This window comes from Micromonospora sp. ABR4_055 (genome assembly GCF_056160425.1).
The window spans coordinates 1-55,894 of record NZ_JBSWXD010000020.1; the positions used below are offsets into that span (position 1 = coordinate 1).

General features: G+C 72.1%; 59 protein-coding genes. 37 read left to right on the plus strand and 22 right to left on the minus strand.

Features of this window, described 5'->3' with window-relative positions; genetic code table 11:
• Positions 1–125: 125 nt before the first annotated feature.
• Genes ACXAHD_RS07760 through ACXAHD_RS07775 form a run of 4 tightly spaced genes read right to left on the minus strand, consistent with a single transcriptional unit; the run spans position 126 to position 3,450 of the window.
• Entirely contained in the window at positions 126–590 is a 465-nt protein-coding gene (locus ACXAHD_RS07760; RefSeq protein ID WP_289212690.1) for an SRPBCC family protein, read from the minus strand.
• Between the two features lie 42 nt (positions 591–632).
• Positions 633–1,043, minus strand: a complete 411-nt coding sequence (locus ACXAHD_RS07765) for a DUF2795 domain-containing protein (RefSeq protein WP_281554438.1) — start codon at positions 1,041–1,043, stop codon at positions 633–635.
• Between the two features lie 29 nt (positions 1,044–1,072).
• A complete protein-coding gene (locus ACXAHD_RS07770; RefSeq protein WP_281554439.1) occupies positions 1,073–2,011 on the minus strand; it encodes a YihY/virulence factor BrkB family protein in 939 nt (312 codons plus the stop codon).
• A complete protein-coding gene (locus ACXAHD_RS07775; protein WP_281554440.1) occupies positions 2,008–3,450 on the minus strand; it encodes an aldehyde dehydrogenase family protein in 1,443 nt (480 codons plus the stop codon). Before ACXAHD_RS07775 ends, ACXAHD_RS07770 begins: the two co-directional genes overlap by 4 nt.
• 69 nt (positions 3,451–3,519) lie before the next feature.
• Here ACXAHD_RS07775 and ACXAHD_RS07780 point away from each other — a divergent pair, with 69 nt between their 5' ends.
• A complete protein-coding gene (locus tag ACXAHD_RS07780; RefSeq protein WP_281554441.1) occupies positions 3,520–5,124 on the plus strand; it encodes a phytoene desaturase family protein in 1,605 nt (534 codons plus the stop codon).
• 34 nt (positions 5,125–5,158) lie between these two features.
• Here the strand turns inward: ACXAHD_RS07780 and ACXAHD_RS07785 are convergent, their stop codons facing one another.
• The 4 genes from ACXAHD_RS07785 to ACXAHD_RS07800 all read right to left on the minus strand — a co-directional run bounded on the left by ACXAHD_RS07785 (position 5,159) and on the right by ACXAHD_RS07800 (position 8,804).
• The gene (locus ACXAHD_RS07785; RefSeq protein ID WP_475049424.1) at positions 5,159–6,568 is read right to left on the minus strand and encodes a hypothetical protein; all 1,410 of its coding nucleotides are present in this window, start codon (positions 6,566–6,568) and stop codon (positions 5,159–5,161) included.
• Positions 6,565–7,017, minus strand: a complete 453-nt coding sequence (locus ACXAHD_RS07790; protein WP_281554443.1) for a hypothetical protein — start codon at positions 7,015–7,017, stop codon at positions 6,565–6,567. The genes ACXAHD_RS07785 and ACXAHD_RS07790 overlap by 4 nt, the downstream gene beginning before the upstream one ends.
• Positions 7,018–7,182: 165 nt before the next feature.
• On the minus strand, positions 7,183–8,235 hold the full coding sequence (locus ACXAHD_RS07795) for an SDR family oxidoreductase (protein ID WP_281554444.1): 1,053 nt from the start codon (positions 8,233–8,235) through the stop codon (positions 7,183–7,185).
• Positions 8,236–8,360: 125 nt separating this feature from the next.
• Entirely contained in the window at positions 8,361–8,804 is a 444-nt protein-coding gene (locus ACXAHD_RS07800; RefSeq protein ID WP_281554445.1) for an SRPBCC family protein, read from the minus strand.
• A gap of 113 nt (positions 8,805–8,917) precedes the next feature.
• Between ACXAHD_RS07800 and ACXAHD_RS07805 the strand changes: the two genes are divergently transcribed.
• From ACXAHD_RS07805 to ACXAHD_RS07840, 8 genes are read left to right on the plus strand one after another with little or no spacing between them, the layout of a single operon-like run.
• Complete coding sequence (locus ACXAHD_RS07805) at positions 8,918–10,567, plus strand: HAD-IIIA family hydrolase (RefSeq protein ID WP_281554446.1); 1,650 nt, start codon at positions 8,918–8,920, stop codon at positions 10,565–10,567.
• Positions 10,564–11,541: a glycosyltransferase gene (locus ACXAHD_RS07810; RefSeq protein WP_281554447.1), complete on the plus strand. Its 978-nt coding sequence runs from the start codon at positions 10,564–10,566 to the stop codon at positions 11,539–11,541. Before ACXAHD_RS07805 ends, ACXAHD_RS07810 begins: the two co-directional genes overlap by 4 nt.
• Positions 11,526–12,740 carry a glycosyltransferase gene (locus ACXAHD_RS07815; protein WP_281554448.1) on the plus strand — a complete coding sequence of 405 codons (1,215 nt, stop codon included), beginning with the start codon at positions 11,526–11,528 and terminating at the stop codon, positions 12,738–12,740. The genes ACXAHD_RS07810 and ACXAHD_RS07815 overlap by 16 nt, the downstream gene beginning before the upstream one ends.
• A gap of 1 nt (position 12,741) precedes the next feature.
• Positions 12,742–13,440 carry a D-sedoheptulose-7-phosphate isomerase gene (locus ACXAHD_RS07820; protein WP_281554449.1) on the plus strand — a complete coding sequence of 233 codons (699 nt, stop codon included), beginning with the start codon at positions 12,742–12,744 and terminating at the stop codon, positions 13,438–13,440.
• 14 nt (positions 13,441–13,454) lie between these two features.
• Entirely contained in the window at positions 13,455–14,912 is a 1,458-nt protein-coding gene (locus ACXAHD_RS07825; protein ID WP_281555543.1) for a PfkB family carbohydrate kinase, read from the plus strand.
• On the plus strand, positions 14,909–15,604 hold the full coding sequence (locus ACXAHD_RS07830; RefSeq protein ID WP_289212692.1) for an SDR family oxidoreductase: 696 nt from the start codon (positions 14,909–14,911) through the stop codon (positions 15,602–15,604). Before ACXAHD_RS07825 ends, ACXAHD_RS07830 begins: the two co-directional genes overlap by 4 nt.
• Positions 15,601–16,605: a glycosyltransferase family 9 protein gene (locus tag ACXAHD_RS07835; RefSeq protein ID WP_281554451.1), complete on the plus strand. Its 1,005-nt coding sequence runs from the start codon at positions 15,601–15,603 to the stop codon at positions 16,603–16,605. The genes ACXAHD_RS07830 and ACXAHD_RS07835 overlap by 4 nt, the downstream gene beginning before the upstream one ends.
• The gene (locus ACXAHD_RS07840; RefSeq protein ID WP_281554452.1) at positions 16,586–17,572 is read left to right on the plus strand and encodes a DNA topoisomerase IB; all 987 of its coding nucleotides are present in this window, start codon (positions 16,586–16,588) and stop codon (positions 17,570–17,572) included. Before ACXAHD_RS07835 ends, ACXAHD_RS07840 begins: the two co-directional genes overlap by 20 nt.
• Here the strand turns inward: ACXAHD_RS07840 and ACXAHD_RS07845 are convergent.
• From ACXAHD_RS07845 to ACXAHD_RS07860, 4 genes are all read right to left on the minus strand, one after another.
• Positions 17,564–18,361: a TerC family protein gene (locus tag ACXAHD_RS07845; protein WP_281554453.1), complete on the minus strand. Its 798-nt coding sequence runs from the start codon at positions 18,359–18,361 to the stop codon at positions 17,564–17,566. The genes ACXAHD_RS07840 and ACXAHD_RS07845 overlap by 9 nt on opposite strands.
• 100 nt (positions 18,362–18,461) lie before the next feature.
• On the minus strand, positions 18,462–18,965 hold the full coding sequence (locus ACXAHD_RS07850) for a hypothetical protein (protein ID WP_289212693.1): 504 nt from the start codon (positions 18,963–18,965) through the stop codon (positions 18,462–18,464).
• 55 nt (positions 18,966–19,020) lie between these two features.
• Positions 19,021–20,658: a RecQ family ATP-dependent DNA helicase gene (locus ACXAHD_RS07855; RefSeq protein WP_475049436.1), complete on the minus strand. Its 1,638-nt coding sequence runs from the start codon at positions 20,656–20,658 to the stop codon at positions 19,021–19,023.
• A gap of 97 nt (positions 20,659–20,755) precedes the next feature.
• The gene (locus ACXAHD_RS07860; RefSeq protein ID WP_281554456.1) at positions 20,756–20,890 is read right to left on the minus strand and encodes a hypothetical protein; all 135 of its coding nucleotides are present in this window, start codon (positions 20,888–20,890) and stop codon (positions 20,756–20,758) included.
• Between the two features lie 138 nt (positions 20,891–21,028).
• Here ACXAHD_RS07860 and ACXAHD_RS07865 point away from each other — a divergent pair, with 138 nt between their 5' ends.
• Positions 21,029–22,723, plus strand: a complete 1,695-nt coding sequence (locus tag ACXAHD_RS07865; protein ID WP_475049441.1) for a glycoside hydrolase family 3 protein — start codon at positions 21,029–21,031, stop codon at positions 22,721–22,723.
• Here the strand turns inward: ACXAHD_RS07865 and ACXAHD_RS07870 are convergent.
• Both ACXAHD_RS07870 and ACXAHD_RS07875 read right to left on the minus strand, forming a co-directional pair.
• Positions 22,679–23,773 (minus strand): PQQ-dependent sugar dehydrogenase, encoded by a 1,095-nt coding sequence (locus ACXAHD_RS07870; protein WP_281554458.1) that lies wholly within the window; start codon positions 23,771–23,773, stop codon positions 22,679–22,681. The two genes, ACXAHD_RS07865 and ACXAHD_RS07870, sit on opposite strands and share 45 nt — an antisense overlap.
• The gene (locus ACXAHD_RS07875; RefSeq protein WP_348650124.1) at positions 23,766–24,044 is read right to left on the minus strand and encodes a GNAT family N-acetyltransferase; all 279 of its coding nucleotides are present in this window, start codon (positions 24,042–24,044) and stop codon (positions 23,766–23,768) included. Before ACXAHD_RS07875 ends, ACXAHD_RS07870 begins: the two co-directional genes overlap by 8 nt.
• 194 nt (positions 24,045–24,238) lie before the next feature.
• Here ACXAHD_RS07875 and ACXAHD_RS07880 point away from each other — a divergent pair, with 194 nt between their 5' ends.
• The 7 genes from ACXAHD_RS07880 to ACXAHD_RS07910 all read left to right on the plus strand — a co-directional run bounded on the left by ACXAHD_RS07880 (position 24,239) and on the right by ACXAHD_RS07910 (position 28,384).
• On the plus strand, positions 24,239–24,628 hold the full coding sequence (locus ACXAHD_RS07880; RefSeq protein WP_475049479.1) for a hypothetical protein: 390 nt from the start codon (positions 24,239–24,241) through the stop codon (positions 24,626–24,628).
• 108 nt (positions 24,629–24,736) lie between these two features.
• A complete protein-coding gene (locus tag ACXAHD_RS07885) occupies positions 24,737–25,501 on the plus strand; it encodes a DUF1206 domain-containing protein (RefSeq protein WP_348650087.1) in 765 nt (254 codons plus the stop codon).
• 85 nt (positions 25,502–25,586) lie between these two features.
• Positions 25,587–26,840 (plus strand): mechanosensitive ion channel family protein, encoded by a 1,254-nt coding sequence (locus ACXAHD_RS07890; RefSeq protein ID WP_281554461.1) that lies wholly within the window; start codon positions 25,587–25,589, stop codon positions 26,838–26,840.
• A 50-nt stretch (positions 26,841–26,890) separates the two neighbouring features.
• Complete coding sequence (locus ACXAHD_RS07895) at positions 26,891–27,313, plus strand: phage holin family protein (RefSeq protein ID WP_281554462.1); 423 nt, start codon at positions 26,891–26,893, stop codon at positions 27,311–27,313.
• A complete protein-coding gene (locus ACXAHD_RS07900; protein ID WP_281554463.1) occupies positions 27,310–27,618 on the plus strand; it encodes a DUF3618 domain-containing protein in 309 nt (102 codons plus the stop codon). The genes ACXAHD_RS07895 and ACXAHD_RS07900 overlap by 4 nt, the downstream gene beginning before the upstream one ends.
• Entirely contained in the window at positions 27,615–27,887 is a 273-nt protein-coding gene (locus tag ACXAHD_RS07905) for a DUF4235 domain-containing protein (RefSeq protein WP_281554464.1), read from the plus strand. The genes ACXAHD_RS07900 and ACXAHD_RS07905 overlap by 4 nt, the downstream gene beginning before the upstream one ends.
• A 293-nt stretch (positions 27,888–28,180) precedes the next feature.
• The gene (locus ACXAHD_RS07910) at positions 28,181–28,384 is read left to right on the plus strand and encodes a cold-shock protein (RefSeq protein ID WP_007075740.1); all 204 of its coding nucleotides are present in this window, start codon (positions 28,181–28,183) and stop codon (positions 28,382–28,384) included.
• 144 nt (positions 28,385–28,528) lie between these two features.
• Here ACXAHD_RS07910 and ACXAHD_RS07915 read toward each other — a convergent pair whose 3' ends face one another.
• The gene (locus ACXAHD_RS07915) at positions 28,529–29,512 is read right to left on the minus strand and encodes an aldo/keto reductase (protein ID WP_281554465.1); all 984 of its coding nucleotides are present in this window, start codon (positions 29,510–29,512) and stop codon (positions 28,529–28,531) included.
• A 141-nt stretch (positions 29,513–29,653) separates the two neighbouring features.
• Here ACXAHD_RS07915 and ACXAHD_RS07920 point away from each other — a divergent pair, with 141 nt between their 5' ends.
• Entirely contained in the window at positions 29,654–30,673 is a 1,020-nt protein-coding gene (locus ACXAHD_RS07920; protein ID WP_475049446.1) for an adenosine deaminase, read from the plus strand.
• Here the strand turns inward: ACXAHD_RS07920 and ACXAHD_RS07925 are convergent.
• The 4 genes from ACXAHD_RS07925 to ACXAHD_RS07940 all read right to left on the minus strand — a co-directional run bounded on the left by ACXAHD_RS07925 (position 30,649) and on the right by ACXAHD_RS07940 (position 34,470).
• Positions 30,649–30,843 carry a hypothetical protein gene (locus tag ACXAHD_RS07925; RefSeq protein ID WP_281554467.1) on the minus strand — a complete coding sequence of 65 codons (195 nt, stop codon included), beginning with the start codon at positions 30,841–30,843 and terminating at the stop codon, positions 30,649–30,651. The genes ACXAHD_RS07920 and ACXAHD_RS07925 overlap by 25 nt on opposite strands.
• Positions 30,844–31,080: 237 nt before the next feature.
• A complete protein-coding gene (locus ACXAHD_RS07930) occupies positions 31,081–32,484 on the minus strand; it encodes a HAMP domain-containing sensor histidine kinase (RefSeq protein ID WP_475049449.1) in 1,404 nt (467 codons plus the stop codon).
• Positions 32,485–32,513: 29 nt separating this feature from the next.
• A complete protein-coding gene (locus tag ACXAHD_RS07935) occupies positions 32,514–33,203 on the minus strand; it encodes a response regulator transcription factor (RefSeq protein WP_123601096.1) in 690 nt (229 codons plus the stop codon).
• Positions 33,204–33,327: 124 nt separating this feature from the next.
• Positions 33,328–34,470, minus strand: a complete 1,143-nt coding sequence (locus ACXAHD_RS07940; protein ID WP_281554469.1) for a class I SAM-dependent methyltransferase — start codon at positions 34,468–34,470, stop codon at positions 33,328–33,330.
• 187 nt (positions 34,471–34,657) lie between these two features.
• On the opposite strand from ACXAHD_RS07940, the gene thrS reads away from it, so the two are divergent.
• The 4 genes from thrS to ACXAHD_RS07960 all read left to right on the plus strand — a co-directional run bounded on the left by thrS (position 34,658) and on the right by ACXAHD_RS07960 (position 39,124).
• On the plus strand, positions 34,658–36,715 hold the full coding sequence (gene thrS, locus ACXAHD_RS07945) for a threonine--tRNA ligase (RefSeq protein WP_475049453.1): 2,058 nt from the start codon (positions 34,658–34,660) through the stop codon (positions 36,713–36,715).
• Between the two features lie 114 nt (positions 36,716–36,829).
• Entirely contained in the window at positions 36,830–37,306 is a 477-nt protein-coding gene (locus tag ACXAHD_RS07950; RefSeq protein WP_475049481.1) for an HIT family protein, read from the plus strand.
• Between the two features lie 84 nt (positions 37,307–37,390).
• Positions 37,391–37,999 carry a TetR-like C-terminal domain-containing protein gene (locus ACXAHD_RS07955; RefSeq protein ID WP_281554471.1) on the plus strand — a complete coding sequence of 203 codons (609 nt, stop codon included), beginning with the start codon at positions 37,391–37,393 and terminating at the stop codon, positions 37,997–37,999.
• A gap of 108 nt (positions 38,000–38,107) precedes the next feature.
• Entirely contained in the window at positions 38,108–39,124 is a 1,017-nt protein-coding gene (locus ACXAHD_RS07960; RefSeq protein ID WP_281554472.1) for an SDR family oxidoreductase, read from the plus strand.
• Positions 39,125–39,127: 3 nt separating this feature from the next.
• Here the strand turns inward: ACXAHD_RS07960 and ACXAHD_RS07965 are convergent, their stop codons facing one another.
• Positions 39,128–41,251, minus strand: a complete 2,124-nt coding sequence (locus ACXAHD_RS07965) for an elongation factor G-like protein EF-G2 (protein ID WP_289212699.1) — start codon at positions 41,249–41,251, stop codon at positions 39,128–39,130.
• Positions 41,252–41,565: 314 nt separating this feature from the next.
• Here ACXAHD_RS07965 and pgsA point away from each other — a divergent pair, with 314 nt between their 5' ends.
• The 7 genes from pgsA (at position 41,566) to ACXAHD_RS08000 (ending at position 47,363) form a co-directional block, all read left to right on the plus strand.
• Positions 41,566–42,213 carry a phosphatidylinositol phosphate synthase gene (gene pgsA / locus ACXAHD_RS07970; protein ID WP_289212700.1) on the plus strand — a complete coding sequence of 216 codons (648 nt, stop codon included), beginning with the start codon at positions 41,566–41,568 and terminating at the stop codon, positions 42,211–42,213.
• The gene (locus ACXAHD_RS07975) at positions 42,210–43,148 is read left to right on the plus strand and encodes a phosphatidylinositol mannoside acyltransferase (RefSeq protein WP_281554475.1); all 939 of its coding nucleotides are present in this window, start codon (positions 42,210–42,212) and stop codon (positions 43,146–43,148) included. Before pgsA ends, ACXAHD_RS07975 begins: the two co-directional genes overlap by 4 nt.
• Positions 43,149–43,160: 12 nt before the next feature.
• Positions 43,161–44,321, plus strand: a complete 1,161-nt coding sequence (locus ACXAHD_RS07980) for a glycosyltransferase family 4 protein (protein ID WP_289212701.1) — start codon at positions 43,161–43,163, stop codon at positions 44,319–44,321.
• A 34-nt stretch (positions 44,322–44,355) separates the two neighbouring features.
• On the plus strand, positions 44,356–44,862 hold the full coding sequence (locus tag ACXAHD_RS07985) for a hypothetical protein (RefSeq protein ID WP_289212702.1): 507 nt from the start codon (positions 44,356–44,358) through the stop codon (positions 44,860–44,862).
• Between the two features lie 156 nt (positions 44,863–45,018).
• Positions 45,019–45,954, plus strand: coding sequence for a pyridoxal 5'-phosphate synthase lyase subunit PdxS (gene pdxS / locus ACXAHD_RS07990; protein ID WP_289212703.1), 936 nt, complete (start codon positions 45,019–45,021; stop codon positions 45,952–45,954).
• 32 nt (positions 45,955–45,986) lie between these two features.
• Positions 45,987–46,583 carry a pyridoxal 5'-phosphate synthase glutaminase subunit PdxT gene (pdxT, locus tag ACXAHD_RS07995; protein WP_281555546.1) on the plus strand — a complete coding sequence of 199 codons (597 nt, stop codon included), beginning with the start codon at positions 45,987–45,989 and terminating at the stop codon, positions 46,581–46,583.
• A gap of 30 nt (positions 46,584–46,613) precedes the next feature.
• Positions 46,614–47,363: a YebC/PmpR family DNA-binding transcriptional regulator gene (locus tag ACXAHD_RS08000; protein WP_123601103.1), complete on the plus strand. Its 750-nt coding sequence runs from the start codon at positions 46,614–46,616 to the stop codon at positions 47,361–47,363.
• A gap of 104 nt (positions 47,364–47,467) precedes the next feature.
• On the opposite strand, the gene ACXAHD_RS08005 is transcribed toward ACXAHD_RS08000, so the two are convergent.
• Both ACXAHD_RS08005 and ACXAHD_RS08010 read right to left on the minus strand, forming a co-directional pair.
• A complete protein-coding gene (locus ACXAHD_RS08005) occupies positions 47,468–47,656 on the minus strand; it encodes a DUF397 domain-containing protein (protein WP_281554478.1) in 189 nt (62 codons plus the stop codon).
• Positions 47,657–47,792: 136 nt separating this feature from the next.
• Positions 47,793–47,978, minus strand: a complete 186-nt coding sequence (locus ACXAHD_RS08010) for a hypothetical protein (RefSeq protein ID WP_475049462.1) — start codon at positions 47,976–47,978, stop codon at positions 47,793–47,795.
• A gap of 559 nt (positions 47,979–48,537) precedes the next feature.
• On the opposite strand from ACXAHD_RS08010, the gene ACXAHD_RS08015 reads away from it, so the two are divergent.
• The 8 genes from ACXAHD_RS08015 (at position 48,538) to secF (ending at position 55,771) form a co-directional block, all read left to right on the plus strand.
• Complete coding sequence (locus tag ACXAHD_RS08015) at positions 48,538–48,825, plus strand: type II toxin-antitoxin system VapB family antitoxin (protein WP_475049465.1); 288 nt, start codon at positions 48,538–48,540, stop codon at positions 48,823–48,825.
• A gap of 212 nt (positions 48,826–49,037) precedes the next feature.
• Positions 49,038–49,610, plus strand: coding sequence for a DUF4352 domain-containing protein (locus ACXAHD_RS08020; protein WP_475049468.1), 573 nt, complete (start codon positions 49,038–49,040; stop codon positions 49,608–49,610).
• A gap of 115 nt (positions 49,611–49,725) precedes the next feature.
• Positions 49,726–50,253 (plus strand): crossover junction endodeoxyribonuclease RuvC, encoded by a 528-nt coding sequence (ruvC, locus tag ACXAHD_RS08025; protein ID WP_289212705.1) that lies wholly within the window; start codon positions 49,726–49,728, stop codon positions 50,251–50,253.
• On the plus strand, positions 50,250–50,852 hold the full coding sequence (gene ruvA, locus ACXAHD_RS08030; protein ID WP_475049471.1) for a Holliday junction branch migration protein RuvA: 603 nt from the start codon (positions 50,250–50,252) through the stop codon (positions 50,850–50,852). Before ruvC ends, ruvA begins: the two co-directional genes overlap by 4 nt.
• Complete coding sequence (gene ruvB / locus ACXAHD_RS08035) at positions 50,849–51,955, plus strand: Holliday junction branch migration DNA helicase RuvB (protein ID WP_281554484.1); 1,107 nt, start codon at positions 50,849–50,851, stop codon at positions 51,953–51,955. Before ruvA ends, ruvB begins: the two co-directional genes overlap by 4 nt.
• A 145-nt stretch (positions 51,956–52,100) precedes the next feature.
• Positions 52,101–52,445 carry a preprotein translocase subunit YajC gene (gene yajC, locus ACXAHD_RS08040; RefSeq protein ID WP_475049474.1) on the plus strand — a complete coding sequence of 115 codons (345 nt, stop codon included), beginning with the start codon at positions 52,101–52,103 and terminating at the stop codon, positions 52,443–52,445.
• Between the two features lie 184 nt (positions 52,446–52,629).
• On the plus strand, positions 52,630–54,561 hold the full coding sequence (secD, locus tag ACXAHD_RS08045) for a protein translocase subunit SecD (protein WP_281554485.1): 1,932 nt from the start codon (positions 52,630–52,632) through the stop codon (positions 54,559–54,561).
• A gap of 1 nt (position 54,562) precedes the next feature.
• Complete coding sequence (gene secF / locus ACXAHD_RS08050; protein WP_281554486.1) at positions 54,563–55,771, plus strand: protein translocase subunit SecF; 1,209 nt, start codon at positions 54,563–54,565, stop codon at positions 55,769–55,771.
• The last annotated feature ends 123 nt before the right edge of the window (positions 55,772–55,894 follow it).

Sequence of the window (55,894 nt, forward strand, 5' to 3'; positions counted from 1 at the left end):
CCCCCCCCCCCCCCCCCCCCCCCCCCCCCCCCCCCCCCTGCCTCCAGGCCCACCGGTCGGCCGGCTCGGGAGGAGTCACCGCCGGCCGGCGGGCGCTGTTCGAGGTGCGGTGGTCGGTCGAATTGTCACGGCTGCGGTCGGGGGACCTCGCCACGCCAGGCCCCGGTCTCCACGCCGTGCCGGCTCTCGATGAAATCCTTGAAGCGCTTCATATCACCCTTCACCCGGCGGTCCACGATGCCCAGCTTGTCGCCGGCCTGCTCCGCCACTCCCTCCGGGTCGAACTCCATCTGCGCGGTGACCCGGGTGTGGGCATCGTCCAGGCGGTGGAACGTGATGACACCGGCCTGCTTCACCCCGCCGGTCGCGGTCCAGGCGACCCGCTCGTCGGGAATCTGCTCGGTGATCTTCGCGTCGAACTCACGCGACACCCCGGCGATCTCGGTCGTCCAGTGCGTCAGCGTCTCCGACACTTGAGTCACCTCGGAGACGCCCTCCATGAACTGGGGGAACTCCTCGAACTGCGTCCACTGGTTGTACGCGGCGCGTACCGGCACCGCGACATCGACGTACTCGGTCACTGCTCCCATGTGAGTCCCTCCTCTACTTCCGCCGGGCCGCAGGCGGCGCGGTCACCAGCGGGTCGTCTCGTTGGCATGGCCGAGTTCGGCCCACACCTCGGACACCGTCTGGAACGTGCGACCCGGCGGCAGCTGATCGATCTCGTCGAGCACGTCGTCGGGTGCCTCGTTCTCCAGCGCGCTGTCGCGCAGCGTGCTGCGGTCCCCGGGCAGCGCCGAGAGGTTGATGTAGCGGCCCAGCCTGCTCCGCTGCTCGACCTCCTCGCTGGTCATGCCCTGCGGCGTACCGGAGCGGTTGTCGCCGGCCGGAACCGCAGCCGGCTCCGGCTGGTCCTCGCCCGGGGGCTCCGCCTCGTGCCACTCCTCGGCCCGGCCTCCGGTGGTGCCCTGCGTGGTCCCACGGGTGTCGTGGGCCATGCTGTCGTCCACCCGGGGACTGTGCTTGCTGTTGCCGCGTTCCATAGCTGTTTGACTACCCGTGAGCGGCGTGGCTAAACCGGCGTGCGTGGCGGCAGCACCGGGTCGGCCGGTTCCGACTCACCGGCCTGGGCGGCCCGGCCGCGCTGCACCTCCGCGTTGATCTCGACGCCCAGCATCACCGCCAGGTTGGTCAGGTAGAGCCAGACCAGGAATGCGATCACCGCGCCGAGGCTGCCGTAGGTCACGTCGTATGAACCGAAGTACGCGACGTAGGTGCCGAACCCGGCGGAAGCCAGCGCCGCCAGCAGCAGGGTCACCACGCCGCCGACGGCCAGCCAGCGAAGCCTCGGCTGGCGGACGTTGGGAGCGAACCAGTACAGAAGAGACAAAAGCGTCGTGACGATGGCGATCAGCACCGGCCATTTGAGCAGACTCCAGGCGGTACGCGGGGCCTGGCCCAAACCGAGCCGGTCACCGAGCGCATCGGTGACCGGGCCGCTGACGATCAGCATCACGGCGACCAGCGCGAGCAGCATCAGCCCGGCGGTGGTCAACCCGAGTTGCTGCGGCTGCAACCGGTAGAAGGGGCGACCTTCGGCCACCCCGTAGATGGCGTTCGCTGCGCGGGTGAACGCCCGAACGTACCCCGACGCGGACCACAGTGCGGCAACCAGGCCGAAGCTGAGCAGCACACCGGCGGAACTGCGCTGGGCGACCACCCCGTCGATGATGTCGACGAAACCCTCGTCGCCCACCACCGCCCCGGCTCCGAGCTCCTCGGCCAGGCCGACCACGGTGTCCACCGTGCGTTCACCGTCGGAGACCAGACCGACCAGGGCGACGACCACGATCAACGAGGGGAACAACGCGAGCACCCCGTAGTAGGTCAACGCGGCGGCCCAGTCCACGCAGTTGTCCCGGACGAACCGGCGTCCGCTGCCGACCAGCACGGCGCGCCACGTCGTCAACCGGATCTCGCGTAACCGCGCCGGCCGTGCCGGACTGCTCACCAGCGGCCGTCCGGTCCACCCGGGGCCTGCAGATGCAGCACCTTGACGACGGTCATCTCGTCGAGCAGTTCCGGTCCGAATCCGAGGCCCTCGCCGCTGCCGCGCCGGGGGTGCGCGGCACCGCCCGGCGCTCCACCGAACACCGAGTTGATCTTCACGGTGCCCACCGGCAGTTCGCGCCAGGCCCGCTGCGCGTGGCTCATGGACCGGGTCAGCACGGTCGCCGACAGGCCGTACGGGGAAGCCGCCGCCCGGGACAGCGCCTCGTCGAACGACCCCACCGTCATCACCGGGGCGACCGGGCCGAACGTCTCCTGCCGCATCACCGCCATGTCATCTGTGCATCCGGTCAGCACCGTCGGCGGGTAGAAGGCACCGGGCCCGTCCGGGATCCGGCCCCCGCACCGCGCCGTCGCCCCGGCCGCCAGCGCCGCCGAGACCTGCGCATGCACCTGGTCGCGGTGCCGGCGGTCCACCAGCGGACCCAGCTCGGTGTACGGGTCACGGGCAGGCCCCAACCGCATCCCCGAGCAGAGGCCGGTGAGCGCCTCGACGAACGGCTCCGCCACCGTGCTGTGTACATAGATCCGCTCCACGCTGACACATACCTGGCCCGAGTTGGCCAACGCGCCGGCCGCCGCCTGCTGCGCGGCCCATCGCGGATCGACGCCCTCGTCGACGACCAGCGCGTCGCTGCCGCCGTTCTCCCGCAGCACCTTGGCCCCGGTCCGGGCGCACGCCTCGGCGACCGCCCGCCCGGTGTCGGTCGCCCCGACGTGGGCGACCAGGTCCACCCCGTCGGAGGCGGCGATCCGGGCACCGACGCCCCCGTCGCCGGTCAGCAGGGCGAAGACCCCGTCGGGAACCTCGTCGGCGACCATCCGGGCGAGCAGCGCGCCGGTCGCCGGGCAGCGTTCACTCGGCTTGTGCACCACCGTGTTGCCGGTCACCAGCGCCGCGCCGAGCAGCCCGCAGGCCACCGCTACCGGGTCGTTCCACGGCGTCAGCACCGCCACCACCCCACGCGGCACGTACGCCATCAGATCCAGGGCGGCCGGGTCGCCGGCCAGCGCCCGACCCCGGTGCACCGGCCCCAGTTCGGCGTACTGCCGCAGGGTCGCGACACCGGCAGCGATCCCGGCCCGAGCCCCAGCCAACGGCTTGCCCATCTCCGCACTCTGCGCCTCGGCCACCTGGTCGGTGGCACCGGCCAGAGCGTCCGCGATTCGTCGCAGCGCGGCGGCCCGATCCGCCGCCGGTGTCGCAGCCCACCCCGGCGCCGCCTCGCGGGCCGACTTCACCGCCGTGTCGACGTTCGCCTCGGTGGCGAGCGGACTGCGGCTGACCGGGGTGCCCTCGGACGGGTCCTCGACGACGATCTCGGCACCGTCGCCGAACCGCCCCCACCCACCGTCGATGAACTGCTCCACGTCGTACATCCGGCGGTCGTTCCCGGAGGTCGCGCCGGTAAACGTTTGGCCGCGCCCGGCCGGGGTAGCCGCGCGGAGATGGCAGAAACGGATGTGGAGACGGCGGACGCGGTCGTCATCGGCGCCGGACACAACGGCCTGGTCGCCGCCAACCTGCTCGCCGACGCCGGCTGGGACGTGCTGGTCCTGGAGGCGACCGGGGCGCCGGGTGGTGCGGTCCGGTCCGCCGAGGTGACCGCCCCCGGCTATCTCAGTGATCTGTACAGCTCGTTCTATCCGCTCGGATTCGCCTCGCCGGTGCTGCGGGAGCTGCGGCTGGCCGAGTTCGGGCTGCGCTGGCGGCACGCTCCGGACGTCTTCGCCCACCTGCTGCCGGACGACCGCGCGGCGGTGGTCAACCTGGACCCACGGCGGACCGCCGAGTCGCTGGAAGCATTCGCCGACGGCGACGGCGAGCGCTGGCTGTCGGCGTACGCCGAGTGGCGGGCCGTGTCGGCGCCGCTGATCGATGCGCTGTTCACCCCGTTCCCGCCGGTGCGGGCCGGCGCCGCGCTGCTGCGCCGGCTCCGGACCGCCGGATCGCTGCGGCTGGCCCGGCGCCTGGTGCTGCCGGTCCGCCAACTAGGCCGGGAGACCTTCGCCGGCGCCGGCGGTCCGGCGCTGCTCGCCGGTTGCGCGCTGCACACCGACCTGGCCCCCGACGATGTCGCGTCCGGCGTGTACGGCTGGCTGCTGACCATGCTCGGTCAGGAGATCGGCTGGCCGGTACCGGCGGGCGGCGCGCAACGGATCACCGACGCGTTGGTCGCCCGGCTGCGTTCCCGGGGCGGCCGGCTGGTCACCGGCGCCGCCGCCGACCGGGTGCTGATCGCCCGCAGCCGGGCGGTCGGCGTGCGTACCGTCGACGGCCGGCGGTGGCGGGCCCGGCGGGCGGTGCTCGCCGACGTTCCCGCTCCGGCGCTGCTGCTCGACCTGGTCGGCGACCGGTGGCTGCCTCCCAGGATGGTCGACGACCTGCGCCGGTTCCGGTGGGACGGGTCGACGGTGAAGGTTGACTGGGCGCTCGCCGGCCCGATGCCGTGGCGCAATCCGGCGGTCGCCACCGCCGGTACCGTGCACCTCGGGGCCGACCTGGACGGCCTGACCCGGTACGCCGCCGAATTGGCCTGCGACGAGGTGCCCCGTGACCCGTTCCTGCTGCTCGGCCAGCTGACCACCACCGACCCGCAGCGATCGCCGACGGGCACCGAGTCGCTGTGGGCGTACACGCACCTGCCGCACCGGACCCGGTGGCACCCCGAGGAGATCGTCGAACACGTCGCGCGGATGGAGGCGGTGCTGCAGCGGCAGGCGCCGGGCTTCGGCGCCCTGGTCCAAGCCCGTCATGTGGCCGGTCCGGTGGACCTGCAGGAGCACAATCCGAGCCTGGTCGGGGGAGCGGTCGGTGGCGGCACCTCGGCTGCGTACCAGCAGCTGTTCTTCCGGCCGGTGCCCGGCCTTGGCCGCGCGGACACCCCGGTCGACCGGCTCTTTCTCGCCTCGGCGTCGGCGCACCCCGGCGGCGGGGTGCATGGCGCGCCCGGGTCGAACGCCGCGCGGGCGGCGCTGGTCCGCGACCGCGCGGCGACCGGGTGGATGTACGGGGCCGTGGTGTCGGCGGCGCAGCGGGCGGTCTACCGCTGAGCCGGTGTCGGAGCTCCGGCTGGAACCGCCGGGGTCACTGGCCGGGGGGACGCGGCCAGGACTCCTCAACCGGCGTCGGTGCCGGTGCGCGGGGCGCCGGTGGTGGTGCGGCTGCCGGTGTCGGTGGCGGTGGTGCGGCTGCCGGTGTCGGCGGTGCTGACGCCGGATCGGTCGCCGGTGCGACAGCAGGCGTGGCGGACTGGTCCCGCCCGGCCGGCGCGACAGCGGTCGGCGCGACCCACAGCGGGGCCTTTGGCAGCAGCGAACGGAAGTCGAACGAACACTTGCTGCAGGACCGCAGCGCCGTCTCGGTACGTCGGTCGCCGCACTGCCGGCAGAAGGTCACCACCGACTCGTCGGCCGACAGACCCTGGCAGCGTGGGCAGGCGAAGGCCGGACCCTTGGTCTGGGCCAGCCGCCCGGCCAGCACGAACGGGCTGATCACCGCGCTCACCGTGGTCGCCAGGTCGCGGGTCCGGCGGTTGCGTTCCTGCAGTCGCTCCAGTTCGGGGTTGACGATCTTCTCCAGCTTGCAGGTCGTGCAGATCAACAGCGTCCGAACCGGCAGCATCTCCCGTAGCTGGGCCTGCTGGTGCAGGAACGTCACCACCGGCACGTCGGCCGGGTCCACGGTGAACCGGAACGGCGTCGATGTGCCGGCCGAGGCGGCTGCCGCCGCGATGTACTCCTCGACCCGGTACACCAGCCCTTGGATCTGGGTGACCAAGTTCGCCGGCATCTGCCCGGGCCGGCTGGTGATCAGGGTCCCGACGGTGAGCATCCCGTCGGCTAGCTGGGTCGGCACCTCGGCGACCGTTTCCGCAGCGACGAAGGTGAACGTGCCCGCCCCGGCCCGGCTCACCGGGGCACCCTTTACCGGGTCGGACCCGTCGAGGAACCGGGTGGTGTGGCGGGAGATCAACGAGCCGGCCTGGGCCGCCCACCCGGCGGCGTTCTGCATGGCGGCGACGTCTCCGTTCCCGGTGTTGCGCCACCAGCCGGCGAAGCCGGCGGCGGCGGCCGGGTCGAGACGGGCCAGAGCGGCGTCGACGGCGGCCAGGACGGACCCGAAGACGTCCTGGTAGACAGCGGTCGCGCCCCAGTTACGGCCGACCTTCGCCGGCCAGCGGTCGCTCACCTGGACGGTGACCCGGCAGGCGGCAGGGCCGGCCTCCAGACCGATCTGCAACTGCACCGGCATCCGGGCCGGTTGCAGGGTGACCGCGCCGAGCTTGGAGCCGCGTACCGCCTGGATGACGCTGAGCTGCTCGACGGTGAGCTGGAAACCCAGGTTCCGTACGGCGGCGAGCAGATGCTGCCGTACGACGGTGAGTGGAGCGGCGACGGTCCGCTCCGCTCCGGCGGCGAGCTGGTCGGCCTGCCGATCGTCGTCGGTGCCGATGCCGGTGGCCGGCGCCCTGCCGTTGCTGTCTGCCCAGGTCATTCCGTGCCGAATCCGGTGTCGAAGCTGGTGCCGGTGTCGAAGCTGGTGCTTTCGTAACTGCTGCTGCTGTCGTATGTGCTGATCTCGGCGGCCGCGGCGTCGACGCTGTAGTCCGTCGCGGCCGCGTAGTCGCTCGCCGTACCGGCCTCGTCGGCCGCCAGCGAGTACTGCCGGTCGGCAGCCTCGATCGAGGCGGTCGGGTCGAAGCCGGCGGCGACGCTGTCCGCCGCGTCCTGCAGGTGACCGTCGGCGGACTCGGTCCACGAGTCGCTCACGTCGGCGTGCCAGTCGGACCACTCCTGGTCGGCCACGGCCTGGTCCAGATGGGTCTCCACCGCGTCGGCGACCGGCTCGGGCAGCGTGGTCGAGCTACCTGCGAAATCCGTCGTGCCGGTGTCGGCGCTGGTGTCGCTGATCAGGTAGTCGTCCCAGCTCGGATCGGTTGTCATTGACCGCCCCCTCCTGGTCGGGGCGCGTCATTCGCCGCCCCATGATCGTCATCTGCGATCGATGATGCATCGGTGGGCGGGCGGGCTGTATCCCCCTTGTGTGCCTCGGCCGCCGGTTCGACGGCAGCGACCGGCGGCCCAACGGGCGGTGGCGGTGTCAGACAGTCACGCCGCCCGCCCGACCGGTCGACGGACCGCAGCCCGCAGCCGGGCCGGCCCGCTGCCGACCATCGCCCGCGCGGTGCCGAGCGCGGCGGCCAGGACTGCGGCGGTGACGGTCTGCTTGTGCGTCACGGCCCACAGCGCCAGCGAACGCCGACGTGCCTGGTCGTCGAAGGCGCCGTGTGCACCATGATCGACCTCGGCATCGGCCGGTACGTCCACATTGTCCCGCCAGTGGGCCCGGTCGATGACCTCGTCGGTCTGCTGGGAGTCGAATCCGACCTGCCGGATCGCCAGCAGCCGGTCGAGCAGACCCGGGGCGATGATGTCGGCGAGCCGGGCCTGTAGGGTGGGGCCACCGACGTTGACCTCCCGCTTGCCGTTGTCGGCGGCCCAGCAGATCGCCGCAGCGGCCACCTCGGGTTGGAAGATCGGCGGTACCGGTTGCGGGTGTCGGGGCAGATGGGTACGCACCCAGGAGAACTGCGGCGTGTTCACCGCCGGCAGCTGGACCATCGACAGCTTGATCTCGGGGCTGGCCTGGAGCAACTCGGCCCGTAGCGAGTCGTTAAATCCCTGGATGGCGTGCTTGCTGGCGCAGTACGCCGACTGCAGCGGGATGCCCCGGTACGCCAGCGCCGAACCGACCTGCACGATCGTGCCGATTCCGGCCGGGCGCATCTGCCGCAGCGCCGCCAGCGTGCCGTGCACGGTGCCGAGGTAGTTGACCTCGGTGACCCGCCGGAACTCGTCAGCGCTGATTTCCCAGGTCGGGGCGAAGACCGACACCATCGCGTTGTTGATCCACACGTCCAGGCCGCCGTTGCGTCGGTGCAGGTCGTCGGCGGCCTCGTCGACCGCTGCGGCGTCGGCGACGTCCACCTGGTACGTGGCCACCGCCTCGGCACCCAGCTCCCGACACTGTGCGGCGGCTGCGGCCAGGCCGGCCGCTCCCCGAGCGAGCAACCCGAGCCGGGCACCGCGGCGTGCGTACCGCTGGGCGGTGGCGCGTCCGATGCCGGCGCTTGCGCCAGTGATCATCACGGTCTGGTTCATTCCGATCACCTCCCTGCGGGTGCCGTCCGGCACCCGTCCACTGACCTGCCCTGACTTGGTCTGCCCTGGCTGGCCCCTGCTGACGTGGGCCCGTCCGTCGGGCCCACGGCCGTGGCGTGCCGGCGTCACCCGACGGTCTGCCGGGTTGCGATGTCGGACAGCCGGCGCAGCGTCTCCCGGTTGCGGTGGTGCAGGACCAGATCGTCGAGCTTCGTACGGACCCAGCGCAGCGGCCCTCCGGTGAACGACTCGGCGATGGTGACCCGAGTGCCGTTGCCCGGGGTCGGCGCGAGCCGGAACACGATCGTCGCCTCGCCCAGCGGCCACAGCCCGGCCCGTAACGTCAGCTCGTCGCCCGGCTGGCAGGAGATCACCGTGGAGGCGTCGGACAACGACAGCGGCCAGGGACCGGCGGTGTGGTGCAGCCGGGCCCCGGCCTGCGGCCAGTGCCCGTCGACATCGCGGATGTGCACGGTCCCGACCACCCAGTCGCTGTACGACCAGCCGTTCGCCAGCACGGCGAACACCTGGTCCTGCGGGGCGGGGATCACCCGCTGCACGACAGCCACGATCAGCCGGGTACCCCGCGGGCGACCCGCTAACCCGGCCAGCGGCGAAATGGTGCGGACCGGACGAACGCCGTGGTTGGTTTACTCGCCCCGCACCCGGGAAACGGAGCCAGGTGCGAAGCGAACTGATCAGTCGGGGCCGCGGGCTCTTCGACGCGGTGCTCTTCGACCGTGACGGGACGCTCGTGCACGACGTGCCGTACAACGGCGACCCGGACCTGGTCCGCCCGGTGCGCGGTGCCCGCGCCGCGCTTGACCGGCTTCGCGCCGCCGGTCTGCGGCTCGGAGTCGTCACCAACCAGTCCGGCCTGGCGCGCGGCCACTTCACCACCCACGACATGCGTCGGGTGCACGACCGGATCGAGGAACTCCTCGGCCCGTTCGACACCTGGCAGGTCTGCCCGCACGACGACGGCGACGGCTGCCGGTGCCGCAAACCGGCACCGGGCATGGTCCTGGCCGCGGCCCGGGAGCTGGGCACCAGCGCCGGGCGGTGCGTCGTGGTCGGCGACATCGGCCGGGATATCGTCGCCGCCGGTGCCGCTGGCGCGACCGGCATCCTGGTACCCACCGAGACGACCCATCCGCAGGAGACGGCTGCCGCTCCCGCCGTCGCCGGTGACCTGGCCGGCGCCGCTGATCTCATCCTGCGTCGCCACCGGGCGACCGCTCCCGACGAGCCCGGCCCGCGCGGTGGCCGGGTCCTGGTCGTGCGCTCCGACTCGGTCGGCGACGTGCTGGTCACCGGGCCGGCGATCCGCGCCGTGGCGGCCGGGGCGGACGAGGTGGTCATGCTCTGTGGACCGCAGGGCCGGGCCGCCGCCGAACTGCTGCCCGGTGTGGGCGACCTGATCGAGTGGCCGCTGCCGTGGATCGACCCGGATCCCGGTCCGGTGGACCCCGCCGACCTGACCCGGCTGACGGAGCGGCTGGCCGAGGTCGGCGCCGACGAGGCGATCATCTTCACCTCCTTCCACCAGTCGCCGCTGCCGCTGGCGCTGCTCCTGCGGCAGGCCGGGGTGGATCGGATCGCGGCGATCAGTGACGACTACTCCGGCTCTCTGCTCGACGTGCGTCACCGGGTGCCGCCCGGCGTACCGGAGCCGGAACGCGCGTTGTCGCTGGCCGCCGCCGCTGGATTCGCGCTGCCCGGCGACGACGAGCCGGTGCTGCGGCTACGCCCGGGCTGTCTGCGGCCAGCCGCCGGGCCCGCACCACAGGAGCCCGGCTCGGGTGTGCGTCACCGGATGCCGGAGCCGGACCGGGCCGGGCCACCGGGCTACGTCGTCGTGCACCCCGGATCCTCCGTCGAATCCCGCGCCTGCCCGCCGGAGCGGTGTGCCGCGTTCGTCGACGCGCTGCACGCCGCCGGGCACCGGGTGGTGGTCACCGGCGGCCCCGGTGAGCAGGCGCTGAGCCGTCGGGTCGCCGGCCGGTCCGGTGCCGATCTCGGCGGGCAGACCTCGCTGGCCCGGCTCGCCGCGATCATCGCGGGGGCCGGCGCGCTGGTCGTGGGCAACACCGGGCCGGCACACCTCGCGGCGGCGGTCGGCACCCCGGTGGTCAGCCTGTTCGCGCCGACGGTGCCGTTCGGCCAGTGGGGACCATACCGGGTGCCCTGGGTCCGGCTCGGCGACCCGGTCGCCGGCTGCCGCAATACCCGGGCCGCCCGCTGCCCGGTGCCGGGCCATCCGTGTCTGTCGACGGTCTCCCCGGACAGCGTGGTCGAGGCCGTCGAACTGATCTGCGGGACGGCCGGATGAACATCTTGCTCTGGCACGTCCACGGATCGTGGACCACCGCGTTCGTCCACGGCAAGCACCACTACCTGGTGCCGGTCACTCCGGACCGGGGGCCGTACGGGCTGGGCCGGGCGCGCACCTACCCGTGGCCGGACGGCGTCACCGAGATCCGCCCCGGGCAGCTCGCCACCGCCGAGGTCGACCTGGTGATCCTGCAACGCCCCGAGGAGCTCGACCTGGCCACCAGCTGGCTCGGCCGGACCGTCGGTCGGGACGTGCCGGCGGTCTACGTCGAGCACAACACGCCAAAGGGTGACGTGCCGACCAGCCGGCATCCGATGGCCGACCGTGACGACCTCACCGTGGTCCACGTCACCCACTTCAACGACCTGTTCTGGGACACCGGCGGCACCCGGACCCGGGTGATCGAGCACGGCATCGTCGCCCCGGCCGCCCGCTACAGCGGCGAACTCGACCGGCTCGCCGTGGTCACCAACGAGCCGGTACGCCGCCGTCGGGTCACCGGCACCGACCTGATGCCCCGGTTCGCCCGGGTCGCCCCGCTGGACGTGTACGGGATGGGAGTCGCAGGGCTGCCCGGGGCCCTCGGCGGGACAGCGGCCGGTCGGTTGGCCGTCCACGACGACGTGCCGCAGTCGGCGATGCACGCCGCGGTGGCCCGCCGCCGCGCGTACCTGCATCTGTGCCGGTGGACCTCACTCGGCCTGAGCCTGATCGAGGCGATGGCGATGGGCATGCCGGTGGTCGTCCTCGGCACCACCGAGGTGGTCGCCGCGGTACCACCGTCGGCCGGGGTGCTCGCCACCCGGGTGCAGACCCTGGTCGATGCCGCCCAGTGGCTGATCGACGAGCCGGATTCGGCCCGCCGGCTCGGCGACGGCGCGCGGCGCGCGGCGCAGGACCGATACGGACTGGACCGGTTCCTCGCGGACTGGGACGAGCTGCTGGAGGAGGCGCTATGCGCATCGCGATGATCTCGGAGCATGCCAGCCCGCTCGCCGCGCTCGGCGGGGTGGACGCCGGCGGCCAGAACACGCACGTCGCGGAGCTGTCCACCGCGCTCGCCGCCGACGGTCACGAGGTCCGAGTGTTCACCCGACGGGACGCTGCGGACCTGCCGGAACTGGTGCAGCTGGACAACGGGGTTGCGGTGGTGCACGTGCCGGCCGGACCGGCCGAGCACATCGCCAAGGACGACCTGCTGCCACACATGGCGCAGTTCAGCCAGTGGCTGGCCGGGCAGTGGAGCCACGACTGGACTCCGGCGGTCGCACACGCGCACTTCTGGATGAGCGGGCTGGCCGCGGTGCACGCCGGCCGGCTGACCGGGGTTCCGGTGGTGCAGACCTACCACGCGCTGGGCACCGTCAAGCGTCGCCACCAGGGCGCGATGGACACCAGTCCACCCCGGCGCATCGGCTACGAGCGGGCGTTGGGCCGCAGCGTCGACCGGGTGGTCGCGCAGTCCCAGGACGAGGTCGCCGAGCTGATCCGGATGGGGGTGCCCCGGGGCCGGCTGTCGGTGGTGCCGTCCGGCGTCAACGAGCAGACCTTCGCCCCCGACGGACTGTCCGTGCCGCGCGACGAGGGCCGACCTCGGGTGCTGACCGTCGGCCGGCTGGTCGCCCGCAAGGGTTTCCAGGACGTCGTACGGGCCATGCAACTCGTACCGCACGCGGAGTGCGTCGTGGTGGGTGGTCCGCCGGCCGCCGAACTGGACACCGACCCGCAGGCCCGGCAGTTGCGCCAGTTGGCCGAGTCGTGCGGTGTCGGTGACCGGATCCGGCTGGTCGGCGGGGTACCCCGGGAACAGATGCCGTCCTGGTACCGGTCGGCCGACGTGCTGGTCGCCGCCCCGTGGTACGAGCCGTTCGGGCTCACCCCGCTGGAGGCGATGGCCTGCGGCGTGCCGGTGGTCGGCACCGCCGTGGGTGGGCTGACCGACACCGTCGTCGATGGACTCACCGGCGATCTGGTGCCGCCCCGGGACCCACGGGCGCTCGGCATGGCGCTGCGCGGGTTGCTCAACGACCGGGTCCGGAGGTTCGCCTACGCCACCGCCGCGCTGGACCGGGCGCGGCAGTGCTACTCGTGGCAGCGCGCTGCCACGCAGCTCACATCGATCTACGGCACCGTCAGCGGGGTGCGGCAGCCGAGCCGGGTGGTGGCCTGAGATGTCCGACGTGAACTCGCTCATCGACACCCACCTCGCCGGGCTGGCCGAGGCGTTGCTGCCGTACCGCCAGGTGGCCGCGCGGCTGGGGCGCTGGGGCGCCGAGCTGGCCTGGACGCTCGGTCACGGCGGCCGGCTGCTGGTCGCCGGCAATGGCGGCAGCGCCGCCGAGGCCCAGCACCTCGCCGCCGAGCTGGTCGGCAAGCTGCGCGACGACCGGACGCCGCTGTCCGCGATCGCATTGACCGCCGAAACCTCCTCGCTCACCGCGATCAGCAACGACTTCGGCTTCGACGAGGTCTTCGCCCGGCAGGTACGGGCCCACGGCCGCCCCGGCGACATCCTGCTGCTGCTGTCCACGAGTGGACGTAGCGGCAACCTGCTCGCCGCCGCCCGGGCCGGCCGTGACGTCGGGCTGCGCTGCTGGGCCTGCACCGGCCCGGCGCCGAACCCGCTGGCCGAGGCGTGCGCCGAGGTATTGGCGGTGCCGGCGGCCGATCCGCAGGTGGTGCAGGAGCTGCACCTGGTCACCGCGCACCTGCTGTGCGGCTACGTCGACCAGACACTGCCCGGCGTACTCGGTCTCACCGGTGCGGTCGACGTCCCCGCCCGTGCGGTCGATGCCGTCGCCGGCGCGCCCACGGCGCCAGCCGTGCCGGCCGGTCTGCCGGTGCTGGACGTGCGCGGCGGTGTCAGGTGACCGCCGGCCCGATCGTGGTGGTCGGCGACACTCTGCTCGACCGGGACGTCGACGGCGCGGTCACCCGGGTCTGCCCGGACGCCGCCGCGCCCGTGCTCGACGAGCGGTATGTCACCGACCGGCCCGGTGGTGCCGGGCTGGCCGCGGTGCTCGCCGCCGGGCAGGGGCACCCGGTGGTACTGGTCAGCGCGCTCGCCGCCGACCCGGCCGGATGCCGGCTCGCGGCGCTGCTCGCCGCAGCCGGCGTGGACCTGCATCCATTGCCGTTGGCCGGCGCGACCGCCGAGAAGATCCGGCTGCGAACCCGGGGTCAGGTGCTGCTGCGGTTGGATCGGGGCGGGGACGGCCGGGTGCACGGCGATCTGCCGCCGGCCACCGCCGAGGTACTCGCGGCTGCGGCGGCGGTGGTGGTCAGCGACTATGGCAGGGGAGTCGCGCGGATGCCGGGCCTGCGGGCGGCGCTGGCGGCGACCGGCGCACCGGTGGTGTGGGATCCACATCCGCGCGGTCCGGCGGCGGTCGCCGGTGCCCGGCTGATCACCCCCAACGAGGCCGAGGTCCGCCAGTTGACCGGGCAGCCTGTCGGGGACACCCGCGTGGCCACCGCCGCGCGTGGCGCTGACGAGCTGCGTCGCCGCTGGCGGGCCGGGGCGGTCGCGGTGACGATGGGCGGCGACGGTGCGCTGCTGTGCCACGCCGGTAGCGTGCCGCTGATGGTGCCGACGCCGATCAGCACCGACGGGGACACCTGCGGCGCGGGGGACCGGTTCGCCACCGCGGCGGCTACGGCGCTGGCCGCCGGAGCCGTGGTGTCCGAGGCGGTCCAGGCGGCGGTTGCCGAAGCGTCCCGGTACGTCGCCGACGGCGGTACGGCCGGGCTGCGTCGGCTACTGGCCGGGCCCGACCAGGCTGCGGTGCCGGTGGAGACCGGGGCGCTGGCTACGGCGGCGGCGGAGCAGGTCGGTCCGCGCGCCGCCGGGTCGCTGGCCGCCCGGGTACGGTCCGCCGGGGGCACCGTGGTGGCCACCGGCGGCTGCTTCGACCTGCTGCACGCCGGACACGTGTCGGCGCTGCAGGCCGCCCGGCAACTGGGTGACTGCCTGGTCGTCTGCGTCAACTCCGACGCCAGCGTGGCCCGGCTGAAGGGGCCGCAGCGGCCGGTGGTCGGCGAGCGTGACCGGGCCCGGCTGCTCGCGGCACTGGGCTGCGTGGACGCGGTGGTCGTCTTCGACGAGGACACCCCGCACGCGGTGCTCAGCTGGCTGCGGCCGGACATCTGGGTCAAAGGTGGCGACTACGCCGGTGGCGGCACCGCCGAGCCGGACCTGCCCGAGGCCGAAATGGTACGCCGGTGGGGCGGGCAGACGGCGATCGTGCCGTACCTCGACGGCCGCTCCACCACCGGCATGATCGCCGCCGCCCGGGCCGCGCGGCCCGTCCCGTCGACCACCACTGTGGAGGAATCACCGTGACGAACCATTCCGGCGGCCCGGCGGTGCTGGTCACCGGCGGCGCGAGCGGTCTCGGGGCAGCCGTCGTCGACCTGCTGGCCAAGTCCGGATACCGGCCGTGCGTCATCGACCGGCAGCCGCCAGTGGACGGCGTTCCCTGGCTCGACTGCGACCTGGCCGACACCCGGGCCGCCGAGGCCGCCACCCACCGGCTCGCCGAGCAGACCGGCGGGCTGAGCGCGGTCGTCACCGCAGCTGGGATGGACGTGCCGGGCCGGCTCGCCGACACCCCCGCCGAGGTGTGGGAACGGGTCGTCACGGTCGACCTGCTGGCCACCGCGGCGGTGATCCGGGCGGCGCTGCCCTGGCTGACCTCGGTCGGCGGTTCGGTGGTGACGATCGCCTCCACTCTGGGAATGAAGGCGGTAGGTGACGCCACCGCGTACTGCGCGGCCAAGTTCGGGGTGGTCGGGTTCACCCGGGCGTTGGCGGCCGAACTCGCCGGCACCGTCGGCGTCACCCTGCTGGTGCCCGGCGGGATGCGGACCGCGTTCTTCGACGAGCGCGATGCCCAGTACCGGCCGGCGGCCGACGCCGCGCTCAACGACCCCGACAACGTGGCGGCGGCGGTGCTGTTCGCGTTGCAGCAGCCGGCCGGGTGCGCGGTGCGCGAGATGGTGATCTGCGCGGACCGGGAGACGTCCTACCCGTGATCCTGGTGCTGCGGGCCCTCGGCATCGGCGACCTTGCCACCGCCGTACCGGCGCTGCGCGGGCTGCGGGCCGTCTACCCGGCCGAGACGATCGCCCTGGCCGCGCCGACCTGGCTGGCCCCGCTGGCCGGCCTGACCGGCGCGGTGGACCGACTGGTGCCGCTGTCCGGGCTGGACGCGGAGCTGGCGCTCGGATGCAGCCCGGACTGGGCGGTCAACCTGCACGGTTGTGGCCCGCAGTCGCACCGGTTGCTCGCCGCGACGCGGCCGGGCCGGTTGTGGGCGTACCGGTGTCCGGCGGCGGCGCACCACGACGGCCCGCCGTGGCGCGACGACGAGCACGAGGTGGTGCGGTGGTGCCGGTTGCTCACCTGGTACGGCGTCGACTGCGACACCACCGACCTGCTGCTGCCCCGTCCGGTACCGGACCGGGTGCCGGTCGGGGTGACCGTGCTGCACCCCGGTGCGGCGGCGCCGCGCCGCCGGTGGCCGGTCGACCGGTTCGCCGAGCTGGCCGGTCGGCTGACCGCCGCCGGGCACCGGGTGGTGGTGACCGGGTCGGCACCCGAGCGCCCGCTCGCCGAGGCGGTCGCCACCGATGCCGGGCTGCCCGGCACCGCGGTCCGCGCCGGGCGGATGGACCTCTACCAGTTCGCCGCGCTGCTGGCGCACGCCCGCCTGCTGGTCGCGGCCGACACTGGCGCGGGGCACCTGGCAACGGCCTTCGGTGTACCGTCGGTGCTGCTGTTCGGTCCCACCTCGCCGGCCCGCTGGGGCCCGCGGGTGCACCGGCCGCGGCACCGGGTGGTCCACTACCCGCTGCTGTCCGCCGGGGCCGAGGAGCCGGCGGCCCTCCCCACAGCCGCCGACTCCGCAGCCGGCGACCCGCCGGCCGCCGATGGACCGGCCGCCGACTGGCACCCGTCGATGGCCGCCATCTGCGTCGACGAGGTGCTCGCCGCGATCGGCGAGGTGGAACGCGATGCGCTTGCGGCGCAGTGAACTGCACCGACCGGGATACCGACGCCGTCACCGGGGCCGGGGGACCGCCTTCCTCGACACCCGGGGCCAGCCGGTCACCGACCCGGCGGAGCTGAAGCGGCTGCGTGAACTGGTGATCCCACCTGCCTGGCGGGACGTGTGGATCTGTCCGCACCCGTCCGGTCACATCCAGGCCGTCGGTGTGGACGCGGCCGGCCGGCGGCAGTACCTCTACCACCCCCAGTGGCGGGTCCGTCGGGACGTTGCCAAGTTCCAGCACGTCCGGCGGGTCGCGGACCGGCTGCCCCGGCTGCGGAACCGGGTCGACGCCGATCTGCGTGGCCGGGGTCTGGGCCGGCAACGGGTGCTGGCCGCCCTGGTGCGCCTACTGGATCTTGGGATGTTCCGGATCGGCAACGACCAGTACGCCGCCGGCGACGAACCCACCTTCGGGGTGGCGACGCTGCGGCCCGCACACGCCCGGATCGAGCGGGGTTGTGTGGTCCTCGAGTTCCCGGCCAAGGGTGGCGTCGCCCAGGTCCGGCGGATCGACGACGCGCAGGTGTGTGCCGTGCTGCGGGCGTTGCGTCGTCGCCGGCACGACGGGCAACGGCTGTTCTGCTACTGGGACGGGCGGCGCTGGCGGGACGTGCACAGCGACGAGATCAACGAGTACCTGCGTCAGGCCAGCGGCACCGAGATGACGGCCAAGGACTTCCGTACCTGGCATGCCACCGTGCTCGCCGCGACCCGGCTGGCGGCCGTCGGCGTGCCGCGCTCGGCGGCGGCCCGGCGGCGGACGGTGGCCGCGGTGATGCGGGAGGTCGCGGAGCTGCTCGGCAACACCCCCACCGTGGCCCGCGCCTCCTACGTCGACCCCCGGGTGGTCGAGTCGTTCAACCAGGGCCGGGTGGCCCGGCTCGCCGCCGTCGAGCCCAGTCGGACGGCCGCCGAACAGGCGGTCCGTCGACTGCTTCCGTTACGCTGAGTCGGCCCGGTCGGCGCTGTCCGTACCGCCGGACGCCGCCGGCTGCTCCTTGACGAACGTCGGGTGCAGGCTGACCGGTGCCGCCGCCTGTTTGCGCGACCGTAGCCGCAGGTTGAGGAACTCCACGAAGACGGAGAACGCGATCGGCCCGTACACGTACCCCTTGGGGATGTGGTGGCCGAGCCCTTCGGCGATCAGGCTGCCGCCGATCAGCAACAGGAACGACAGGGCCAGCATCTTCACCGTCGGATGCTGGTTGACGAACCCGCTGACCGCCCCGGCCGACACCAGCATGATGACCATCGCGACCACCACGGCGGCGACCATGATGAACAGTTGGTCGACCATGCCCACCGCGGTGATCACCGAGTCGAGCGAGAACACCACGTCGAGCACCAGGATCTGGGCGATCACCCCGGCGAACGACGCGGTCTTGCCGCTACTGGCGTGGTCGGCGCCCTCCAGGTGCTCGTGAATCTCGTAGGTCGCCTTCGCCAGCAGGAAGCCCCCGCCGAGCAGCAGGATCAGGTCACGACCGGATATCTCCTGCCCGAACACCTCGAACAGTGGTGCGGTCAACCCGATCACCCAGGACAACGAGGCGAGCAGCAGCAGCCGGGTGACCAGGGCCAGTGACAGCCCGATGGTGCGGGCCCTGGCCTGCTGGTGCTCGGGCAGCCGACCGGCGAGGATCGAGATGAACACAACGTTGTCGATGCCCAGCACGACTTCCAGCAGCAGCAGGGTCGCGAACGCGATCCACAACTCGGGGCTGGTCAGAAGCTCCATCGATGCTCCCGGGAGAGGGGTGTCCACCGGGCCGGTGCGGCCCGCGATCCCAGACCGTACTGGCGGCGGTCAACCGCCCGCACACCGGGAGTCCTCCCATTCAGTCGTTGAGCACGTGGGCGAGCCGGTCGCGGAACCGCCGCTCCGACTCGGTCACCGCCTCGCCGCCGATACCCAACACCCCGCCGGTGCTCGCGGCGCCTACCACCTGTTCGGCGATGCCGACCAGCCAGTGCTTGTACGCCCCGGCCTCACCGTCGTCCACCCGGTCTGCGAGCAGTCGGGCCGCCGCACCCGCCCGGGCCAGCACGTCGGCGATCAGCGCCTGCGGGTCGGCCGGTTCGATCACCGGCAACTCCTCGCCGGTCTCCGGATCGCCGACCCGGCTGACCAGTTCCCCGGCGACCGCGGTGACCAGCGGGCTGGCCGACTCCCGGCCGGCGCCGATCGTCTCCAGCCCGGCGGCGTTCTCCGCCCGGGTCCGCCGTCCACCGTCGGACTCGGCCGCGCTGGCCGCGTTCAGCACCGCCTGCGGCAGCCCGACCAGCAGCCCCCATTCCTCGTCGGAGAACCCGAGTTCGGTGTACACCGGCAGTTCCGTCACGCTTTGCCCCTCTCAACCTGCTGTCCGCCGGACCGGTGTCCGACGGTGGCGATCCTCAGCGCTGCTCGGCGGCCAGCAGACCCTGGTCGCTGACCACCGGCACCGACAACGTCTTGTAGCCGACACCGTCGAACAGGACCGTCATCCGGTCCTGCTCGTACCCGAGCACCAGGCCGGCCCCCCATTCCGCGTGTCGCACCATACTGTGTACCGGGAACGGGCCGGCGGCGCCGTCGTCGGCGGTACTGGTCCCGGCGTGGCAACTGTCGCAATGACCACAGACGTCCGTCACATGCTCCCCGAAGTAGGCCAGCAGCCCCCGGGTGCGGCAACCCGTCGCCTCGGCGAAGGCCCGCATCATGTCGGTACGGGAGCGCTGCACGGTCTGGCGACGTCCGGCCGCCGCCACCGCGTCGGCGGCGGCCCGCGCCGGGGTCGGCGCGTAGAAGGGACGGACGGTCTGGGTGCCGGCGACGGTCCGGGCCGCGCCCACCTCTTCCAGCAGGGCGAGCAGCTGGCTCAGCTTGCGGGCGCCGAGCCCGGTGCGGCGGCGCAGCTCGGCGCGGGTCGCCGGCTCGACGTCCAGCACCTCGGCGACGTCCCGCAACTCGTCATGATCGGGCGGGCTGGTGGTGAAGTACCGCTGCAGACCGATGTCCTCGGCCCGCCACAACAGCAGCGCCCGGGCCGGCCGGCCGTCCCGGCCGCCGCGACCGATCTCCTGCAGATAGCTGTCGGGCGAGTCCGGCAGCGCGGTGTGCGCCACCCACCGTACGTCCGGTTTGTCGATGCCCATGCCGAAAGCGGACGTCGCCACCATGACCGGCACCTGCCCGGCGAGGAACTCGTCGTGCAGCTGCTGCCGGGCGGTGGCCGACATCCCGGCGTGGTAGCAGCGGGCCGGGTAGCCGGCGGCGACGAGCTGACCGGCCAGGTCTGTCGCGGCCCGCCGGGTCGGCACGTAGACGATGCCGGGCGGCTGTTCCACGTCGAGCAGGGCGACCAGCCTGCGCCACCGGTAGTCCTCGGTTGGGCAGTGGGCCACCTCGAGGAACAGGTTGTCCCGGTCGAGTCCGGCCACCACCAGGTGCGGATCGGTCAGCCCGAGCCGGTGGACGATGTCGTCGCGCACCGGCGGCGAGGCGGTGGCGGTCAGCGCCACCACCGGAGGGCGGCCCAACTGCTCCACCAGGTGGCCGACGGCCAGGTAGTCGGGTCGGAAGTCGTGCCCCCAGGCCGAGACGCAGTGCGCCTCGTCGACCGCGACCAACGCCGGGGACAGCTGACGTACCTCGGCCAGGCGGTCCGGGTCGCACAGCTGCTCCGGTGTGGTGAACAGGAACCGGGCCCGACCCTCACGGACGTCGTCGAGCGACGCCCGTCGCTGGGCCGGGCTCTCCGCGGAGCTGATCCTTACCGCCCGCAGCTCGGCCTGGCCGCGTTGGTTGAGCGCGGCGATCTGGTCCTGCTGCAGCGCGAGCAGCGGAGAGATCACCACGGTCGGGCCGGGCAGCATGGTGGCCGGGATCTGGTAGACGGCCGATTTTCCGGCGCCGGTGGGCAGCACCACCAAGGCGTCGCGGCCCTTCAGCAGGGCCCGCATCGCGCCGAGTTGGCCGGGCCGCAACGCTGACCAGCCGAAGCGTTGGCGCGCAGCGCGGCGCAGCCGGGGTGAGTGCAGGGGCAGCTTCATCGGATTCCGTGGTTACCCGGCGCCGACCACGGCCAAACGGCCGGTCGGTCCGGTGACCGGTCCGGCCGACCGGTCGGGGCGCTCGCCGGACCCGCGCTCACCGCCCTTTGCCGAACATTGCCCGCAACGCGGCGAGCAGGAGCAGGACACCGAGGACGGCACCGATCACCTGGACACCGGGGATGTCCTGCCAGCTGGTCTCCTCGGCGGCGTACTGGACGAACGGAACCACTCACGCACTGTGCCACACCGGGGCTGCCCGGCGACAGACCGTGCCGTACGGCGGGACCGGCGTCGTCGCCGCAGCGCGGGTCCCGGTTAATAGGAAGGTTTATTGACTAAAACTGTCCGTGATGTGAACATGAGCCGCATGGCCGATTCCAGTCCCAGTGTGCGGCGGATGGCGGCCACCGTGCTGCAGCCCGGATTCCTCGGCACCGGCCCACCGGACTGGGTGCGCCGGTGGGTCGCCGACGGGTTGGGCGCCGTGGTGCTGTTCGCCCGTAACGTCCGCGACCCCGAGCAGGTCGCCGCGCTCACCGCCGCGCTGCGCGCCGAACGGCCGGACGTGCTGGTCGCCATCGACGAGGAAGCCGGTGACGTGACCCGGATCGAATCCGGACACGGCAGCTCCCGACCCGGCAACCTGGCCCTCGGCACGGTCGACGACCCGGAACTGACCCGGCGGGTCGCCTACGATCTCGGCCTGGAGCTGGCCGGCGCGGGAGTCACCGTCAACTACGCCCCGGTTGCCGACGTCAACTCCAATCCGGACAATCCGGTGATCGGGGTACGCGCGTTCGGCGACGATCCGCGCCTGGTAGCCCGGCACACGGCCGCCTGGATTCGCGGGCTGCAGGACGCCGGAGTCGCCGCCTGCGCCAAGCACTTCCCCGGACACGGTGACACCAACGTGGACTCCCACGACGCCGTGCCCCGTATCGACGCCGACCGGATCCGGCTGGACGCGGTGGAGCTGACCCCGTTCCGGGCCGCCATCGCCGCCGGCACCCGGACGATCATGACCGGACACCTGCTCGTGCCGGCGATCGACCCGGCCAACCTGGCCACCCTCAGCCGTGCGGTCCTGGTCGACCTGCTGCGGGACCGGCTCGGGTTCACCGGCGCGGTGATCACCGACGGGATCGAGATGCGGGCGGTGACCCGGCGCTTCGGTCTGGCTCGCGCGACCGTCCGGGCGCTCGCCGCCGGGGTCGACGCGGTCTGCGTGGGCGGCGAACACGCCGACGAGGAGACCGTCCGGCGACTGACCGACGCGATCGTCGACGCGGTCGTCACCGGTCGGTTGCCGGCCCAGCGGCTGGCCGAGGCGGCGGAGCGGATCCGGCAACTGGCGGCCTGGTCGGTGCGGCACCGCCAACCGCACGGCAACGGCTCCGTGCCGGACAGCAACGGGGCCACCACGCTGGTGTCCGCCGGAGCGCCGACCGGCCCGGTACGGTCCGCCATCGGGCTCACCGCCGCCCGGCGCGCGCTGCGGATACGGGCCGAGACCCAGCTGCCACTGACCCGGCCCGCGTACGTGGTGGAGTTCGCGCCGCCGCACAACATCGCCATCGGGGCCGAGACTCCGTGGGGCATCGGCCAGGCCCTGGCCGCGCTGCGGCCCGGGACGCTCACCGTCCGACTGACCGAGCGGGATCTCGACGCGTCGACGGCGGCCGAGGTGGCTGGCCGACCGGTCGAGCCGCTGGACACCGCGCTGCTCGCCGCCCGCCACCACGCCCTTGTCCTGGTGGTCCGCGACCTGCACCGGCATCGGTGGATGTCGGTGGCGGTCGACCGCGCGCTCACCGTCCGACCCGACGCCGTCGTGGTCGAGATGGGGGTACCGGTCCGGGTCACCGGTGACGTGCACCTGTCGACCTACGGGGCGAGCTGGGCGAACAGTCGGGCCGCCGCCGAGCGGCTGGCCGGTTGGCAGACGTCGGTGGCCAGGACCGGCACGCCGGGTCCGACGGTGCCTGTCCCGACCGGGCCGGACCCTACGGCGGACCGGTCAGCCGCTGATCCGCAGGATCCGGTCGTCGTCGCCGGTGGGTGAACCGCGCCCGTCCCGGTTCGAGGTGAGCACCCACAGGCTGCCGTCCGGCGCCACCGCCGCGTGCCGCAGCCGGCCGTACTCGCCACTGAGCAACGTCTCGGCGTCGGTGCCGTCCGGGGCGACCCGGTACAGCCGCTGGCCACGCAGACACGCCAGCCAGAGCCGGCCCTGGTGGTGGGCGAGACCGCTGGGGGAGGCGTCCCGGGGGGCCCAGGTGGCCACCGGATCGACGAACTCCGCCCGGTCGGCCACCCCCTCGACCTCCGGCCAGCCGTAGTTGCCGCCGGCCTCGATTGGGTTCAGTTCGTCGTGCCGGTTCTGCCCGAACTCGCTGGCGTACAGCTGCCCGGCCGGATCCCAGGCCAGTCCCTGTACGTTGCGGTGGCCGAGGCTGAACACCGGCGACCCGGCAACCGGGTTGTCCGCCGGGACGGTGCCGTCCGGTCGCAGCCGCAGGATCTTGCCGGCCAGCCCGGTCGGGTCCTGCGCGGCCCCCCGCTCGCCGGCGTCACCGGTGCCGACGTACAGCATGCCGTCCGGACCGAAAGCGATCCGGCCGCCGTTGTGGGTCGACGCCCGGGGAATCCCGGTCAGGACCGGCTCAGGGGACGTCGTCGGGCCGTCTGGCCCGAGCCGGAACCGAACGATCCGGTTGTCCTCGGCACCGGTGTAGTAGAGGTAGACCCAGCCGTCGGTGGCATGCTGCGGGGACACCGCCACGCCGAGCAGGCCGCCCTCCCCGTCCGGGACAACCCCGTCGACCCCGGTGATCTCCCGGGTGCTGCCCTGCGCGTCCACAGCCAGCAACCGCGCGGTGTCCCGCTCCGTCACCAGGGCCGTGCCGTCCGGTAGGAACGCGAGATCCCATGGTGCGGCGAGTCCGGTCGCGACGACCTCGACGTCGGCCGACGCCTCGGGCGCGTCGGAGATCGTCGGATCGCTGAACCAGCCGAGCCAGCCGCCTGCCGCCACCACCGTGGCGGCCAGCACGAGTACGCCGGCCACCGCGACCGCCGTACGCGCCAGGCCGGGCCGGCGCTGCTCAGTCACCGGCGACCAGCGCGGCGAACTCGGGATGCCGATCGATGTAGGCGGCGATGAACGGGCACTGGGGCACCACCTGCTCTCCACGGTCGCGGATCTGACTGAGCAGCCCGTGGGCGAGGGCGTCACCGGCACCTCGTCCCCGGTACGCGGGATCGATCTCGGTGTGCGTCACGGTCACCGTCGCCGGACCCGGACGGTAGCTGGCGAACCCGGCCAGGCCGTCGTCGATCAGGATCTCGAACCGGTTTCGCGCCGGATTGTCCTCCACCAGCATCGTCACGGTCGGACACCTCCTCGGTTCAGGGGCCGACTCGCCTCAAGGCCGACTCAGCCGGGGCCGACGCGGTCGGCAGGCCGGCACGGCTTCGAGCCTAACCGTCGGCCCGCCGCCTCGCCGGCTGGGTGCGGTGGCTGGCACGAGTGCTCCGGGGCGCCGTCACGAGCGCCAAGTACGCTTGGCCGGTGACCATCGCACCCCAGCTGCCATCCGCCTCCAGCGCCGCCCGATCCACCAGCCGGCGGGCCGGTACCACCTCCCGGATCGCCGCTCTGGCCGCCGGGTTGGCGTTCGGCGCGGCGTTGCTCGCCGGTTGCAGCTCCGAGGGCGCCAGCACCGACTGCGGGCTGGACGCCTGCACGGTGACCTTCTCCCGGGGAGTCGAGGCCAGTGCGAGCTTTCTCGGCATCGAGGCCCGGTTGATCGGCGCCGAGAGCGACCGGGTCACTGTCGAGGTGGCCGGCGAGCAGGTCACCCTGACCGTCGGCGAGCAGGCCACCGAGGTCGGCGGGTTCGACGTGAGCCTTGAGCGGGCCACCGATTCGGAGGTGGCGATCCGGGTCGCCCGGCAACTGGGCTGACCACCGGTCGGGCACGTTTGGTGGCGGCGCTGACCGGTCATATGGAGCGCCATGCCGAAAACCAGGGATGCCCAGCGCACCGCCCACCAGCTTGGTAACAGTCGATCCTTGAAGCTGCTCGCCAGAGCCGGCTTCCTCGGGTACGGCCTGGTGCACCTGCTGGTGGCCTGGCTGGCACTGCAGATCGCCTTCGGCCGCCCGGCCGCCGACGGCGACCAGTCCGGCGCGCTGCGTACCCTCGCCGCGCAGCCGCTCGGCGGGGTGCTGCTGATCGCCGTCGCGGTCGGGTTGGCCGCGATGGCGGTGTGGCAGGGCATCGAGGCCGCCGTCGGGCACCGTGCCGAGCAGGGCAACAAGCGGACGGTCGAACGGGTCATCTCGGTCGGGCGGACCGTGGTCTACCTGTCCTTCGCCTGGACCGCCGTCCAGGTGTTCCGCAACGCCAACGCCGACACCGCCGACCAGCAGCAGGCGATGAGCGAACGGGTGATGTCCGCCCCCGGCGGCCGGTGGCTGGTCGGGTTCGCCGGCCTGGTGGTGATCGGCATCGGTGCCGGGATGGTCGTCAACGGCGTCACCCGGCGGTTCGCCGAACACCTGCGGACCGGGGCGATGAACGCCCGGGTGCGCAAGGTCGTCTGCCGGCTGGGTACGGCCGGCTACGTCGCCAAGGGTGTCGCCTACGGCACCGCCGGGGCGCTGCTGGTGACCGCTGCCGTCCAGTTCGAGCCGGAGCAGGCCCGGGGCCTGGACGCAGCCCTGCACACCCTGCGCGAGCAGGCGTTCGGGTCTGTCCTGTTGGCACTGGTAGCGGCCGGCTTTGCCGCCTTCGGTGTCTACTGCTTCGCCCAGTCCCGCTACCGGAAAGTGTGATCTAGCACCCATGGCATGGCCCAACTTCACCCGGCATCATTGACCTTTTGTCACTATTGATGGCGATGTGGAGGGGGATCCATCCGTGCATCCGGTTGTCTGGACGGTGCTCGTCACGGTCGCGGCGGCGGTACTCGCGGTGACCGCGGTGGCGATCGGCCACCGGGTCGTCCGGCGTCTCGGCCGACGTTCCGTACTGCTCGCCGAGGTCTCGACCCACGCGCACCGGGCGACGCGGGCGGCCGCGACCGTGACGGCCATTCAGCTCGCGGTCCGTTTCTCGACCGGTTACGCGGTCGGTGAGCCGTGGCGGCGTACCACCTTGCACCTGCTGGTCCTCGCGATGATCGCGGCGTGTGCCTGGCTGGTCGGGGCGCTGCTGCTGGCCATGGAGGACACCACGCTGGCCCGGTTCCGCACCGACGTGCCGGACAACCGGCACGCCCGCCGGCTGCACACCCAGGTGGTGATGCTGCGTCGGGTCACCATCGCCGTGATCGTCATCCTCACCGTCGGGGTGATGCTGATGACCTTCCCGGCGGTACGCGGTGTCGGCGCGAGCCTGCTCGCCTCCGCCGGGGTGATCGGTGTGGTCGGCGCGCTGGCCGCGCAGAGCCTGCTGAGCAACGTCATCGCCGGGCTGCAGTTGGCCTTCAGCGACGCGGTTCGTATCGACGACGTCGTGGTGGTCGAGGGTGAGTGGGGCCGGATCGAGGAGCTGACGCTCAGCTACGTGGTGGTGCACATCTGGGACGATCGGCGGCTGATCCTGCCCACCTCCTACTTCACCACCACGCCGTTCCAGAACTGGACCCGGACCAAGGCCGCGGTGCTGGGCACCGCCGAGTTCGACCTGGACTGGTCGGTTCCGGTCCAGGCCATGCGCGAGGAACTGCGCCGACTGGTGGAGGGCACCGAGCTGTGGGACGGCCGGGTGTGTGTGCTGCAGGTGACCGACGCCACCGGCGGTACGGTCCGGCTGCGGGCCCTGGTCAGCGCCGCCGACTCGCCGAGCCTGTGGGATCTGCGGTGCCAGGTCCGCGAACACCTGGCCAGTTGGGTCCGCGAACAGCGACCGACCGCGCTGCCCCGGTGGCGGGCCGAGGTCGGCGACGGGGACAGCCTGCTGGACTGGCTGGACCTGCGGCACCGGCCGGTCACCGGCGGGCAGCGCAACGGCCGTCACCCGGCCGGACCGGTTACGTCCACCACTGGCGGCGGGCACGAGGTACCCGACGACGCCCGGCTGTTCGGTGGTGACGCCGAGGGCGACGCCCGTGCGTCGGTCTTCGTCGGACCCGAGGAATCCGCCGCCGGGGATCGCAGTCAGCAGGATTGACGAAGGTCCGGGCCGGGCATACAGCGGCGAACAGCGGGAAAGGAGGCACCATGGCCGACACTTTGCACCGGCCGCCCGCCGAGCGGTCCACCGCGGAACTCGTGCAACAGGCCGGTGAGCAGATATCGCGACTGGTGCGCGACGAGATCGCGCTCGCCCGTGCCGAACTGACCGAAAAGGGAAAGCATGCCGGACTGGGGATCGGGCTGTTCGGCGGTGGCGGGGTCATCGCGCTCTACGGCCTCGGTGTGCTGATCGGCGCCGGCGTGCTGCTGCTCGCCCAGGCCTGGCCGCCGTGGCTGGCCGCCCTGGCCGTCGCGGTGCTGCTGTTCCTGGTCGCGGGCGTGTTGGCGCTCGCCGGGCGACGGCAGGTCCGTCAGGCGGCACCGCCGGTGCCGACGGCGGCGGCGGACAGCGTACGGGCGGACGTGACGGTGGTCGGCGCGGCAATGAAGCGGGGGCGGCAGTCGTGACGTCGCACAACGGCAGGTCCGGTAACGGCACCGGCGATCTTGACCTGCTCCGGGCCGAGATCCGGCAGACCCGGGCCGAACTGGGCCAGACGGTGCAGGCGCTGGCCGCTAAGACCGACGTGAAAAGCCGGCTGCGGCTGGGGGCCGACCGCGCCCGGCTGCGGCTGCGTGATACGGCCCGACAGGCGGCGGCCACGGCGCGCCGGCCCGACCGGCGTACCGTCACGGTCCCGGCCCTGGTGGTGGCCGGCACGGTGGTGACGGTGGTACTGGTGTGGTTGACGAGGAGAGGGAGGCGCGGGTGAGCAAACCGCTCAACAAGTTGGCCTACCGGCCGGTCGGCCTGGTGCTCGGCCTGGCGGCGGGTGCCCTGGCCGGGGCGATATTCCGGCAGGTGTGGAAGCTCGCCGCCGGCGACGACGAGGCACCCAACGCCATCGACGAGGAGCGTGGTTGGGGCGAGGTGCTGGCTGCGGCCGCACTGCAGGGGGCGATCTTCTCAGTCGTCCGGGCCGCGGTGGATCGCGGCGGCGCGACCGGCGTGCGCCGGCTCACCGGCCGTTGGCCGTCGTGAGCGCCGCCGCCGCTGGTCAGAGGCGCGACGACCAGACCGGACCGGGCCCGGACGGCGACCAGATTCGGGCACGCCACGAGGGCGCGAACGGCGTCTCAGGTCACATGTCGGAGACGTTCGTCAGGTAGGCTGTGCGAAGTTTTTGCGTACGTGGTTTGCTGTCCACGCTGTTGCGAGACAGCGTGGGTTGAGAGAAGTCCTCCTTCGTCGGGGGCCACCTCAGGCGCCGCTGCTCGAAAACGGCCAACCGGCCGCACGGCGTGCTTGGCCGCCAGTTTCAGAAGGAGATACACATGGCGCAGGGAACCGTGAAGTGGTTCAACGCAGACAAGGGCTTCGGCTTCATCACCGTCGACGGCGGGGGTGCTGACGTGTTCGTCCACTTCTCGGCCATCCAGACCAGCGGCTACCGCACGCTGGAGGAGAACCAGCGGGTCGAGTTCGAGATCGCCCAGGGCCAGAAGGGTCCGCAGGCCGAGCAGGTCCGCCCGATCTGACCTCGGTCGCCGGTGCCGTCCGGCGGTCGGGCTGGCACCGACCCGCGAAGGTCGTGACGAGGGCCCCGTTGTTTCTGCCGGCACAACGGGGCCCTCGCTCGTGCGCGACCGGGCCCCTGCTCGTGCGCAGCGCCGGGCGGCGGGTCACCACCGGTGGTGCACCTGGGGCCGGATCAGGTCGTCGTAGACCTCCCGCACCGTCCGCTGGGTGGCGTCGTCCAGCGGCGCGAGCTCCGCGGCTGCCGCGTTGCCCTGCGCCTGGGCGGGGTTGCGGGCACCAGGAATCGCCACCGTCACCCCGGGCTGGTCCAGGATCCAGCGCAACGCGAACTGGGCCATGGTGGCCTGCGGCGGCACCAGTGGGGCGAGCCGACGCACGGCGGCCAACCCGGTGTGGAAATCGACTCCGGAGAACGTCTCACCGACGTCGAACGCCGAGCCGTCCCGGTTGAAGGTGCGGTGGTCGTCGGCGGCGAACCGGGTGTTCTCGTCGTACCGGCCGGAGAGCAGGCCACTGGCCAGCGGCACCCGGGCGATGATCCCGACCCCGGCGGCGGCAGCGGCCGGCAGCACCCGCTCCAGCGGCTTGAGCCGCAACGCGTTGAGGATGATCTGCACGCTGGCCACGCCCGGCCGGGCGATCGCGGCCAGCGCCTCGTCGACCGTCTCCACGCTCACGCCGTACGCGGCGATTCGCTGCTCGGCGACGAGGGCGTCCAGCGCGTCGTAGACCGCGTCGGTGCGCAGCACCTCGGTCGGCGGACAGTGCAACTGGACCAGGTCGAGGCGGTCGACGCCGAGGTTCGCCCGGGACCGGTCGGTCCAGGCCCGGAAGTTGTCCAGCACGTACGCGGACGGGTGCTGCGCCACCCGGCGTCCCATCTTGGTGGCGACGAACAGATCGTCGCCGGCCGACTCCCGCAGGAACCGGCCGATGATCCGTTCGCTGCGCCCGTCGCCGTACACGTCGGCGGTGTCCAGGAAGGTGGTGCCGGCTTCGACGGCGGCGCGCAGCGTTGCCTCCGCCTCGTCCTCGCTGACCGTCCCCCAGTCGGCGCCGAGTTGCCAGGCACCCAGACCGATCGCCCCTACCGTGCGGCCGAGCCGCGGAAACGTACGCTTGTCCACCGGGCGAGCCTAGACGACCGCCCGAGCGGTACGCTCGGCGCAGCCGGGCCCCCGTCGGGGATGTCCGTTTTCCCGAGGAGGTCGAACGCCACGGTGAGCCAGCAACCGTCGTCTCCGCCCGTGCTGTCGGAGTCTCAGTCCGTGCTGTCGGACTTCATCGCCGGGCTGCCGAAGGTCGAGCTGCATGTGCACCATGTCGGGTCGGCGTCGCCGCGGATCGTCGCCGAGCTGGCCCAGCGGCACGAGGGGCGGTCCCCGGTCCCCGCCGACGAGGCCGCGTTGGCCGACTACTTCGTGTTCCGCGACTTCGCACACTTCGTCGAGATCTACCTGAGCGTCGTCGATCTGATCCGCGACGACGAGGACGTCTGGGTGCTCACCCATGAGGTGGCCCGCGAGTTGGCCGCCCAGCAGGTCCGGTACGCCGAGCTGACGGTGACGCCGTACTCGCACGTGCGGCGTGGCATTCCCGCGCCCGCGTTGTGCACGGCGATCGAGGACGCCCGGCGACGGGCCCGCGCCGACTTCGGCATCGAGCTGCGCTGGTGTTTCGACATACCGGGGGAGGCGGGGCTGCCGGCGGCCGAGGAGACGCTGCGGATCTGCCTCGACGAGGCCCCGGACGGTCTGATCAGTTTCGGTCTGGGTGGGCCGGAGATCGGCGTCCCCCGGCCCCAGTTCAAGCCGTACTTCGACCAGGCCCGGGCGGCCGGGCTGCATTCGGTGCCGCACGCCGGCGAGACCACCGGTCCGGAGACGGTCTGGGACGCGCTGCGCGAGCTGGGCGCCGAACGGATCGGCCACGGCACGTCCAGCGTGCGGGACCCGGAGCTGGTGGCGTTCCTGGCGGAGCGGCGGATTCCGCTGGAGGTGTGCCCGACGTCCAATCTGCACACCGGCGCGGTGCCGCAGCTGTCCGCGCACCCGCTCGCCGACATGGTCGCCGCCGGCCTGCTGGTGACGATCAACTCCGACGACCCGCCGATGTTCGGCACCAGCCTCAACCAGGAGTACGCGGTGGCCGCGTCCCTGTTGCGGGCCGGCCCGCAACAGCTCGCCGGCCTGGCCCGCGACGCGGTGACCGCCTCGTTCCTGTCCGCCGCCGAGAAGCGGCGGCTGCGGGACGAGATCGACGGCTATCTGGCGGCGCAGGTCGCGTAGCTCGGGTCCTGCCAGCAGGCGAGGACCGCGACCACCAGCGCGCCGATCACCGTCATCCAACGCAGCACCTGCCGTGTGGTGATCGGCCTGGCTTCGTCCTGGTCGACGGTGGGTGATCCGGCTGGCGGTGGCTCAGCGGCCGGCGGCGGCGCAGCGGCTGACGGTGACACGTCGACCTGCCTCTGTCCAGGGTGGGCGCGTGGCGGGAAATTGGTGTTGGGGACCGGGCCCCGCCGCGCGCAAGCGTCCCTGGACTGGGGATTTGGGACGGTACTGCGGGTGAGTCGTCCAGGAAACGCCGATGGGTTCGGAACAGATGCTGCCATCCGGCGCAGGGCCTGCGGAACGACGTTAAGCCAGACCTAAGGAATACTTGTGCCGGCGAAGACCCGGCCGTGATCTGCCGGTCAGCGCGGCGCCGGCCGGCGACGGGTCCGGCCCCGGCCCCGCTCCCGCTCCCGGTCGCGTTCCCGGGCCAGCCGGCCGACCAGCCCGAACCGGCTCATCGGGCGGGGTGGGGCGGCCTCGGCGTCGGCGAGCAGCATCACCACGCTCGCCCCGCCGAGCCGGGCCCGGTCCAGGCTGACCGACCCGTTCGCCTGCAACGCCACCCGACGGGCGATGTCCAGGCCGAGCCCGGTGGAGCCCTGGTCGCTGGCGCCGCGCCGCAGTGCCCGGTCCGGGTTGGCGATACCCGGCCCGGCGTCGTCGACCCGGATCGCCACGTACCCGTCCCGGCGGGACACCGCCACCTCGAACGCGGTGCCCTGCGGCGTGTAGCGGAACACGTTGCCGAGCACCGCGTCGAGCGCGGCCGCCAGCTCGGCCCGGGGCACCGGCACCGGGGTCCGCAGCTGCGCGCCGATCACGTTGTACGGCCGGTTCTGGTCGCCGGCCAGCGCCGACCAGAAGACCATCCGGTCGCGGACCACCTCGGCGACGTCGCAGCTGCCCTGGCCGACCTCCTGGGTGACCGTCTTGCGGGTCGTGTTGATCAGAACGTCGACCTCACCCTCCAGGGTGACGATCGCCTGACGGATCCGGCGGATCGTCCGCCGCCGGTCCAGCTCGGCCTCGCTGAACGAGCCGACGCTGGTGTCGTCGGAGTCGAGCGCGTCGGCGTCCAGCCGCAGTACGGTCAGCGGGGTGCGTAGCCGGTGGGACAGGTCGGCGACGAGTTCACGTTCGTCGGTGCGGGAGGTGACCAGCCGGTCCGCCATCCGGTTGAACGCGTACCCGGCCTCGGCCAGCTCGCGCGGCCCGTCAGGCTGGATGCGTACCGCTAGATCCCCGTCACCGACCGCCATCGCCGCGTCGACCAGCCCTTTCGTCGCGGCGACGGCGCGCGCGGCGATCCGGTCCACGACGATGACCGAGCAGACGACCAGACCTGCGGCGATGCCGACCAGCAGCAGCCAGGTGCCGGCCGCACCCCGGTTGAGCTCGCCGTCGGCGACGAAGACCTCGACGACGGTGACCGCCTCACCGACCGTGACCGGCTCCAGGTGCAGCACCCCGCCGTCGGTGGCCACCACCGTCGGCCCGGTGCCGGCGGCGGCGTCGGTGACCTGCTGGCTGGTCGCGCGTACGGTGCCGACCGGGTCGAGTCCGTGCACCACCGGCTGCCGGTCGGTGCTCTCGCCGAGACCGGCCACGGCCCGGCGGACCCCTTCCGGGTCGTTGCTGACCGCCAACGCGCCGCGCACCACGGCGGCACGCCGGGCCGCGTCGGCCAGTGCCTGCTCGCGGGTCTCCCGCTGCAGCTGCAGGCCGAGCGGGATGAGGAAGGCCAACGCGATGATCGATGCCATGCCGGCCCCGAGGTAGGCCAGCGCCAACCTCAGTCCGGTACCACCAGCCGGAAGCCGACCCCCCGCACGGTGCGCAGGTAGCGCGGCTTCGCTGCGGATTCGCCCATTTTGCGGCGAAGCCAGTAAAGATGCACGTCGATGGTCTGGTCCTCGCCGACCGACGGCTGCCGCCATACCTCCTCCAACAGCTCCCGGCGGGACACTACCCGACCTGGGCGGGCGGCCAGATAGGCCAGCAGGTCGAACTCCTTGCGGGTCAGCGCCAGGGCCTCGCCGTCCAGCGTGGCGCTGCGTTCGCCGACGTCGACCCGCAGCCCACCGACCTGGTGCACGGCGGGCGGCACCGACCGGCTCGCCCGGCCGGCCCGGCGCAGCACCGTGGTGATCCGGGCGTCCAGGTGCGCGCCGGTGAACGGCTTGACCATGTAGTCGTCGGCCCCGGCCCGCAGCAGCCGGACGATCGCCTGCTCGTCGTCGCGGGCGGTGGCGATGATGATCGGCACGTCGGTGATGCCGCGCAGCATCCGCAACGCGTCCGACCCGTCCAGGTCCGGCAGGCCCAGGTCGAGAACCACCAGGTCGGGGGTTTCCGCGGCGACCCGGCGTAGCGCGTCCAGGGCGGTGCCGACCGCATGGACCGCGTGCCCGCGGTCGGCCAGCGAGCGCAACATGGCGCCGCGCACAACGTGGTCGTCTTCGACCAGGAGCACCGTAGCCACCTCACGACCGTACTGCCCCTGGCAAGTCGGCGGTGACCGCGGTCACCGCGCACGGCGGCGCAGTCCGACGTACGTCGCGGTCCCGTCGACGACGATCGCTGGGTCGGTCGCCGCCGACGATGGCTCAGGGCAGCCGCAACACCCAGCGGTACGCCTGCACCATCCCGGTGTCGAAGCCGGCCGCCGACCCCCACAGGAAGATCCGGAACCGCCGGTACATCGGCTCCCCCCAGCGCTGCACCACCTCGTCCCGGGCCGCGTCCAGCCGCCGGGCCCATTCCCGGCAGGTCAGGTAGTAGTTGTGCCGGTCATCGGCGATGCTGCACAGCTCGAACGGGGAACGGGCCACGTGCCGCAGGTACTGGTGCAGCAGCAGCGGCGCGGACCGGCCCGGATAGATGTAGCGCTTCATGAACGCCGACGCGACGTGCTTGCGCCGCATCGCCAGCGCGTCGAGGTAGACCCGCCCGCCGGGCCTGAGCAGCTCCGCGTACTTGCGCAGGCTGCGGCGGTAGTCCGGCAGGTGCTCGGTCACCCCCATGTTGACGATCGCGTCGTAGCGACGCTCGTCGGTGAAGCCGAAGATGTGCTGCCGCACCACCCGTACGTCGAGCTGCTCCCGATCGAACAGGTCGACGAGGTAGCGCTCCGACTCCCGCGACAGGGTCGTGGTGGTCACCTCGATGCCCTGCCGGGCCGCGTGTTCGGCGAACGCACCCCAGCCGCCGCCCACCTCCAGCACCCGGTCACCCGGCTTGACCCCGATCGCCTCCAGCGCCAGGTCCATCTTGCGGGTCATCGCGTCCTCGAGCGGCTCGTCGTCGGCGGCGAACACGCCCTCCGTGTAACAGCGGTGCCGGGTGTCGAGGAAGGTCAGGAAGAACTCCGACTCCGAGTCGTAGTGGTGGGAGATCGCCCGTCGGTCGTCCTCCCGCCGGCCGCGCAGCAGCCCGGTGAACACGCCGGAGAACCGGGCCACCGGATGCAGGTCGGTGAAGAACGCCCGCATCCGCAGCGCGGCGGACAGGTCACCCTCCACGTCCAGCCAGCCCTGCAGGTACGCCACGGCGACCGCGAACTGGTCCAACGCGGCCAGCGCCCGGGCACCACGGGGGTGACGTACGGCGATGGTGAACTGCGGGTCGCCCGGGCCGAAGCGGTGCTCCGTCCCGGCGACGTCCAGCACGGCGAACGGCACCGGCCGCCGGCTGGCGAAAAATGAGTCGTATCGGCGCCGTAGAGCGCCGACCATGTCGGTGGCAGCCACGGCGTCAATCTAACGCCGGAACCGGGTCGACGTCAGGCGTTGCAACCGGACCGACACCCGGTCACGCCGACGGAGGGCGATAGCATCATGGCCGGCCGGGCCCACCCCGGCCACCGGAGCACCGCGCGCCGGCCGGCCCGTGCCGGACCACCGTACGCACCGATTCATCGACCGTGAGGAGCCCGTCGTGTCCGCAAGCGCAGCCAGTCCCCAGGCCGAACCCGTCGTGGTCCCGGCCGGGACCACGGCCGCGGACGCGATCGCCGCCGCCGGTCTGCCGGTGAACGGCCCGAAGGCGATCGTCGTGGTCCGCGACCCCGACGGCACCCTGCGTGACCTGGACTGGTCACCGGAGGCCGAGACCGGGGTCGAGCCGGTCGCCCTGGACTCCCCGGACGGGCTCGCGGTACTGCGCCACTCCACCGCGCACGTGCTCGCCCAGGCGGTGCAGGACCTGTTCCCGGAGGCCAAACTGGGTATCGGCCCGCCGATCACCAACGGCTTCTACTACGACTTCGACGTCGCCCGGCCATTCCAGCCCGAGGACCTCGACAAGCTGGAAAAGCGGATGCAGGAGATCATCAAATCCGGGCAGCGGTTCCGGCGGCGGCGGTTCGCCGACCTCGACGCCGCCCGGGCGGAGCTCGCCGACGAGCCGTACAAGCTGGAGCTGGTCGACGTCAAGGGCACCGCCGACTTCGACGCCAGCGAGGTGATGGAGGTCGGCGGCGGCGAGCTGACCATCTACGACAACCTCGACCCGACCTCGGGCAAGACCTGCTGGTCGGACCTGTGCCGGGGCCCGCACCTGCCGTCCACCCGGCTGATCGGCGCGGTCAAGCTGATGCGCAGCGCGGCGGCGTACTGGCGGGGATCCGAGCGCAACCCGCAGCTGCAGCGGATCTACGGCACGGCCTGGCCGACCCGCGACGCGCTCAAGGCGTACCTGAAGCTGCTCGACGAGGCCGCCCGCCGCGATCACCGCAAGCTCGGCGCGGACCTCGACCTGTTCAGCTTCCCGGACGAGATCGGATCCGGGCTGGCGGTGTTCCACCCCAAGGGCGGCATCATCCGTCGGGAGCTGGAGGACTACTCGCGCCGTCGGCACGAGCAGGCCGGGTACGAGTTCGTCTACTCCCCGCACATCAGCAAGTCCCAGCTGTTCGAGACCTCGGGGCACCTGCCGTACTACTCCGACACCATGTTCCCGCCGGCGGAGATGGAAGGCGCGCAGTACTACCTCAAGGCGATGAACTGCCCGATGCACAACCTGATCTTCCGGTCGCGGGGGCGGTCGTACCGGGAGCTGCCGCTGCGGCTGTTCGAGTTCGGCACCGTCTACCGGTACGAGAAGTCCGGCGTGGTGCACGGCCTGACCCGGGTGCGCGGGCTGACCATGGACGACTCGCACATCTACTGCACCCGGGAGCAGATGCCCGGTGAGCTGCGCTCGCTGCTCGCCTTCGTGCTCGACCTGCTGCGGGACTACGGCCTCGACGACTTCTACCTGGAGCTGTCCACCCGCGACGACTCGGACAAGTTCATCGGCGACCCGGCCGAGTGGGCCGACGCCACCGAGACCCTGCGGCAGGCGGCCATCGACTCGGGGCTGGAGCTGGTGCCCGACCCGGGCGGCGCGGCCTTCTACGGCCCGAAGATCTCGGTGCAGGCCCGTGACGCGATCGGCCGGACCTGGCAGATGTCCACCATCCAGCTGGACTTCAACCAGCCGAAGCGGTTCGGCCTGGAGTACCAGGCCGCCGACGGCACCCGGCAGCAGCCGATGATGATCCACCGGGCGTTGTTCGGGTCGATCGAGCGGTTCTTCGGCATCCTCACCGAGCACTACGCCGGCGCGTTCCCGGCCTGGCTGGCCCCGGTGCAGGTGATCGGCATCCCGATCCGCACCGACCACGGCGACTACCTGGCCGAGTTCGTCGCCATGCTGCGCGCCGAGGGCATCCGGGCCGAGGTGGACTTCTCCGACGACCGGATGCAGAAGAAGATCCGCACCGCCCAGCAGCAGAAGGTGCCGTTCATGGCGATCGCCGGCGACGCCGACGTGTCGGCCGGGACCGTTTCGTTCCGCTACCGCGACGGTTCACAGCGTAACGGAGTGCCGCTGGCTCAGGCGGTGGCCCACGTCGTCGACGTGGTGCGGTCCCGGACCAACGTCAACCCGACCGCGACCGTTCCCGACAGTCAGTCGGGGTCCGACGGTCAGCAGGGGCCCGCCGGGCAGTGAGCCGGGTCGCCGTCGGGTGAGTCCGGCCGGCCGAGCCCGTACGATCACGGGGTGACTGGCACGACCGGACAACCGGGCCCGGATGGCCTGGAACGACTCTGGACACCGCACCGGATGGCGTACATCTCCGGTGCGGACCGGCCCGACGGTGGCTACGACTCGCCGACCGGCTGCCCGTTCTGCCTGGCCCCCGGTCGGCCGGCCGAGCAGAGTCTGGTGGTGGCCCGGGGCGAACGGGTCTTCGCCGTGCTCAACCTCTACCCGTACAACCCCGGTCACCTGTTGATCTGCCCGTACCGGCACGTCGCGGACTACCCGGAGTTGGACCGGGCCGAGACCGCCGAGCTGGCCGAGTTCACCCAGACCGCGATGCGGGTGGTCCGCGCCGTGAGCAGCGCGCACGGCTTCAACATCGGGATGAACCAGGGCACGGTCGCCGGTGCCGGCATCGCCGCCCACCTGCACCAGCACGTGGTGCCCCGGTGGGGCGGGGACGCGAACTTCATGCCGGTGATCGGCCGTACCAAGGTGCTGCCGCAGCTGCTCGCCGACACCCGCGACCTGTTCAGCGGGGCGTGGCCGGCGACCTGACAGGGGTGTCCCCGTTAGCGAAAACTAGTTGTCGAAAACTTGATTTCGGTATATGGTTGTCGTAGTGTCGGTAGGGGCGAGGAGGTGACGGTGTCGGAGACGCAGGCCAGACCGCGTCGCAGCCGGCTCTCGGCGGAGCGCGAGCAGGAGCTGCTGACGGTCGCACTGGCGATGGTGCGCGAGCGCGGCTACGACGCGGTCACCATCGACGACATCGCGGCTGCGGCAAAGGCCAGCACCGCTACGTTGTACCGGCGCTGGGAGAGCAAGTCGATGCTGGTCATTCGGGCTCTGCAGGCGCAGAAGCCCGCTCCGGCGATCGAAATCGACACCGGCTCCCTCCGCGGCGACCTGCTGGCACTGGCGACGATAGCCAGCGACGCGGCCCGAATCAGGGACTCGCATGACGCGGCCATGACGGGTCTGGCCCGGGACGTGTTGCTCAATCCCGAGCTGATGCTCGCCCTCCGCGAGCTCATGATCGAGCCGCAGATCCAGGCGATGCGTCGGATGCTTCAGCGACACGTCGACGCCGGGCGGATCGGCCCGGACAACCCGGTCCTCGATCTGGTGGACCAGATCCTCCTCGGGCCGTTGCTGGCCGGCCAGCTCTACCTCGGTCACCGGCCCGGCCTGGCCGCCCGAATCGTCGATGAGGTCCTGTTGCCGCTGCTGAGCGCGACGCGCGGCTGAGTCAGCTCCCGCGCCGTCTGGCCCAGGTCATCCGACGAGCTCGTTGCCTGTCCCGAGCGATCACGGTCCGTGATCGTTGGTTCGCGCTGTCAAGTTTGGGGAATCTCGATGTCAACAAACCGTATCCTGGTCACCGGTGGCACCGGCTTCGTCGCCTCGTACGTGATCCGAGGTGCCCTGGCCCGCAACTTCCAGGTCCGGACAACCGTACGCTCGCCGGCCCGGACCCCCGAGCTACGCCGCACCGTCGGCGACGACTCCATCGAGGTGGTGACCGCCGACCTCACCGAGGACGCCGGCTGGGACGCCGCCGCACAGGGCTGTCGCTACATCCTGCACATCGCCTCCCCGTTCCCCGGAATCCGACCGGCCAACGAGAACGATCTGGTCTTGCCGGCCCGCGACGGCACGCTCAGAGTGTTGCGGGCCGCCCGCGACGCAGGAGTACATCGAGTGGTGATGACGTCGTCGTTTGGGGCGGTCGGCTATGGCCAGCAACCGCCGGACCGTCCCTTCACCGAACAGGACTGGACGGATCCCGACGCGCCGGGTATCGACCCGTACATCAAGTCCAAGACCGTCGCCGAGCGGGCGGCATGGGACTTCGTCGAGGGTACCGACGGAGGTGTGGAGTTGGTGGTCCTCAACCCCACCGGAATCTTCGGGCCGGTCCTCAGCAGCGACCATCCCCCCTCGGTAGGCATCATCCAGGCGATGCTGTCCGGCCGGATGCCGCGCGTTCCCGACCTGTGGGTGTCCCCGGTCGATGTGCGGGACCTCGCAGACCTGCAGATGGCCGCCATGCTGACGCCGGAAGCCGCCGGGCACCGCTACCTCGCCGCCAGCGGCGCCCTGCTGTCGTTGCGGGATATCGCCGCGATCCTGCGCCGCCGGCTCGGCGCGGACGCAGCGAAGGTCTCCATCCGAGCGATGCCATCGACGCTGGTGCGGATTCTGGCCCCGTTCGTCCCGCAGCTGCGGGCAATGGTCGGCAACCTGGGGGTGCGTCGCCCGGTCTGCACCGACGCCGCCCGCGAAACCTTCGGCTGGACACCGCGGCCGGCAGAGGACACTGTCGTCGACACCGGACGCAGTCTCGTTCACAGCAGTCGGACCGGAGGCTGAGGGTCAACTGGACGATACGCGTTCGTAGCGGGCGAACGCCCGCCGGAACGTGCCGGCACCTCCGGTGATCGAGCGCAGCTGCACCGCGTACCGCAGCAGTTCGGTCGCCGGCACCTCGGCGCGGATGACCGTCCGGTCGCCGGATTCGTCATCGCCGGTGGTGCCGAGCACCCGGGCGCGTCGGCCGGCCAGGTCGCCGAGCACCGACCCGACCGCACCGGTCGGCACCCGCACCATGATCGCATCGACCGGTTCCAGCAGCGTCGGTCGGCCGGTGGTGGCCGCGTCCCGCAGGGCCAGCGCCCCGGCGGTCTGGAACGCCGCGTCCGACGAGTCGACCGGATGTGCCTTGCCGTCCACCAGGGTCACCCGCAGGTCGACCACCGGATGTCCGCTGACCACGCCCCGGTCCATCTGGGCCCGCACGCCTTTCTCCACCGATGGGATGTAGTTGTGCGGCACCGCCCCGCCGACCACCCGGTCGACGAACTCGAAGCCGCTGCCCTCCGGAAGCGGCTCCACCTCGATCTCGCACACCGCGTATTGTCCGTGCCCGCCGGACTGCTTCACGTGTCGTCCGTGCCCCCGGGCCGGCGCGGTGAACGTCTCCCGCAGCGGCACCCGGACCGGCTCGACGTCCACCTCGACGCCGCCGGAGCGCAGCCGGTCCAACAACACGTCGGCGTGCGCCTCGCCCATGCACCAGAGCACCAGTTGGCGGGTCTCGGCATTGCGTTCCAGCCGCAGCGTCGGATCACCGGCGACCAGCCGGCCCAGGTTGCGGGCCATCGCGTCCTCATCCGACCGGGTACGGGCGACGACCGCCACCGGCAGCAGGGGTTCGGGCATCTCCCACGGCTCGACCAGCAGCGGATCCGTGGCCGCCGAGATGGTGTCACCGGTCTCCGCGCTGCCCGACTTGGTCAACGCGCAGATGTCCCCGGCGACGCAGAACTCGACCTCCCGCAGCTGGGCACCCAGTGGGCTGTAGATGTGCGCCGCCCGTTCGTCGGCGTCGTGGTCGGGGTGGCCCCGCTGGCTGAGGCCATGCCCGGCCACGTGCACCGTACGGTCGGTGCGCAGCGTGCCGGAGAAGACCCGGACCAGCGACACCCGGCCGACGTGCCGGTCGACGGTGGTCCGGACCACCTCGGCGACCAGCGGGCCGGCCGGGTCGCAGCCCAGCGGCGGCCGGGGCGTGCCGTCCAGCCCGGTCACCGCCGGAAGGGTGTGCTCGGGCGGTGCCGGGAAGGCAGCGGTCAACAGCCACAGCAGCGCGTCGAGCCCGACCCCGGTGTGGGCGCAGACCGGCAGCACCGGATGGAAGTGGCCCCGGGCCACCGCTGTCTCCAGGTCGTCGACCAGCATCTTCGGGTCGATCTGCTCGCCGGCGAGGTACCGGTCGAGCAGGGTCTCGTCCTCGCTTTCGGCGATGATCCCCTCGATCAGTTCGTCGCGTGCCTCGGCGATCGCCGGCAGGTGCTCCGGGTCCGGCTCCCGCACCTGCGGGGGATGGCCGGTCGAGTAGTCCAGCACCTGCCGGGCGAGCAGATCCAGCAGCCCGGCGATGCCCACCCCGTCGTCGGCGAGCATCGGCAGGTGCAGCGGCAGCACGTTGTCGCCGAAGACCCGTTGACACAGCGCGACGGTTTCGTCGACGTCGGCGCGCGGATGGTCGAGACGGGTGAGCGCCACCGCCCGGGGCATGCCGACCGCCGCGCACTCCTCCCACAGCGCGGCGGTGGCCGCGTCCATCCCGTCCGCCGCGCAGACCACGAACAGCGCGGCATCGGCGGCGCGTAGTCCGGCCCGCAGTTCGCCGACGAAGTCCGCGTACCCCGGGGTGTCCAACAGGTTGACCTTGATGTCGCGGTGGAACAGTGGCGCGCAGGTCAACGCGACGGAGCGTAGCTGGCGTACCGCGGCCGGATCGTGGTCGCAGACCGTCGTGCCGTCCGGGACCTGCCCCGCCCGGCTGATCGTCCCGGTGGCGGCCAGCAACGCCTCGATCAATGTGGTCTTGCCGGCACCGGAGTGCCCGACCAGCACCACATTGCGGATCCGTTCGGGATCGGTGACCACCGCAACGGACCCGGCGGGCCCCCTGTCGTGGTTCTTCTGCGCCATGACTGCGCACCTCCTGGCTGCCTGACTGGGTGGGGCGACCGCGCTGCGGACCAGGCCGGGCTCCGGTCCGGACCGGAACGGCCGGCCGGGGACCGCAGAGGATGACCGCGGGGTGAATCCGCGGCGACATCTTCAGGCGGGCGGGACCTGCTCGGTAACGTGAACCGGGCCCGGGTGAGCTCGCTCACGTTCACGTGTCGATCCCACACCCGCGACGCGCCGTACACAAGTCCGGCGCGCGAGGTGACCGCCACCGGTTCACGTTCGTGGCCACCGTGCCGACCCTTTCCGTCGACCGTTATCGTGGGACCGCCATGGCGAAGATCTTCAGAGTGTCCGTCCGCGCGGGCATCACCCGGGTGATCGAGCCGGTAGCCCGCGGACTGCTCGGCGCAGGGATCTCGCCGAACGCGGTCACGGTCGCCGGCACCGTCGGTGTGCTCGTCGGGGCGATCGGCTTCGGCGCCCGTGGCCACCTGATCACCGGTCTGGTGATCGTCACGCTGTCCGCCCTGACCGACGTGCTGGACGGCACGATGGCCCGGCTGCGCGGCGGGTCGAGCACCTTCGGCGCATTCCTCGACTCGAGCATGGACCGGATCGCCGATGGGGCGATCTTCGGCTCGGTGGCGTACTGGCTCGCGGTCAGCGGCAACCGGGCGGGTGCGGTCGCGGCGCTGATCTGCCTGGTCGCCGGTGGCATCGTGTCCTACGTGAAGGCGCGCGCCGAAGGGCTCGGGATGACCTGCAACGTCGGCGTCGCCGAACGGGCCGAGCGGCTGATCCTGGTCGGCGTCGGCGGCCTGCTCAGCGGCCTCGGTGTCAGCTGGGGGCTGCCGGCCGCGCTCTGGCTGCTCGCCGCGCTGTCGCTGGTGACGGTCTGGCAGCGGATCGCCCACGTGCACCAGCAGACCACCGCTGCGGCGGGTCCCCGGCAGGCGGCGCAGGGCGTGGACGCGTGACCCCGGTCGAGCTGGGCTACGCGGCGGCCTGGCGGCTGATCCGGACGCTGCCCCGGCCGGCCGCCGCCGCCCTGTTCCGCGTCGGCGCCGACCGGGCGCACCGGCGCGGCGCGGCGTCGGTCCGCCGGCTCGCCGCCAACCTGCGCCGGGTGGTCGGCCCGGATCTGCCGGCGGCCGAGTTCGACCGGCTCACCCGGGACGCGGTGCGTTCGTACGCCCGGTACTGGATGGAGATGTTCCGGCTGCCGTCACTCAGTCGACAGCAGCGGCTCGCCGGTTTCCACCTGGCCGGTGCGCAGATGCTCGCCGCCAACGTGGCCGCCGGGCGCGGCTCGGTGGTGGCGTTGCCGCACGCCGGCAACTGGGACGCGGCGGGTGCCTGGGTGGCGGCCAACGACTGGCCGCTGACCACGGTCGCCGAACGACTGCGACCGGAAGGCGTATACAACCGGTTCGTCGCCGTCCGGCAACGTCTCGGCATGGAGATCGTCCCGGCCTCTGGCGGTCCCCGGCCACCGTTCGACGTCCTGATTGACCGGCTCGCCGCCGGCCACGTCGTGCCGCTGCTGGCCGACCGTGACCTGTCCGCCCGGGGCGTCGAGGTCAGTTTTTTCGGCGGCCGGACCCGGATGCCGGCCGGTCCGGCGCTGCTCGCGCTGCGTACCGGTGCCCCGCTCTACGTCACCACCATGTGGTTCGAACCGGACCGCGCACACGGCGCGTTGGACGGGCCGGTGCCGCTTCCCGACCCGTCGGTCGGCCCGCTGGACGTGCGGGTCCGCCTGCTGACCCAGCAGATCGCCGACCGGCTGGCGGTCGGTATCGCCCGCCACCCGCAGGACTGGCACATGATGCAGCGGCTGTGGCTGGACGAGCGGCCCGACCCCGACCCCGACCGGGACCGGTCGGGCAGCTCGGCCACCGGGCCGGGATGAGCGGGGGCCACCGTGCGGATCGGCATCGTGTGCCCGTACTCCTTCGACGTCCCCGGAGGGGTGCAGAACCACGTCGTCGACCTCGCTGAGGCGCTGATCGATCTCGGCCACGAGGTGAGCGTGCTGGCACCGGCGGACGAGGACGCCGCGCTGCCGCCGTACGTGGTGGCCGCCGGCCGCTCGGTGCCGGTGCCGTACAACGGCTCGGTGGCCCGGGTGAGTTTCGGCCCGGTGGTCACCGCCCGGGTCCGGCGCTGGCTCAACCGTGGCCAGTTCGACGTACTGCACGTGCACGAGCCGTTCGCGCTCAGCGTCAGCCTGCTCGCGGTGCTCTGCGCCCGGGGTCCGGTGGTGGCCACCTTCCACACCGCGATGACCAGGTCCCGGGCGCTGGCCGCCGCGCAGGGCATGCTGCAGCTGGTGCTGGAGAAGATCACCGCCCGGATCGCGGTGTCGGCGCTGGCCCGCAGGGTGCAGGTCGAACACCTCGACGGCGGCGCGGTGGAGATCCCCAACGGGGTGGCGGTGGCGAAGTACGCCAACGCCGAGCCGCTGCCCGGCTGGCCGGGTGACTGCGGTCCGGGCACCGGCGGCACGCTCGGCTTCCTCGGCCGGTTCACCGAGCCGCGCAAGGGCTTCGGTCTGCTCCGTGAGGCGTTCGTCGCGCTGGCCCCGGACCGCCCGGGCCTGCGGCTGCTGGTGGCCGGTCCGGGCCGGCCCGACGACCTGTACGCCGCCGTCCCGGCCGGGCTGCGCGACCGGGTGACCTTCCTCGGGCTGGTGTCGGAGCCGGACAAGGCCCGGATGCTGCGCAGCGTGCACCTCTACGTCGCGCCGAACATCGGCGGTGAGTCGTTCGGCATGATCCTCACCGAGGCGATGGCCGCCGGCGCGGCGGTGGTCGCCAGTGACCTGGACGCGTTCCGCCGGGTGCTCGACGACGGCCGGGCCGGGGAACTGTTCCCCACCGGTGACCCGGTGGCGCTGCGCCGGGCCGTCGCCCGGCTGCTGGACGACGCGCCGCGCCGGGAAGCGCTCGCCGACCACGCCCGGCAGGTGGTGGCGACCTTCGACTGGCCCGCGGTGGCCCGCCAGGTGCTGGAGGTGTACGCCGCCGCGATCGAAGCCACCGACGGGCGGGTGCTCTACCAGGAGTGGGCGGAGCCACCATGATCGGGTCCACGGGGCCTGCACCGGCGGCACTACGATGCCGGGAATGCGGTGGGTGGTCGGTGTGAGCGTCGCGGTCGTCCTGCTGTCGGCGTACCTCACCTGGACCGCGGCCCGGGTGGACCGGCTGCACGTCCGGGTTGCGGCGGCCGCCCGGGCGCTCGACGCGCACCTGCTGCGCCGGGCGGCGGCCGCCGCGGTGCTCGCCGAGGAGGAGTACGCGGTGGAGCTGTACGCGGCGGCCCGGATCGCGTTGGACGCCGCGTCCCCGGAGGAGCGTGAGGCCGCCGAGAACGACCTCACCCGGCAGTTGCGGGCGACGGCGCTGACCAGCCCGGATCCGGCGACCGAGGCGGTGGTGGTGGCCAGCCGCCGGCTGGTGCTGGCCCGTCAACTGCACACCGACCTGGTCCGCGACGCGTTGCTGGCCCGCCGGCGGCCGCTGGTGCGGCTGCTGCGCTTCGGCCGCCGGCACGACGAACCTCGCTACTTCGACATCGACGATCCGACCCTTACCCGGGTGGTGGACCCGACCCGCCGGTGATCGCGCCTACCCGCCGGTGACCTGGGCTCCTTGTCAGTGATCTGGGCCACAGGGCAGGCCACCGGGTTGTCGATTGGCTGTCGGTGGACCCCGCCGGCGGGCGTAGCATCCCAGGCGTACCCCCTGTCGCGCACTTCGCCGAGGAGCCGATCCGTCGTGTCCGAGACCCCCGCTGCTCAGGTCGCCGCCCCGGGTGCCGTCGCGCCCGCCTCCGTCACCGGTACCGCCCGGGTCAAGCGCGGCATGGCCGAGATGCTCAAGGGCGGCGTGATCATGGACGTGGTCACGCCCGAGCAGGCGAAGATCGCCGAGGACGCCGGGGCAGTCGCGGTGATGGCCCTGGAACGGGTGCCCGCCGACATCCGTGCCCAGGGCGGTGTGTCCCGGATGAGCGACCCAGACATGATCGACGGCATCATCGAAGCGGTCTCCATCCCGGTGATGGCCAAGGCCCGGATCGGACACTTCGTCGAGGCCCAGGTGCTGCAGGCGCTCGGCGTGGACTATGTCGACGAGTCCGAGGTCCTCACCCCGGCCGACTTCGCCAACCACATCGACAAGTGGGCGTTCACCGTGCCGTTCGTCTGCGGGGCGACCAACCTCGGTGAGGCGCTGCGCCGGATCACCGAGGGCGCCGCGATGATCCGCTCCAAGGGCGAGGCCGGCACCGGCGACGTCTCCAACGCCACCACCCACATGCGGCGCATCGGCGCCGAGATCCGCCGGCTGACCTCCCTGTCACCCGACGAGCTGTACGTCGCGGCGAAGGAGCTGCAGGCCCCGTACGACCTGGTCCGGGAGGTCGCCGAGACCGGGAAGCTGCCGGTGGTGCTGTTCACCGCCGGCGGTATCGCCACCCCGGCGGACGCGGCGATGATGATGCAGCTCGGCGCCGAGGGGGTCTTCGTCGGCTCCGGCATCTTCAAGTCCGGCAACCCTGCCCAGCGGGCGGCGGCGATCGTCAAGGCCACCACATTCCACGACGACCCGGACGTGCTCGCGAAGGTCTCCCGTGGGCTCGGCGAGGCGATGGTCGGCATCAACGTCGACGACATCCCGGTGCCGCACCGTCTCGCTGAGCGCGGCTGGTGACCGGCGCGGCCCAGTCGGCTCCCGACGCGCGGGTGCGGGTCGGCGTACTGGCGCTGCAGGGCGACGTCCGCGAGCACCTGCGGGCGCTGACCGAATGCGGTGCCACCGCCCGCCCGGTCCGTCGCCCCGAGGAGCTGGAGCAGGTCGACGCCTTGGTGGTGCCCGGCGGCGAGTCGACCACGATCAGCAAACTGGCGGTCGAGTTCGACCTGCTGGAGCCGATCCGCAAGCGGATCGCCGCCGGCATGCCGGTGTACGGGTCCTGCGCCGGCATGATCATGCTGGCCGACGAGATCCTCGACGGCCGGCCCGACCAGCTGTCCTTCGCCGGCATCTCGATGGCGGTGCGGCGCAACGCGTTCGGCCGGCAGGTGGATTCCTTCGAGGCGCCGGTGGTCATCGACGGTGTCGACGGCCCGCCGTTCCACGCGGTTTTCATCCGCGCGCCGTGGGTCGAACGGGTCGGCGAGGACGTCGAGGTGCTGGGCCGGGTAGCCGCCGGAGCGGCCACAGGTAGGATTGTCGCGGTTCGGCAGGGCAATCTGCTCGCCACGGCCTTCCACCCAGAGCTGACCGGCGACGGTCGGGTGCACCGACTGTTCGTGGAGATGGCCGTCGCGGCAGGCTGACCCCGCAGGTGGGAAGCGACGGAGGTGCACATGTCCGGCCACTCCAAGTGGGCGACGACCAAGCACAAGAAGGCGGTCATCGACGCCAAACGCGGCAAGATGTTCGCCAAACTGATTAAGAACGTCGAGGTCGCCGCCCGGACCGGCGGGGGTGACCCGGCCGGCAACCCCACCCTGTACGACGCCATCCAGAAGGCGAAGAAGAGCTCCGTACCCAACGACAACATCGACCGCGCGGTCAAGCGCGGCTCCGGCCTGGAGGCCGGCGGCGCCGACTGGCAGACGATCATGTACGAGGGGTACGGGCCGAACGGTGTCGCCCTGCTCGTCGAGTGCCTGACCGACAACCGCAACCGGGCGGCGACCGAGGTGCGTACCGCGCTGACCCGTAACGGCGGTTCGCTGGCCGACGCCGGCTCGGTGTCGTACCTGTTCTCCCGCAAGGGCGTGGTGATCGTGCCCAAGGGCGAGCACTCCGAGGACGACGTCATGCTCGCGGTGCTCGACGCCGGTGCCGAGGAGGTCAACGACCTTGGCGAGGCCTTCGAGGTGGTCAGCGAGCCAGGTGACCTGGTCGCGGTGCGCACCGCGTTGGTCGACGCCGGCATCGACTACGAGTCCGCCGAGTCGTCCCTGGTGCCGAGCATGAACGTGCCGCTGGACGAGGACGGTGCCCGGCGGATCTTCAAGCTGATCGACGTCTTGGAGGACTGCGACGACGTGCAGAACGTCTACGCGAACTTCGACGTCTCCGACGAGATCATGGCCGCCGTCGGCTGACCGGCCAGGGCTGTTGATGCTGCCTACTGTCCGCTGGTCAGCAGCGGAAAGCCCCGGATCCCGTTGAGATGGGGCCGGGGCTTGTCGTCTGTCCGTACGCGGATTCAGCTGTGCGTCTTCGCCACCTCGACGAATCGGGACCAGACGGCCGGGTGGAAGGTCAGGGTGCCGCCATCGCGGTCCTTGGTGTCCCGGACGTGGACGCGGCCGGGAAGATTGTCGGCGACCTCGACACAGTTGCTGCTGCCGTTGCTGCGGGTCGACTTGCGCCAGCTCGGCGTGGTCACGTCCATGTATCCACTGCTTTCATGATCAGGTCGAGGCTCTGGTCCTGCGGCAGAGCATACTCCCGGATCGCTTCCCACTGATGTTCCAGCAGGTCCACCCCGGCAGGGTCCTCCACCACATCGCCAGCACCGGGCGCATCTCTCACCCCGACGGTCCGCCCAGGTCTGCAGAGTCCTCGGTGGCCGCCCGGTCCCCGGAGCTGTCCCGGGCGGTCCACGACGCGAACTCGACCGCCCGTACCCACATCCCGAACCGGACCACCGGTGAGTGCCACCGGTGCGGCGGCGTACCCGGACCCTGCCGGCCGTTCCTGCGGGCGGTCGCCATCCTGGATCGGTGGGACCCCAGTAGTGCCCGGCGGATCCGAGCCGTACTGCATCTCTCCGGGTTGATGACCGCCGGATACCCGCGCACGACGACCAGGACGAGTCCGCCGAGTCGTACGGGGCGTCGGACGATGCCTGACGACGAAGCTCTGGTGTGCCCCGGTGATCTGGTGGCGCTGCGGCAGTGTGACCACGTGGACGCCGATCGCCCGGTCCGGCTCCGGGTTGAGGAGGTATGGCCGTCCCCGGAGTGGTTCTCGTGGGTGACGCTCTACGGTCGGGAGGTCAGCGACGACCCGCGGCGGCACGGCAGCATCACCAGCGTGCGGGCGTACCGCGACGCGTTGCGCCAGCCCGGGGCGGTCACCAGGACGCCCGCCCCGGTGTGCGCCTACTGCCGTGAGCGACTCGCGGCGGGCAGTCCCATCATTTCCTCTGCCCCTCCTCGGGACCCAAGGCTTCCGGGTCCCAGCTGAACGCCCCCGGGGCCTAGCACTTGTTGAGCCTGATGCCACAGGTGCATCTTGATGCACCTGTGGCATCAAGCCGTCGGAGCACTGTTGGGTCCCGAGAGCCGGCACGGGCACAACGTGCACCTGCCGGCCGAGCGGAGAACCATCCCCTGGGAGATGTCCATGGCCGCGACGCACCTGCATCTTGATGAGGACCTGTTGACGGAAGCCGCTGCCGCGTTGGGCACGACCACGGAGCGGGAGACGGTGACCGACGCTCTCCGGCAGGTGGTGAGAGTAAGCCGCGAACGGCGGCGACGAGCACTGGCTGACCTGCAGGAGATCGCCGCCTCCGGTGGCTTCCACCTCGACCGCCTCGATGGACTCGACCGGTGAGACCAACTGGTCGAGACCGGAGTCTTGCGCTGCACGCCCTCGCTGCTGGGCTACGCGATCGTGGCCACGGCTGTCTGCCGCTCGGTGCCGCGCGGTTTGACAACGTCTCCTAGCGTCACGGGGACGTCAAAGATCACCTGAGCCGGCGGCTCTCCACTGTCGTGGTTCGGGTGCGCAGATCCAGTCGCAACAGAGCCGGAAACGAGGACACGATGGCCAACAGGAAACTCGGTGCCGCAGTTGCCCAGATCGCCGTGCTCGGCGTACTCGGGCTCATCGCCGCAGGCTGTTCGTCGACGGAGGAGACGCCGCCGACGAACGTCGAGCAGACAGCGGCGCCGTCGCAGGCCGACGAACCGGCCGACGGCGCTGATGCCGGCGGTGACACCAGCACCGCGGCGGAGCCACTCCCGTACACCGAGGAACTCAACGGCCGCAGGATCACCGTCGAATCGTTCGGCACCTCCGCCGCAGGCTCCCCACTGTGGGAGGTCGGCGAGGGCAACGAGGTGCTGTACCTCCAGGTGAAGATCGAGAACATCGACGCCGAACCCTGGGAGTCGAACGTCGTGCAGTTCTTCCTCCTCGACGAGTCGGACGAGACCTACGCCCCGTCCTTCTACGACGCCGAGGTCGGGGAAGCCCCGGACGCGGTCACCCTCGCCCCCGGTGATTCGGTCGAGGGGTACGTCCCGTTCGAGGTCCCCGCCGGCACCACCGGCCTGCGTCTGGAGTACGCGGTCGACCTGAGCCAGAACGCGGTTATCGACGTGCAGCTGAACTGACGTACCGGCCGGGTGGCTCCGGTACGCGTGTCGGCTGTCCCGGCCCGCCGCTGGTTGGCTAGGGTGTCGAACACACGTACGTGTGGCGGTGGTGTCGGCTGGGGGAGGATCGGTGGTGCGGGTGCTCGGGGTCGACCCTGGCCTGACGAGGTGCGGGGTCGGCGTGGTGGAGGGCGTGCCGGGTCGGCCGTGCCGGCTGGTCGCGTACCACGTGGTGCAGACCGACCCGGCCGACGACCTGCCGGACCGACTGTTGCACCTCGATGAGCGGCTGACCGCCCTGGTCGCCGAGCACCAGCCGCGCAGCGTGGCGGTCGAGCGGGTGTTCAGCCAGCACAACGTGCGTACCGTGATGGGCACCGCGCAGGCCAGCGCGGTGGCCGTGCTGGCCGGCGCGCGGGCCGGGCTGCCGGTGCGGACCTACACCCCGAGTGAGGTGAAGGCGGCGGTGACCGGTTCCGGCCAGGCCGACAAGGCCCAGGTGACCGCGATGGTCACCCGGCTGCTGCGGCTGGACCGCCCACCGCGCCCGGCGGACGCCGCCGACGCGCTCGCCCTGGCGATCTGCCACATCTGGCGAGGTGGTACGCATGACCGGCTGGCCGCCGCACAGCGGGCGGCCCGGAGCGGAGGTGCCCGATGATCGCGAGTCTGCGCGGGGTGGTGCTGGCGGTCGCGCCGGACAGTGCGGTGATCGAGGTCGGCGGGGTCGGTCTGGCGGTGCACTGTGCCCCGGGCACCCTGGCCAACCTGCGGCCCGGCGGCCCGGCCCGGCTGGCCACCAGCCTGGTGGTCCGGGAGGACTCGCTCACCCTGTACGGCTTCGCCGACGACGACGAGAAGCAGCTGTTCGAGCTGCTGCAGACGGCCAGCGGGGTCGGGCCCCGGCTGGCGCAGGCGGTGCTGTCGGTGCTCACCCCGGACGCGGTGCGCAAGGCGATCGCGAATGCCGACACGGCGGCGCTCACCCGGGTGCCGGGGATCGGCAAGAAGGGCGCCGAGCGGCTGGTGCTGGAGTTGCGGGACCGGGTCGGGCCGGTGCCGGTGGGTGCCGACGGCGCGGCCGGGGTGACCGCCGGGGCGTGGCCGGAACAGGTCCGGCAGGCGTTGGTCGGGCTGGGCTGGACCGCCGGGCAGGCCGACCAGGCGGTGGCCGCCGTGGCGGAGAGCCTGGACGGCCCGCCGCCGCCGGTCCCGGTGCTGCTCAAGCACGCAATCAGGCTGTTGGGTAAGAGCCGGTGAGTGGCGACGTCGAGGGCCTGGTGTCGGCGTACGCCAGCGACGCCGAACGCGACGCGGAGGTCAGCGTCCGGCCGCGCCGGCTGGCCGAGTTCATCGCCCAGCACCGGGTCCGCGACCAGCTGGACCTGCTGCTGCGGGGCGCGATGGGCCGGGGCGCGCCGCCGGACCACATTCTGCTCAGCGGCCCGCCGGGGCTGGGCAAGACGACGCTGGCCAACATCGTCGCCGCTGAGCTGGGTTCGGGTATCCGGGTGACCAGTGGGCCGGCGATCGAGCGCTCCGGTGACCTGGCGGCGATCCTGACCAGCCTGGCCGAGGGCGACGTGCTGTTCATCGACGAGATCCACCGGATCGCTCGGCCGGCCGAGGAACTGCTCTACAGCGCGATGGAGGACTTCCGGGTCGACGTGGTGGTCGGCAAGGGGCCGGGCGCGACGGCGATTCCGCTGGACGTGGAGCCGTTCACCCTGGTCGGTGCGACCACCCGGGCCGGTCTGCTGACCGGGCCGATGCGGGACCGGTTCGGGTTCGTCGCGCATCTGGACTTCTACGAGTCGACCGAGCTGGAGGTGCTGCTGACCCGGTCAGCGGGGATTCTCGCGGTGCCGATCACGCCGGACGGGGCGGCGGAGATCGCCGGCCGGTCCCGGGGGACTCCGCGGATCGCCAACCGGCTGCTGCGCCGGGTCCGCGACTACGCCGAGGTGCGGGCGGCCGGGGTGGTCGACCGGGATACCGCCCGGGCGGCGTTGGCCGTGTACGACGTCGACGAGCTGGGTCTGGACCGGCTGGACCGGTCGGTGCTGACCGCGTTGATCGGCTCGTTCGGTGGCGGCCCGGTCGGGTTGTCCACCCTGGCGGTGGCGGTGGGGGAGCAGCCGGACACGGTCGAGGAGGTCTGCGAGCCGTTCCTGGTGCGGGCGGGGCTGCTGGCCCGTACCCCCCGGGGGCGGGTGGCGACCGAGGCGACCTGGCGGCATTTCGGCCGGGTGCCGCCGCCGGGAACGCTCGGCGGTCCGGCCGTGCCGGGTGTTCAGTCCCGGGCCGGTACGGCAGGCGGCATGGTGTCCAATATGCCTGATTTATTCTCGGATGAGGCTTAAACTATCTCGTGATCTGAACGTGATCCGTGCCGATCACAGAGTTCACAGTCACAGCGACTAGACTCGCCGCGGTCTGTACGGCACGTGAGATCCCGCCTCCGCAGAGCGTAACGGCGTCGCGAGTGGCTGACGAAAGGTTGTTGTTGTGTTCTTGGCGCAAGAGGGCGCGGGCGGCGCCAGCTTTATGCCCATCCTGATGATCGGCCTGCTCTTTGTCGTCATGTACTTCATGATGATCCGGCCGCAGCAGAAGCGGCGCCGCGAAGCCGAGCAGATGCAGTCGTCGATCAGCACCGGCGACGAGGTCGTCACCATCGGCGGCCTGTACGGCACCGTGTCCAGCATGGACGACGAGACGGTGATGCTCGAGGTCTCGCCCGGAGTGCACGAGCGCTACGCCCGACCGGCGATCGCCCGGGTGGTGCCTAGGACCGACGTCAGCGCGACGACCGAGTCCGCCCCGGCGGACGAGGTGCCGACCAAGGACTGAGCCACCCCGGGTCGCCAGACCCGAGTTACATCGATGATACTGATCGTTGTGTTGCCGGTCACGACCGCTCGACCTGACGGTCGCGGCTGGTACGACGACCATCCCACCGCCGCTCGCACCAGTGGCACCAACCGCTGCCGCCCGGGGCACCAGCGGCCGAACCGCGCAGGGAGACAGGACCGCCGTGGCACCACCTCAGGGACAGATGCGCCCCGGGCGGCAACTCGCCGCACTCGGGCTTATCTTCGCCGTCCTCTACCTCATGGTGTTCTTCGCCGGAGCCAGCGGCAGCTGGCAGGACCGGCTGGAGCCCAAACTCGGCCTGGACCTGATCGGTGGTACCCGGGTCACCCTGGAGGCCACCACCGAGGACGGCAGCGCGCCACCGGCCGCATCGCTCGACCGGGCCCGCGACATCATCGAGAACCGGGTGAACAGCCTCGGCGTCTCCGAGGCGGAGGTGGTCACCGAGGGCGACCGGAACATCGTCGTCTCGCTGCCCGGCCAGAACCGCGACCTGACCGAGATCGGTAACGCGGCCGAGCTGCGGTTCCGCAAGGTACTCAAGGCCACCGACGGCGGTGAGCCGATCCAGCCACAGGCGTCCCCCACGCCGAGTGAAGGTGCCGGCGAGGAGGGTGCCGACGCGTCGCCGTCACCCGGTGCCTCGCCCGACGCCGAGGCGTCTCCTGGCGCGGAGCCGTCGCCGCAGGCGGAGGCCGAGCAGAGCCCGGCCGCTGGTGGCGAGGGCGGCATGGCCCAGCCGGACCCGACCGACTCGGCCAGCCCCGATGCCAGTGTCAGCCCCAGCCCGCAGGCAAGCCCGAGCGCGTCCCCGACGCCCGCCGCCGACACCGACGGGCCGGTCGACCTCGCACAGGTCCAGGCAAAGGTCGGCGAGGCGGCCTGGGCGGCGGCGACCGGCCTGCAGGCCCCGGCCGACTTCAGCGCAGACCCGACGCTGGCCGACACCCTGGCCCCGTTCGGCGAACTGACCCCGGCGGAGATCCGGGTGCTGCCGGCCGGCGTGCAGTACAACGTGCCGTACGTGACCTGTGACAAGCTCCTGCTGCGCCAGGCTGGTTCGATCCGCGACGAGTCCCAGCAGGTCGTCGCCTGCGAGGGTCTGGTCAAGTACCTGCTGGACGAGGCGAAGGTGGTCGGCACCGACGTCAGCGACGCCAGCGGCGTGCTGGACCAGACCACCAGCCAGTGGGTGGTCAGCCTCAACTTCACCGGCTCCGGCCAGCGCGCCTGGACCGAGCTGACCCGCGAGGCGTTCAACAACACCGACCAGGAGTGCGAGGCGAGCGCGCTCGGCCAGGACGGTAAGTGCCGGGTCGCGGTGGTCCTCGACAACGAGGTGATCTCCTCACCGGAGATCCAGGGCGTGCTCACCGGCGACTCGCAGATCACCGGCGACTTCACCAGCGCCACCGCCAACGAACTGGCCAGCAACCTGCGCTACGGTGCGCTGCCGCTGACCTTCGAGCAGCAGGAGGCGCAGAGCATCTCCGCCACGCTCGGAACCGAGCACCTGCGCGCTGGCCTGCTCGCCGCCGGCATCGGCATGCTGCTGGTCGCGGTCTACTCGTTCTTCTACTACCGGTTGCTCGGCATCGTGATCTTCCTCAGCCTGATCCTGTCGGCGCTGCTGGTCTTCGGCGCGATGGTGGTGCTCGGCCGGCAGATCGGCTTCACCCTGACCCTCGCCGGAATCGCCGGTCTGATCGTCTCGCTGGGTGTGGCGGCCGACTCGTTCGTGCTCTACTTCGAACGCCTCAAGGACGAGATACGTGAGGGTCGAAGTCCACGCAGCGCCGTACCCCGGGCCTGGCTGCGCGCCCGGCGGACGATCATCTCGGCGAACGCCATCACCCTGATGGCGGCGGTCGTGCTCTACATCGTGTCGGTGGGCACCGTGAAGGGCTTCGCCTTCGCTCTCGGCCTGGCGACCGTGCTCGACCTGGTCGTGGTGTTCCTGTTCCGGCACCCGATCATGTCGATGCTGGCCCGGACCAAGGCGTTCCTGTCTCCCCGGGTCAGCGGCCTCGGCCGCGCGGTGAAGACCGAGGACGAGACCCCGATTCGCAACCCGCGCGTCAAGGAGGCCTGACATGAGCGGTTTCGCTGGACGCCTCTACCGGGGTGAGGCCAACCTCCCGATCGTCAAGCGGCGTAACACCTGGTTCGTGATCGCCGCGGTGGTCGTCGTCCTGTCGATCGCAAGCTTCTCGATCCGGGGCTTCAACCTCGGCATCGACTTCCGGGGCGGCAACGAATTCCAGGTGCCGGCGAGCGTCGGCACCCTGCTGCAGGCCGAGGACGCCCTCGACGCCGAGCTCGCCGAGTTGGACACCGAGGAGCCGCTCGAGGTGGTCTCCGGCCAGGAGGTCGGCGGCACCACCTACCTGTTCCGCACCGCCGAGCTCACCTCCGAGCAGACCGAAGCCTTCAAGCAGGGTCTCGCCGAGCGGCTCGACATCGAGCAAGCGGCGATCAGCGACAGCCGGGTCAGCGGTGCCTGGGGTAGCCAGGTCACCCAGCGGGCGCTGCTCGGCCTGCTGGTCTTCATGGTGCTGGTCACCATCTACCTGGTGCTGCGGTTCGAGTACCGGATGGCGATCGCGGCGGTCGCCGGCCTGGTGCTCGACCTGCTGCTGACCGCCGGCATCTACTCGGCCTCCGGCTTCGAGGTCACCCCGTCGACGATCATCGGCTTCCTGACCATTCTCGGCTTCGCCCTCTACGACGTCGTGGTGGTCTTCGACAAGATCCAGGAGAACACCCGGGGCGTCACCGGCGGCAGCAGCCAGACCTACGGCGAGGCCGCCAACCTCGCGGTCAACCAGACCCTGATGCGGTCGATCAACACGTCGATCGTCGCGTTGCTGCCGGTCGGTGGGCTGCTGTTCATCGGTGCCGGGCTGCTCGGCGCCGGAACCCTCAAGGACCTCGGTCTGGTGCTGTTCGTCGGTATGGGCGCGGCCTTCTTCGCGTCGATCTTCTTCTCCTCGCCACTGGTGACGGTGCTCAAGGAGCAGGAGCCGAAGTACAAGCTGCACACCCAGCGGGTGCAGGCCAAGCGGTCCTCCCTGGCGGAGCGGGACAAGGCACCGAAGCGGTCGCGTACCAGCGCCGGTGCCTCGACCACAACGTCGGCCGACGAGCCCGCCGAGACCGAGCCCGCCGCGGACGCCGCTCTGGCCGGCACCGCGCCGAAGGCCGGTGCCCGACCGGCCGGCAAGCGTCAGTCCGGCGGCGGTCGTGGCGGCCGACCCGGCGGTGGGGGCCGCAAGCGCCCCAGCGGCGCGAAGCGTCGCTGACGATTTCCCTCGGTGGGGGGGGGGGGGGGGGGGGGGGAGGGAAGAAAAAAAGAAGAACAAACAAAAGAAAAAAAAGAGAAAAAGGAAGAAAAAAAAAACAAAAGGAGATAGAGAAAAGGAGCG

Coding starts and splice junctions, on each gene's coding strand:
- ACXAHD_RS07790 (WP_281554443.1), bottom strand. CDS start 7,017: ATGACAACCGATCCGAGCTGGGACGACTACCTGATCAGCGACACCAGC.
- ACXAHD_RS07960 (WP_281554472.1), top strand. CDS start 38,108: ATGTCAACAAACCGTATCCTGGTCACCGGTGGCACCGGCTTCGTCGCC.
- pgsA (WP_289212700.1), top strand. CDS start 41,566: ATGGCGAAGATCTTCAGAGTGTCCGTCCGCGCGGGCATCACCCGGGTG.
- ACXAHD_RS07765 (WP_281554438.1), bottom strand. CDS start 1,043: ATGGAACGCGGCAACAGCAAGCACAGTCCCCGGGTGGACGACAGCATG.
- ACXAHD_RS07820 (WP_281554449.1), top strand. CDS start 12,742: ATGTCCGACGTGAACTCGCTCATCGACACCCACCTCGCCGGGCTGGCC.
- ACXAHD_RS07930 (WP_475049449.1), bottom strand. CDS start 32,484: ATGGCATCGATCATCGCGTTGGCCTTCCTCATCCCGCTCGGCCTGCAG.
- ACXAHD_RS07795 (WP_281554444.1), bottom strand. CDS start 8,235: ATGAACCAGACCGTGATGATCACTGGCGCAAGCGCCGGCATCGGACGC.
- ACXAHD_RS07895 (WP_281554462.1), top strand. CDS start 26,891: ATGGCCGACACTTTGCACCGGCCGCCCGCCGAGCGGTCCACCGCGGAA.
- ACXAHD_RS08005 (WP_281554478.1), bottom strand. CDS start 47,656: ATGGACGTGACCACGCCGAGCTGGCGCAAGTCGACCCGCAGCAACGGC.
- ACXAHD_RS07775 (WP_281554440.1), bottom strand. CDS start 3,450: ATGTACGACGTGGAGCAGTTCATCGACGGTGGGTGGGGGCGGTTCGGC.
- ACXAHD_RS07950 (WP_475049481.1), top strand. CDS start 36,830: ATGGCGTACATCTCCGGTGCGGACCGGCCCGACGGTGGCTACGACTCG.
- ACXAHD_RS07865 (WP_475049441.1), top strand. CDS start 21,029: ATGGCCGATTCCAGTCCCAGTGTGCGGCGGATGGCGGCCACCGTGCTG.
- ACXAHD_RS08000 (WP_123601103.1), top strand. CDS start 46,614: ATGTCCGGCCACTCCAAGTGGGCGACGACCAAGCACAAGAAGGCGGTC.
- ACXAHD_RS07875 (WP_348650124.1), bottom strand. CDS start 24,044: ATGCTGGTGGAGGACAATCCGGCGCGAAACCGGTTCGAGATCCTGATC.
- secF (WP_281554486.1), top strand. CDS start 54,563: ATGAGCGGTTTCGCTGGACGCCTCTACCGGGGTGAGGCCAACCTCCCG.
- ACXAHD_RS07985 (WP_289212702.1), top strand. CDS start 44,356: ATGCCGGGAATGCGGTGGGTGGTCGGTGTGAGCGTCGCGGTCGTCCTG.
- ACXAHD_RS07855 (WP_475049436.1), bottom strand. CDS start 20,658: ATGAAGCTGCCCCTGCACTCACCCCGGCTGCGCCGCGCTGCGCGCCAA.
- ACXAHD_RS07785 (WP_475049424.1), bottom strand. CDS start 6,568: ATGACCTGGGCAGACAGCAACGGCAGGGCGCCGGCCACCGGCATCGGC.
- ACXAHD_RS07910 (WP_007075740.1), top strand. CDS start 28,181: ATGGCGCAGGGAACCGTGAAGTGGTTCAACGCAGACAAGGGCTTCGGC.
- ACXAHD_RS07815 (WP_281554448.1), top strand. CDS start 11,526: ATGCGCATCGCGATGATCTCGGAGCATGCCAGCCCGCTCGCCGCGCTC.
- ACXAHD_RS08020 (WP_475049468.1), top strand. CDS start 49,038: ATGGCCAACAGGAAACTCGGTGCCGCAGTTGCCCAGATCGCCGTGCTC.
- ACXAHD_RS07810 (WP_281554447.1), top strand. CDS start 10,564: ATGAACATCTTGCTCTGGCACGTCCACGGATCGTGGACCACCGCGTTC.
- ACXAHD_RS07965 (WP_289212699.1), bottom strand. CDS start 41,251: ATGGCGCAGAAGAACCACGACAGGGGGCCCGCCGGGTCCGTTGCGGTG.
- ACXAHD_RS07840 (WP_281554452.1), top strand. CDS start 16,586: ATGCGCTTGCGGCGCAGTGAACTGCACCGACCGGGATACCGACGCCGT.
- ACXAHD_RS08010 (WP_475049462.1), bottom strand. CDS start 47,978: ATGGCGACCGCCCGCAGGAACGGCCGGCAGGGTCCGGGTACGCCGCCG.
- ruvA (WP_475049471.1), top strand. CDS start 50,250: ATGATCGCGAGTCTGCGCGGGGTGGTGCTGGCGGTCGCGCCGGACAGT.
- ACXAHD_RS07845 (WP_281554453.1), bottom strand. CDS start 18,361: ATGGAGCTTCTGACCAGCCCCGAGTTGTGGATCGCGTTCGCGACCCTG.
- ACXAHD_RS07780 (WP_281554441.1), top strand. CDS start 3,520: ATGGCAGAAACGGATGTGGAGACGGCGGACGCGGTCGTCATCGGCGCC.
- ACXAHD_RS07760 (WP_289212690.1), bottom strand. CDS start 590: ATGGGAGCAGTGACCGAGTACGTCGATGTCGCGGTGCCGGTACGCGCC.